This is a genomic window from Roseiarcus sp. (assembly GCF_049514155.1).
Taxonomy (GTDB): domain Bacteria; phylum Pseudomonadota; class Alphaproteobacteria; order Rhizobiales; family Beijerinckiaceae; genus Roseiarcus.
In genome coordinates this window covers 1-48,213 of the sequence record NZ_JBEKVH010000019.1, presented here as the reverse complement: position 1 = coordinate 48,213, position 48,213 = coordinate 1, and the positions used below count along the sequence as shown (strand labels likewise).

The 48,213-nt window shown below is 65.7% G+C and carries 55 protein-coding genes and 1 pseudogene; 45 read left to right on the top strand and 11 right to left on the bottom strand.

Features of this window, described 5'->3' with window-relative positions; translation table 11 throughout:
- Positions 1-551: 551 nt before the first annotated feature.
- The 3 genes from ABSF49_RS04690 to flgF form a co-directional block, all read right to left on the bottom strand.
- Positions 552-1,184 (bottom strand): hypothetical protein, encoded by a 633-nt coding sequence (locus ABSF49_RS04690; protein ID WP_424111472.1) that lies wholly within the window; start codon positions 1,182-1,184, stop codon positions 552-554.
- Positions 1,185-1,209: 25 nt separating this feature from the next.
- Complete coding sequence (gene fliI / locus ABSF49_RS04685) at positions 1,210-2,568, bottom strand: flagellar protein export ATPase FliI (RefSeq protein WP_424111473.1); 1,359 nt, start codon at positions 2,566-2,568, stop codon at positions 1,210-1,212.
- A gap of 78 nt (positions 2,569-2,646) precedes the next feature.
- The gene (gene flgF, locus ABSF49_RS04680) at positions 2,647-3,366 is read right to left on the bottom strand and encodes a flagellar basal-body rod protein FlgF (RefSeq protein ID WP_424111471.1); all 720 of its coding nucleotides are present in this window, start codon (positions 3,364-3,366) and stop codon (positions 2,647-2,649) included.
- 147 nt (positions 3,367-3,513) lie between these two features.
- Between flgF and motA the strand changes: the two genes are divergently transcribed.
- The 27 genes from motA to ABSF49_RS04545 all read left to right on the top strand — a co-directional run bounded on the left by motA (position 3,514) and on the right by ABSF49_RS04545 (position 24,428).
- The gene (gene motA, locus ABSF49_RS04675) at positions 3,514-4,404 is read left to right on the top strand and encodes a flagellar motor stator protein MotA (protein ID WP_424111470.1); all 891 of its coding nucleotides are present in this window, start codon (positions 3,514-3,516) and stop codon (positions 4,402-4,404) included.
- 3 nt (positions 4,405-4,407) lie between these two features.
- The gene (locus ABSF49_RS04670; protein ID WP_424111469.1) at positions 4,408-5,352 is read left to right on the top strand and encodes a FliM/FliN family flagellar motor switch protein; all 945 of its coding nucleotides are present in this window, start codon (positions 4,408-4,410) and stop codon (positions 5,350-5,352) included.
- 53 nt (positions 5,353-5,405) lie between these two features.
- Positions 5,406-5,777: a flagellar motor switch protein FliN gene (fliN, locus tag ABSF49_RS04665; RefSeq protein ID WP_424111468.1), complete on the top strand. Its 372-nt coding sequence runs from the start codon at positions 5,406-5,408 to the stop codon at positions 5,775-5,777.
- 13 nt (positions 5,778-5,790) lie between these two features.
- Positions 5,791-6,819, top strand: a complete 1,029-nt coding sequence (locus tag ABSF49_RS04660) for a FliG C-terminal domain-containing protein (protein WP_424111467.1) — start codon at positions 5,791-5,793, stop codon at positions 6,817-6,819.
- 15 nt (positions 6,820-6,834) lie between these two features.
- Positions 6,835-7,923, top strand: coding sequence for an EscU/YscU/HrcU family type III secretion system export apparatus switch protein (locus ABSF49_RS04655; RefSeq protein WP_424111466.1), 1,089 nt, complete (start codon positions 6,835-6,837; stop codon positions 7,921-7,923).
- A gap of 4 nt (positions 7,924-7,927) precedes the next feature.
- On the top strand, positions 7,928-8,380 hold the full coding sequence (locus ABSF49_RS04650) for a BspJ family T4SS effector nucleomodulin (RefSeq protein ID WP_424111465.1): 453 nt from the start codon (positions 7,928-7,930) through the stop codon (positions 8,378-8,380).
- A gap of 35 nt (positions 8,381-8,415) precedes the next feature.
- Positions 8,416-8,793, top strand: coding sequence for a flagellar basal body rod protein FlgB (gene flgB / locus ABSF49_RS04645; RefSeq protein WP_424111464.1), 378 nt, complete (start codon positions 8,416-8,418; stop codon positions 8,791-8,793).
- Between the two features lie 6 nt (positions 8,794-8,799).
- Entirely contained in the window at positions 8,800-9,219 is a 420-nt protein-coding gene (gene flgC / locus ABSF49_RS04640) for a flagellar basal body rod protein FlgC (protein WP_424111463.1), read from the top strand.
- 38 nt (positions 9,220-9,257) lie between these two features.
- The gene (locus tag ABSF49_RS04635) at positions 9,258-9,383 is read left to right on the top strand and encodes a hypothetical protein (RefSeq protein ID WP_424111462.1); all 126 of its coding nucleotides are present in this window, start codon (positions 9,258-9,260) and stop codon (positions 9,381-9,383) included.
- A complete protein-coding gene (fliE, locus tag ABSF49_RS04630) occupies positions 9,373-9,675 on the top strand; it encodes a flagellar hook-basal body complex protein FliE (RefSeq protein ID WP_424111461.1) in 303 nt (100 codons plus the stop codon). Before ABSF49_RS04635 ends, fliE begins: the two co-directional genes overlap by 11 nt.
- Before the next feature lie 31 nt (positions 9,676-9,706).
- Positions 9,707-10,495: a flagellar basal-body rod protein FlgG gene (gene flgG, locus ABSF49_RS04625; RefSeq protein WP_424111460.1), complete on the top strand. Its 789-nt coding sequence runs from the start codon at positions 9,707-9,709 to the stop codon at positions 10,493-10,495.
- A gap of 11 nt (positions 10,496-10,506) precedes the next feature.
- Positions 10,507-10,983 carry a flagellar basal body P-ring formation chaperone FlgA gene (flgA, locus tag ABSF49_RS04620; protein ID WP_424111459.1) on the top strand — a complete coding sequence of 159 codons (477 nt, stop codon included), beginning with the start codon at positions 10,507-10,509 and terminating at the stop codon, positions 10,981-10,983.
- A complete protein-coding gene (gene flgI, locus ABSF49_RS04615; protein ID WP_424111458.1) occupies positions 10,983-12,077 on the top strand; it encodes a flagellar basal body P-ring protein FlgI in 1,095 nt (364 codons plus the stop codon). Before flgA ends, flgI begins: the two co-directional genes overlap by 1 nt.
- A 71-nt stretch (positions 12,078-12,148) precedes the next feature.
- Positions 12,149-12,673, top strand: coding sequence for a MotE family protein (locus ABSF49_RS04610; protein ID WP_424111457.1), 525 nt, complete (start codon positions 12,149-12,151; stop codon positions 12,671-12,673).
- Positions 12,673-13,389, top strand: a complete 717-nt coding sequence (locus ABSF49_RS04605; protein ID WP_424111456.1) for a flagellar basal body L-ring protein FlgH — start codon at positions 12,673-12,675, stop codon at positions 13,387-13,389. Before ABSF49_RS04610 ends, ABSF49_RS04605 begins: the two co-directional genes overlap by 1 nt.
- A gap of 10 nt (positions 13,390-13,399) precedes the next feature.
- Complete coding sequence (locus ABSF49_RS04600) at positions 13,400-13,915, top strand: flagellar basal body-associated FliL family protein (protein WP_424111455.1); 516 nt, start codon at positions 13,400-13,402, stop codon at positions 13,913-13,915.
- Positions 13,912-14,646, top strand: coding sequence for a flagellar type III secretion system pore protein FliP (gene fliP, locus ABSF49_RS04595; RefSeq protein WP_424111454.1), 735 nt, complete (start codon positions 13,912-13,914; stop codon positions 14,644-14,646). Before ABSF49_RS04600 ends, fliP begins: the two co-directional genes overlap by 4 nt.
- 71 nt (positions 14,647-14,717) lie before the next feature.
- Positions 14,718-15,968, top strand: a complete 1,251-nt coding sequence (locus ABSF49_RS04590; protein ID WP_424111453.1) for a flagellar hook protein FlgE — start codon at positions 14,718-14,720, stop codon at positions 15,966-15,968.
- 27 nt (positions 15,969-15,995) lie between these two features.
- Positions 15,996-17,498 (top strand): flagellar hook-associated protein FlgK, encoded by a 1,503-nt coding sequence (flgK, locus tag ABSF49_RS04585; protein WP_424111452.1) that lies wholly within the window; start codon positions 15,996-15,998, stop codon positions 17,496-17,498.
- Between the two features lie 5 nt (positions 17,499-17,503).
- Positions 17,504-18,559 (top strand): flagellar hook-associated family protein, encoded by a 1,056-nt coding sequence (locus ABSF49_RS04580; RefSeq protein WP_424111451.1) that lies wholly within the window; start codon positions 17,504-17,506, stop codon positions 18,557-18,559.
- A 13-nt stretch (positions 18,560-18,572) separates the two neighbouring features.
- Positions 18,573-18,920: a flagellar biosynthesis regulator FlaF gene (flaF, locus tag ABSF49_RS04575; RefSeq protein ID WP_424111450.1), complete on the top strand. Its 348-nt coding sequence runs from the start codon at positions 18,573-18,575 to the stop codon at positions 18,918-18,920.
- A gap of 7 nt (positions 18,921-18,927) precedes the next feature.
- Positions 18,928-19,341, top strand: coding sequence for a flagellar biosynthesis repressor FlbT (flbT, locus tag ABSF49_RS04570; protein ID WP_424111449.1), 414 nt, complete (start codon positions 18,928-18,930; stop codon positions 19,339-19,341).
- An 11-nt stretch (positions 19,342-19,352) separates the two neighbouring features.
- Positions 19,353-19,787 carry a flagellar hook assembly protein FlgD gene (flgD, locus tag ABSF49_RS04565; protein ID WP_424111448.1) on the top strand — a complete coding sequence of 145 codons (435 nt, stop codon included), beginning with the start codon at positions 19,353-19,355 and terminating at the stop codon, positions 19,785-19,787.
- A complete protein-coding gene (gene fliQ / locus ABSF49_RS04560; protein ID WP_424111447.1) occupies positions 19,784-20,056 on the top strand; it encodes a flagellar biosynthesis protein FliQ in 273 nt (90 codons plus the stop codon). The genes flgD and fliQ overlap by 4 nt, the downstream gene beginning before the upstream one ends.
- A gap of 860 nt (positions 20,057-20,916) precedes the next feature.
- The gene (locus tag ABSF49_RS04555; RefSeq protein ID WP_424111446.1) at positions 20,917-22,305 is read left to right on the top strand and encodes a short-chain fatty acid transporter; all 1,389 of its coding nucleotides are present in this window, start codon (positions 20,917-20,919) and stop codon (positions 22,303-22,305) included.
- Between the two features lie 158 nt (positions 22,306-22,463).
- Positions 22,464-23,516 carry a ketopantoate reductase family protein gene (locus tag ABSF49_RS04550; RefSeq protein WP_424111445.1) on the top strand — a complete coding sequence of 351 codons (1,053 nt, stop codon included), beginning with the start codon at positions 22,464-22,466 and terminating at the stop codon, positions 23,514-23,516.
- A gap of 81 nt (positions 23,517-23,597) precedes the next feature.
- Positions 23,598-24,428 carry a beta-keto acid cleavage family enzyme gene (locus tag ABSF49_RS04545; protein WP_424111444.1) on the top strand — a complete coding sequence of 277 codons (831 nt, stop codon included), beginning with the start codon at positions 23,598-23,600 and terminating at the stop codon, positions 24,426-24,428.
- A 404-nt stretch (positions 24,429-24,832) separates the two neighbouring features.
- Here ABSF49_RS04545 and ABSF49_RS04540 read toward each other — a convergent pair whose 3' ends face one another.
- Positions 24,833-26,194, bottom strand: a complete 1,362-nt coding sequence (locus ABSF49_RS04540; protein WP_424111443.1) for a sigma-54 interaction domain-containing protein — start codon at positions 26,192-26,194, stop codon at positions 24,833-24,835.
- 345 nt (positions 26,195-26,539) lie between these two features.
- On the opposite strand from ABSF49_RS04540, the gene flhA reads away from it, so the two are divergent.
- Genes flhA through ABSF49_RS04510 form a run of 6 tightly spaced genes read left to right on the top strand, consistent with a single transcriptional unit; the run spans position 26,540 to position 31,279 of the window.
- On the top strand, positions 26,540-28,627 hold the full coding sequence (gene flhA, locus ABSF49_RS04535; protein ID WP_424111442.1) for a flagellar biosynthesis protein FlhA: 2,088 nt from the start codon (positions 26,540-26,542) through the stop codon (positions 28,625-28,627).
- Positions 28,627-29,403 (top strand): flagellar biosynthetic protein FliR, encoded by a 777-nt coding sequence (locus tag ABSF49_RS04530; RefSeq protein WP_424111441.1) that lies wholly within the window; start codon positions 28,627-28,629, stop codon positions 29,401-29,403. The genes flhA and ABSF49_RS04530 overlap by 1 nt, the downstream gene beginning before the upstream one ends.
- 6 nt (positions 29,404-29,409) lie before the next feature.
- Positions 29,410-29,808, top strand: a complete 399-nt coding sequence (locus ABSF49_RS04525; RefSeq protein WP_424111440.1) for a hypothetical protein — start codon at positions 29,410-29,412, stop codon at positions 29,806-29,808.
- 45 nt (positions 29,809-29,853) lie between these two features.
- Positions 29,854-30,441, top strand: a complete 588-nt coding sequence (locus tag ABSF49_RS04520; RefSeq protein WP_424111439.1) for a rod-binding protein — start codon at positions 29,854-29,856, stop codon at positions 30,439-30,441.
- Positions 30,438-30,827 (top strand): flagellar protein FlgN, encoded by a 390-nt coding sequence (locus tag ABSF49_RS04515; RefSeq protein WP_424111438.1) that lies wholly within the window; start codon positions 30,438-30,440, stop codon positions 30,825-30,827. The genes ABSF49_RS04520 and ABSF49_RS04515 overlap by 4 nt, the downstream gene beginning before the upstream one ends.
- A complete protein-coding gene (locus ABSF49_RS04510) occupies positions 30,824-31,279 on the top strand; it encodes a hypothetical protein (protein WP_424111437.1) in 456 nt (151 codons plus the stop codon). The genes ABSF49_RS04515 and ABSF49_RS04510 overlap by 4 nt, the downstream gene beginning before the upstream one ends.
- Positions 31,280-31,286: 7 nt before the next feature.
- Here the strand turns inward: ABSF49_RS04510 and ABSF49_RS04505 are convergent, their stop codons facing one another.
- Both ABSF49_RS04505 and ABSF49_RS04500 read right to left on the bottom strand, forming a co-directional pair.
- Entirely contained in the window at positions 31,287-32,138 is an 852-nt protein-coding gene (locus ABSF49_RS04505; RefSeq protein ID WP_424111436.1) for a class I SAM-dependent methyltransferase, read from the bottom strand.
- A 403-nt stretch (positions 32,139-32,541) separates the two neighbouring features.
- Complete coding sequence (locus ABSF49_RS04500) at positions 32,542-32,994, bottom strand: hypothetical protein (RefSeq protein WP_424111435.1); 453 nt, start codon at positions 32,992-32,994, stop codon at positions 32,542-32,544.
- Positions 32,995-33,106: 112 nt separating this feature from the next.
- On the opposite strand from ABSF49_RS04500, the gene ABSF49_RS04495 reads away from it, so the two are divergent.
- The 5 genes from ABSF49_RS04495 (at position 33,107) to ABSF49_RS04475 (ending at position 36,439) form a co-directional block, all read left to right on the top strand.
- Positions 33,107-33,625, top strand: a complete 519-nt coding sequence (locus tag ABSF49_RS04495) for a type II toxin-antitoxin system HicB family antitoxin (protein WP_424111434.1) — start codon at positions 33,107-33,109, stop codon at positions 33,623-33,625.
- 159 nt (positions 33,626-33,784) lie between these two features.
- Entirely contained in the window at positions 33,785-34,252 is a 468-nt protein-coding gene (locus ABSF49_RS04490; RefSeq protein WP_424111433.1) for a DUF1203 domain-containing protein, read from the top strand.
- Positions 34,253-34,391: 139 nt separating this feature from the next.
- Positions 34,392-35,489: a redox-regulated ATPase YchF gene (ychF, locus tag ABSF49_RS04485; protein ID WP_424111432.1), complete on the top strand. Its 1,098-nt coding sequence runs from the start codon at positions 34,392-34,394 to the stop codon at positions 35,487-35,489.
- A 9-nt stretch (positions 35,490-35,498) separates the two neighbouring features.
- Positions 35,499-35,963, top strand: a complete 465-nt coding sequence (locus ABSF49_RS04480; protein ID WP_424111431.1) for a MaoC family dehydratase — start codon at positions 35,499-35,501, stop codon at positions 35,961-35,963.
- The gene (locus tag ABSF49_RS04475; protein ID WP_424111430.1) at positions 35,960-36,439 is read left to right on the top strand and encodes a MaoC family dehydratase; all 480 of its coding nucleotides are present in this window, start codon (positions 35,960-35,962) and stop codon (positions 36,437-36,439) included. Before ABSF49_RS04480 ends, ABSF49_RS04475 begins: the two co-directional genes overlap by 4 nt.
- A gap of 24 nt (positions 36,440-36,463) precedes the next feature.
- On the opposite strand, the gene ABSF49_RS04470 is transcribed toward ABSF49_RS04475, so the two are convergent.
- The 4 genes and pseudogenes from ABSF49_RS04470 to ABSF49_RS04455 all read right to left on the bottom strand — a co-directional run bounded on the left by ABSF49_RS04470 (position 36,464) and on the right by ABSF49_RS04455 (position 40,314).
- Positions 36,464-36,742: a heavy metal-binding domain-containing protein gene (locus tag ABSF49_RS04470; RefSeq protein ID WP_424111429.1), complete on the bottom strand. Its 279-nt coding sequence runs from the start codon at positions 36,740-36,742 to the stop codon at positions 36,464-36,466.
- 221 nt (positions 36,743-36,963) lie between these two features.
- A pseudogene (pnp, locus tag ABSF49_RS04465) lies at positions 36,964-39,134 on the bottom strand (polyribonucleotide nucleotidyltransferase).
- A gap of 283 nt (positions 39,135-39,417) precedes the next feature.
- Complete coding sequence (gene rpsO / locus ABSF49_RS04460; RefSeq protein WP_424111428.1) at positions 39,418-39,687, bottom strand: 30S ribosomal protein S15; 270 nt, start codon at positions 39,685-39,687, stop codon at positions 39,418-39,420.
- Between the two features lie 231 nt (positions 39,688-39,918).
- Positions 39,919-40,314: a DUF3775 domain-containing protein gene (locus tag ABSF49_RS04455; RefSeq protein ID WP_424111427.1), complete on the bottom strand. Its 396-nt coding sequence runs from the start codon at positions 40,312-40,314 to the stop codon at positions 39,919-39,921.
- Between the two features lie 264 nt (positions 40,315-40,578).
- On the opposite strand from ABSF49_RS04455, the gene rph reads away from it, so the two are divergent.
- The 3 genes from rph (at position 40,579) to ABSF49_RS04440 (ending at position 42,236) form a co-directional block, all read left to right on the top strand.
- Positions 40,579-41,292 carry a ribonuclease PH gene (gene rph, locus ABSF49_RS04450; protein WP_424111426.1) on the top strand — a complete coding sequence of 238 codons (714 nt, stop codon included), beginning with the start codon at positions 40,579-40,581 and terminating at the stop codon, positions 41,290-41,292.
- A gap of 137 nt (positions 41,293-41,429) precedes the next feature.
- On the top strand, positions 41,430-41,660 hold the full coding sequence (locus ABSF49_RS04445) for a hypothetical protein (protein ID WP_424111425.1): 231 nt from the start codon (positions 41,430-41,432) through the stop codon (positions 41,658-41,660).
- Positions 41,661-42,236, top strand: coding sequence for a hypothetical protein (locus ABSF49_RS04440; RefSeq protein WP_424111424.1), 576 nt, complete (start codon positions 41,661-41,663; stop codon positions 42,234-42,236). It begins immediately after the preceding gene.
- Positions 42,237-42,330: 94 nt separating this feature from the next.
- Here ABSF49_RS04440 and nudC read toward each other — a convergent pair whose 3' ends face one another.
- Positions 42,331-43,326 carry an NAD(+) diphosphatase gene (nudC, locus tag ABSF49_RS04435; RefSeq protein ID WP_424111423.1) on the bottom strand — a complete coding sequence of 332 codons (996 nt, stop codon included), beginning with the start codon at positions 43,324-43,326 and terminating at the stop codon, positions 42,331-42,333.
- A gap of 99 nt (positions 43,327-43,425) precedes the next feature.
- On the opposite strand from nudC, the gene ABSF49_RS04430 reads away from it, so the two are divergent.
- The 4 genes from ABSF49_RS04430 to ABSF49_RS04415 form a co-directional block, all read left to right on the top strand.
- Positions 43,426-45,288, top strand: a complete 1,863-nt coding sequence (locus tag ABSF49_RS04430; RefSeq protein WP_424111422.1) for an extracellular solute-binding protein — start codon at positions 43,426-43,428, stop codon at positions 45,286-45,288.
- A gap of 91 nt (positions 45,289-45,379) precedes the next feature.
- On the top strand, positions 45,380-46,483 hold the full coding sequence (locus ABSF49_RS04425; protein WP_424111421.1) for a microcin C ABC transporter permease YejB: 1,104 nt from the start codon (positions 45,380-45,382) through the stop codon (positions 46,481-46,483).
- Positions 46,484-46,745: 262 nt separating this feature from the next.
- Positions 46,746-47,903, top strand: a complete 1,158-nt coding sequence (locus tag ABSF49_RS04420; protein WP_424111420.1) for an ABC transporter permease — start codon at positions 46,746-46,748, stop codon at positions 47,901-47,903.
- Positions 47,900-48,213: ATP-binding cassette domain-containing protein (locus ABSF49_RS04415; RefSeq protein ID WP_424111419.1), on the top strand; the 314-nt coding region annotated here is incomplete at its 3' end. The genes ABSF49_RS04420 and ABSF49_RS04415, both read left to right, overlap by 4 nt.

The following is a 48,213-nucleotide window of genomic DNA, read 5'->3' as shown; positions in this document are numbered from 1 at the left end:
AGAATTTGTCCGTGCGATCGTCGGAAACGCCTTGCGTGTCGTGCGTCACCCAGCTTGCGGGGATGACAATGGCGCAAAGCGCGTAGATTCGCGCATGCGGTCGCCGCGACAATTTCTTCCAGAAAATCGGAATGGTCGGTATCATAGTTTGTCGCGCCCAGAGCGGTCGCGCCGGCGGCGCGGGGGCGTTCTCACGGTGCGAAGCGGGTTCAACGCATTGAAAAGACGGGAGGCGGCGAAGCGGGCAGTTTCGCTTGCGTACACAGATCAATGACTTACGCGGGCCGAAACGAAGCCGGCCGTTTCGTTTAGGCTTCGCATCGTTTCGCCGCGGCTTCGTTTGGCTTCGCTTCGTTTCGCTTTCGCGGGCGCGGGTCGCGGTCGATCGTCGCCGCGGAGCGGTCGAGGAAGTCGGGCGGGCGCGCGGGCGGCCGTCGCGCCGGCGCCCGCGCTTTCGCGCGCAAAATGGCGCCCAAGCGCTTGAAATCGCCTGCCCGCGTAACGGACTTGTCGGCCGCGGCGGACGGCGTCGAACGGCGCGCGGCGCAGGCTCAGTCGCCGCCGAAGATCATCCGGCGCGAGAACGGGTTGACCGCAGCGCCGGCGGCGCCGGAGGGGTCGGCGACGAGCAGGACCGCGCCGGAATCGTCGAGCAGCGTCCAGCGTCCCTGGCGCTCGACGATCGCGGCGACGCGCCCGAGCCCCGGGGCGACGTCGCCGGTCTTGATCACCCGCGTCTCGACGCTGTTGCGCAGCCACGCCATGCCCGGTTCGACCGCGACGAGGCGGTAGGGGTCGAGGTCCGGGGTCGCGTCGTCGCCGCTGCGGACAATCGAGCCGGTCGGCGACATGTCGATCGATTGATGCGAATCGGCGCGCCCTTGCGTGGCGGTCCTCGAGTCGGCGACCTTGCTCGCGGCGGGGACCGGAGCGGCGGCGCGCGCGGGCGCGGGTCCGACCGTGGCGACAATGGCGACGTGGCCGTGCGGCTGGCCGAAGACCCCCAGATACTGCAAGCCGTTGACCATCGGCGCGTCGCCGGCGCGCGTGAACATCACGGTCGCGAAGACGACCGAGGCCGTGGCGGTCGTCACGCCGACGCCGAACAGCGCGATATCGACGGGCGAACGCGCCGCGAGGGCCTTGGCGGCGAAGCGGGGAACCAACAGTCCGCTGAGTTTCATGCGCACGCTTTCGTTTTTGCCGCGCTCAGCCGTCGAGCGGCTCGGCGCTTTCGTCCTTGGCTTCGCCGCGCAAGGCGGCGGCGAGTTCGATGAAGGGGTCCTCGCAGGGCGGCGAGGCGAGCGTCTGGCTCATCGCCTCGTAGATGCGCGGCACCGACTTGACCGCCTGGTCGAGCAGCGGGTCGGCGCCGGGAGTGAAGCCGCCCATCAGCCTGAGATCGCGGGTCTCCTCGTAGCGGGCGATGAGCGCGCGCAGCCGCGTCACCAGCTTGCGCTGCTCCGGCGACCAGGTGGGGTTGGGGATGCGCGAAACCGAAGCGAGGATGTCGACGGCGGGGAAGCGGCCCTGGTCGGCGATCGCCCGGTCGAGCACGATATGGCCGTCAAGCGTGCCGCGGATGCTGTCGGCGACGGGGTCGTTGTGGTCGTCGCCGTCGACCAGCACCGAAAAAATGCCGGTGATCGAACCCGAGTCCTCGAGACCGGGGCCGGCCCGCTCGAGCAGGCGCGGCAGGTCGGAAAACACGCTCGGGGCGTAGCCGCGGGCCACCGCCGGCTCGCCCGCCGCCAGCGCGACGTCGCGGGCGGCGTGGGCGAAGCGGGTGACCGAATCGACGATCAGCAGCACCTGTTCGCCGCGGTCGCGGAAATATTCGGCGACCGCCATCGCCGTGCGCGGCGCGAGGCGGCGCATCATCGGGCTCTCGTCGCCGGTCGAGACGACCGCGATCGCCGTCTGGCGATTGCCGGCGAGCGCGTCATCGAGGAATTCGCGCACCTCACGGCCGCGTTCGCCGACCAGCGCGATCACCACGGTGTCGAAATCCGGCGCCCGGGCGAGCATCGCCAACATCGTCGACTTGCCGACGCCCGACCCGGCGAAGACGCCGATGCGCTGTCCGGCGCACAGGGGCGTGAAGAAGTCGACAACGCGAATGCCCGACTTGATCGGCTTGCGCAGCCGCGTGCGCCTGAGCGCCGGCGGCGGTTCGCTGTCGAGCGGCATCACGCGGTCGCCGACCGGCAACGGGCCGGCGCCGTCGATCGGCTGGCCGAGCGCGTCGATCGCCCGGCCCTTCCACGCCGGGCAGGGCGCGAGCGACAGCGCCTCGGCGCGATAGGCGCGCGCGCCGATCGCCGCGTCGCAGCGCGCGTCGAACGGCTTGAGGGTCACGGTCTGATCGTCGATCCGCACCACCTCGCCAAGTTGGAAGCGATCGCCGACGTCGACCCGCACGCATTCGCCCAAGCGCAGGAAGCGCGACAGGCCCGCGACCCGGTAGTGAGACATGGCGATTTCGGTCACCGCGCCGCAGACGGAGGTCAGGGGCATGGTCTTGGCGGCGGCGGCGAGCCCGCGCTCCATCCGGTCGAGCGCCGTCAGCGGCGGCGCGGAGGCATCGCCGTCTCCGATCATTCGCCGCGTCCCTGGTCATCGCCGCTCGCGCGCATCGAGCAGGTCCTAGCTCGCAAGAGACTTGATGGCGTCTTCCATCGAGGTTTCGGTCTGCGCCACCTCCGAATTGACGCCGTCGAAATTGCGGGTCACGGAGATCAGCTTGGTCATTTCCTCGATCGGATTGACGTTCGCGCCCTCGACGTAGCCCTGCGCCACGCCGTTCTGGGTGAAATCGAGGACCGGCGTCGCCGGCTTGTCGGGGATGACGCCGGAGTTCTCGGCGCGGACGAGGTTGGCCTGGTCGTCGATCGAGAACAGACCGATCGCGCCGATCTGCTTGCCATCTTGCGAGATCATCCCGTCGCCGCCGATGGTCGGCGTCGAGCCGACGGGGTTGAGGACGATCGGCGCGCCGCCGGCGTCGAGCACCGGGTTGCCGATCAGGGTCTCGAGCGCCCCGCTCTCCGACATGCGCATCCGGCCGTCGCGCGTGTAAGCGATCCCGGATTGGGTTTTGATCGCCATCCAGCCGTCGCCCTGAATGGCGACGTCGAAGGGATTGTCGGTCTTCACCGCCGCGCCGGTCTGGCGCGAAATGAAGGAGGTTCCCGGCGAGACATAGGAAATCGAGCTGTCGCCGGCCTTGGCGAGCTCGGTGGAGAAACGGACGCCCTCGCCGCGAAAGCCGACCGTGTTCATGTTGGCGACGTTGTTGGCGATCGTCTCCAGGCGTCGTTCGAGCGACACCTGCGCCGACAGCGAAACGTAGAGACCGTTCTGCATGACCCAACCCGCCGCCGCCGCGCCGCTGGAGGGCCGGCCCTGGCGCGACAATCGGTCCGCCGGCTTGCATGGGGCTGACCTCGGCGAAACAGCCTGGCGTAAGTTTGGCGTCGCACGGTCGGCGCTTAAGGGCGGAAGGAGCGCGGCTTGAATTTCTTCATCGGCCTGATCGTCTGCATCGGCAGCGTTCTCGGCGGTTACGCCGCGCTCGGCGGTCACCTCGAAGTGCTGTTCCAGCCTTACGAGTTCGTGATCATCTGCGGCGCGGCGCTCGGCATCTTCATCGTCGCCAACCCGATGGCGACCATCAAGGACAGCGGCAAGGCGATCCTCGAGGCGATCCTCGACAAGGTGCCGAAGCCGCGCGACTTTCTCGACGTCCTGAGCGCGCTGCATGCGCTGATGCGCGAGCTGCGCGGCAAGTCGCGCGCCGAGGTCGAGCCGCATTTCGACAACCCCAGCCAGTCGCAGGTGTTCATGGGCTTCCCGCGCCTGCTCGCCAACAAGGACCTGCTGACCTTCATCTGCGACTACGGCCGGTTGATCATCATCGGCAACGCCAAGACCCACGAGATCGAGGCGCTGATGGACGAGGAGCTCGAAACCCTTGCTCACGACCGCTACAAGCCGGTCCACGCGCTGCAGAACATCGCCGACAGCCTGCCGGCGCTCGGCATCGTCGCCGCGGTGCTGGGCGTCGTCCACGCGATGGGTTCGCTCGATTCGTCGCCGGAAATCCTTGGCGGCCTGATCGGCGCGGCGCTGGTCGGCACTTTCTCGGGCATCCTGCTGTCCTACGGCGTCGTCCTGCCGATCGCGCTCAAGATCAAGGAGGTGCGGCAGAAGCAGCTTCGCCTGTTCAGCCTGGTCAAACAGAGCCTGCTCGCCTTCATGAACGGGGCGATGCCGCAGGTGGCGGTCGAGTTCGGCCGCAAGACGATTCCGTCCAAGGAGCGGCCGACCATCGACACGGTCGAGAACGAGACGATCGCCGGCCCGGCGCCGGCGCCGGAAGCCGTGATCAAGGAGGCGGCCTAGCCCATGCCCCGCGCGGAACGCGAAAGCTCGGCGGCGAGCGCGCCCTGGCTGCAGGGCGCGCAGCCCGATTCGGCCGGTCAGGCGATCGAGCGGCTGCCCGGCCTCGCCTTCGCCTTCGAACAGTTCGCGCTCAACATTCCCGCCGCGGCCGGCAGTCTTTTGAAGCTCGAGACGGCGCCGACGCTCGACGCCATCCGCCCTGAGACCGCGTTCACGGCGCTCGGCGAGTGCGAGGGCCAGCTTGCCGCGGTTCTGCACAGCGGCGCGCTCGACGCCAAGCTGATGCTGATCTTCGATCCCAAGATCGCCGAGTCGCTGATCGCGACCGTCTTCGGCGACGAGAGCGTGTCCGTTGGCGAACGGCCGCCGCGGTCGGCGACGACGATCGAGTTCCATCTCGTCGCCGAACTCGCCCGGCGCTTTGCAGGCGCGCTGGAGGCGGCGTTCGACGGCTTCGGCAGCCTCGAGCTGCGCCTCGATCGCCTGGAGAAGCTTGCCGACGTTTACGGGCTCGGCCGGCGCGACGGCCCGACGGTCGAAGCGCGGTTGACGCTGGCGACGCGGCTCGGCCCGCTCGCGCTCGCCGTCCTGGCGCAGCAGGCGGCGTTGGCGCCGCTGCGCAAGCAACTCGCCACGGAGCCCGGCGCGGAAGCGGGCGGCGGCGACCCCCGGTGGGCGCGGCAGCTCGAGCGCGGCGTCGTCCGCGCCCGCGTCGCCGTTTCCGCGGTGCTCGACGAATTGCCGATGTCGCTGGGCGACATCGCCGCCCTCTCGGTCGGCCAAGTGTTGACGCTGCACGGGTCCGGCATGGGGCGGGTCCGCTTGGAATGCGAGGGGCGCGAAATGTTCTGGTGCAAGCTCGGGCAGGGCGACGGCCGCTACTCGTTGGAGATCGAAGCGGCGGTCGAACTCGAGGACAATTCCATCGAATCCGCGCTCGCTAATTAACCCGCCGACGTCGGCTGCCGCCGTAAGACGACCGAAGAAAGAGTCATAGGGCCATGGACGACACGTTCGAACCTCTCAGCGACCTGCCCGAGCCCGGCGCCGAGTCCGAGGCCGCGCCCGCGCCCGTCGCCGCGCCTGCCGCTCCGGGGCCGGCGAGCCCGCCGCGCTACGACGCCATCCTGTCGATTCCCGTAACCGTGCAGGTCGTGCTCGGCGGCACGACGATGCCGGTCTCCAGCTTGATGAAGCTCGGCCGCGGCGCCGTCGTCTCGCTCGATCAGAAGGTCGGCGATCCCGTCAATATCGTCGTCAACGGCCGGACGATCGCGCGCGGCGAAGTGGTGGTGGTCGACGAGGAAACCGCCCGTTACGGAGTGTCTCTGACCGAAATCGTCGCGTCGTCGCGCGACGATCGCGCCACCTGAAGGCCGAGCCGAGATGGACGCGACGACCAATGGCGGACTGAGCCGCGATCCGCGCCAGCTCGCCGGGCCGCAAAGGGCCGCGGCGATCCTGCTGGCGATGGGCAAGCCGCCCGCCACGCGCTTGCTCAAGCATCTCGAGCCCAACGAGCTGCGCGAGGTGACGCGCGCAGCCGCGCGTCTCGGCGCGATTCCGCCTGGCGAACTGGAGACGCTGGTCGAGGAATTCACCGCCGCCTTCTCGGCCGGCGCCAGCCTGATGGGCGACGTCGGCAAGGCTCGCGACATGCTCGCCGACGTGGCGCCGCCGGAAGAGGTCGCCGATATCCTTTCCGACGTCTCGATGCCCGGAGATCTCGGCGTCTGGAACGCGCTCGGCGGCGTGCCGGAGGCGGTGCTGCAGGGCTATCTCGCCAACGAGCATCCGCTGGTCGCCACCTACATCCTGTCGAAACTCACCCCGCCGCTGGCGGCGCAGGTCGTCGCGCGCATGCCGCGCGAGGCGCGCAACGAGGTGCTGGTGGCGATGATCGTCAGGCCGGTCCTCTCCGAGGACATTCAGCTCATCGTCGAAGACGGGGTGCGCAAGGATCTCGCCAATCTAACCGCGCGCGGCGCCGGGCTCGACAACCACACCCGCATCGCCGACATCATCAACAACCTCGAACCGCTCGACGCGCGCGACGTCGTGCAGTCGCTGGTCGCCGCGCGCCCCAAGGAGGCGCGCATGGTGATGAAGATGCTGTTCTCCTTCGACGACCTGCCGCGCCTGTCGCAGCGGGCCCGCGCGGTGCTGTTCGACAAACTGCAGACCGAGACGGTGGTCATGGCGCTGCGCGGCGCCGATGCCGAGTTCCGCGATACGGTGCTGTCGGCGATGGCTTCGCGCTCGAAACGCCTGGTCGAGAGCGAGCTGGCGACGCCGATGCTCGCCTCGCCGCGCGACATCGCCAAGGCGCGCAAGCAGATCACCGACCTCGTGCTGAAGATGGCTCAGCGCAACGAAATCGAGATCCCTCCGCCCGACGGCGCCGAGGCGGCGTAGCCGGGAGGGGCGGCGATGGCCGAAGAACGCGACACCGACAGCAAAACCGAAGACGCGACCGAAAAGAAGATTCACGACGCGGTCGAGCGCGGCGACGTGCCGGTCTCGCGCGAAGTGCCGATTCTCGCCTCGCTGGCGGCGATTCTGATCGCTCTGGTCTTCATCGTGCCGCCGCGCACCGAGGCGTTCGTCGGCGCGCTGATGCGCTTCCTCGACGACGCCAGCGGCTGGCGGCTCGAACGGTCCAACGATGTCCTGGCGCTTGCCGGAATCGTCGGCGTCGCCGCGGTCGAGTTCGTCATTCCGGTGGTCACGGTGCTGATGATCGCCGGCTTGATCGCCTCGGCGGCGCAGAACCCGCCGCGCTTCGTGCCGGACCGGATCATGCCCGACTTGTCGCGCATCTCGCCGGCCGCCGGCTTCGTGCGCATCTTCGGGTTGCGCGGCTGGACCGAGTTCTTCAAGAGCCTGCTGAAGGTTTCCGCCGTCGGCGTCCTCGTCACGCTCATTCTCAGCGGCCAGCGCCTGTTGTTGACGACCTCGATGTTCGACGACATCGCCGATCTGCCGCAACGGGCGCTCAAGCTGTGTCTCGACGTGGTCGCCGCGGTGCTGGTGGCGACGCTGGTCGTCGCCTCGGCGGATCTTGCGTGGGCGCGCATCCATTGGCGGCGCGACCAGCGCATGAGCCGGCACGAGCTCAAGGAGGAGCTGAAACAGACCGAAGGCGATCGGCTGATGAAGGCGCGCCTGCGGTCGCTCAGGCTCGACCGCTCGCGCAAGCGCATGCTGGCCGCGGTGCCGCGCGCGACGATGGTGGTCGCGAATCCGACCCACTACGCAGTGGCGATGCGCTACGTGCGCGCCGAGGGCGGCGCGCCGATCGTGCTGGCCAAAGGCGTCGACCTGATCGCGCTGAAGATTCGCGAGATCGCCGAACAGCACGCGGTGCCGATCGTCGAGGACCGGCCGCTGGCGCGCGCGCTCTACGACGCGGTTTCGGTCGACCAGGCGATCCCGCCCGAGTTCTACCGCGCAGTGGCGGAAATCGTTCACCTGATCCAGGAAAAGAGAAGCTCGTGGCCGATCGTGAGAAACGGGTGAATCCATGCGCGAACTGACCGAAGCCGGCGGTCGGCGGCGCGACCAGATCATCGCCGCGGCGATGGTCGATGTCGCCACCGAATTGCGCCTGACCGACCCGTCGGAACTGATCGTGATGATCCGCGGCGAGCAAGCGGCGAACATCGCCGATCTCGTCAACTCGTCGGGCGAACTGTTCTTTCGCGGCGGCGCGCTGCGCTACGCCCTGTCGGCCGGGTGCGACGTGCAATGGGATACGACGCCGGTGGTGCGACTCGACATGGAGTTTCACTACGCGGCGGTCTCGGCGTTCTTCAAGCTGACGATCGGCCGCAAACGGGCGGGAGTCGAGGTGGTCGAAGTGCTGGTCGACGGCGAGGACGACCTCGACGACGCGATCAAGGACGAACGGTTGCGCGGCGCGGTGGCGGCGGCGCGGGCGCCGCCGCGCAAGCTTGGAGCAAGGCCGGCGGCGTAATCCTCGGACGTCTCTGACTGAACGGACGTCAACGCGTGTCCCAACCCTATGTGCTCCAGCTCGCCGCGCAGCGGACGCAGTGGCTGTCGGCGCGCGACGAGTTGATCGCCGCCAACATCGCCAACGCCAACACGCCCGGCTTCCAGGCGACGGACCTGCAGCCGTTCTCGGCGGTCCTCGACAGCGCCCAGGTGTCGATGGTCTCGACCAATCCGGCGCATCTGGCGCCGGGCGGCGACGGATTCGCCGAGGCCCGGGTGGTCGAGCCCGACGCGCCGGAGTCGACGCTCTCCGGCAATTCGGTCGACGTCGAAAATGAAATGATGAAGCTCGGCGAGGTCAACCGCGATTACACGATGGCGACCAATATCAAGCGCGTCATCCACCAAATGATCATGTCGGCTTTGAAGTGAGCGACGATGCCTGATCCACTGCAAGCGACCCTGCGCATCGCCGGCTCGGGCCTCGAGGCCCAGTCGATGCGGCTGCGCGTGATCTCCGAGAACATCGCCAACGCGCAGTCGACTGGCGATACGCCCGGCGCCGACCCCTACACCCGCCAGACGATCTCGTTCGACAGCGTCCTCGATCGCTCGCTCGGCGTGCCGCTGGTCAAGATCAAGACGATCGGTCAGGACGACACCCCCTTCAGGGTCGAGCACGATCCCGGCAATCCGGCCGCCGACGCGGGGGGCTTCGTCAAGATGCCCAATGTCGACGTGCTGACCGAACTCGCCGACATGCGCGAGGCGAACCGAACCTACGAGGCGAATCTTCAGGTCGCCAAACAATCGGCCGAGCTGCTCGGCCAGACCGTCAGCCTGCTCAAGGACGCCTGAGCGCGCCGATCGGCGCGCCGCAGGGAGGTCGAAGCGGAATGACGGAGAGCACCGGACCGGACGCGGCGTCTTTCGCCGTCGCCGCGGTCGTCGACGCGAACCAGGGAGGCGCCGCGGCCCCCGGCATGACCGGGATCGGCAGGCGCGAAGACGATGGCGATTGACGGAATTTCGGCGGTCGGCGCAGTTGGCAAGAGTCTCGACATCGGCGCCACCAGCGCGACATCGGCGACCGCGGGGACCAGTTTCGTCGACGCGATCGGCAAGGCTTTCACCGACTCGGTCGCGTCGGTGCAGGCCGGCGAAGCGGCGGCGATCCAAGGCCTTCAGGGCGGGATGGAGCCCTACAAGGTCGTCGATTCGATCATGGGCGCGCAGCGCACGCTCCAGTCGATGTTGGCGATCCGCGACAAGGCGGTCTCCGCCTATCAGGAAGTCTCGCGGATGGCGATCTGAGTCGGTTTAGGTCGAAGAGGGAAATCGAAGCATGAGAGCGCTTTCGATCGCAGCGACGGGCATGAACGCCCAGGAACAGAATCTCGAAGTCATCGCCAACAACGTCGCCAACATCAACACCACCGGTTTCAAGCGCTCGCGCGCCGAGTTCACCGACCTCATCTACCAGAACGAACGGATCGCCGGGGTGAGCAGCCGCGGCCGCGACGCCACCGTGCCGGAAGGCGCGCAGGTCGGCCTCGGCGTGCGCACCGCGGCGATCCGCTCGCTGCAGATCCAGGGCGCGCTGACCAACACCGGCAACACCCTCGACCTGGCGATCAACGGCCTCGGCTGGTTTCAGGTGACGGACCCGAACGGCGACACCGTCTACACCCGCGACGGCGCCTTCAACACCAACGCCCAGGGTCAGTTGGTCACGACCGACGGCTACCTGGTCACGCCGACGATCACCATTCCGCCGACCGCGACCAGCGTCTCCGTCAGCCAGAGCGGCATGGTCTCCGCGACGATCGCCGGCCAGACGAATCCGCAGCAGCTCGGCCAGCTCACCATCGCCAATTTCGTCAACGCGGCCGGACTGCAAGCGCTTGGCGGAAACTACTTCCAGCAGACCTTCGCCTCGGGCGCGCCGACCGTCGGCGTGCCCGGCGACACCGCCTACGGCGTCATCCAGCAGGGTTATCTCGAAGCTTCGAACGTCGACCCGGTGACGGAGATCACCAACCTGATCTCCGCCCAGCGCGCCTACGAGATGAATTCGAAGGTCATTCAGGCCGCCGACCAGATGTCGGGCACCATCTCTAACCTGCGGAGCTGAGGAGAAATCTGATGCGCGTCGAGGGCGCCGCCGTTGTGTTCGTCGCCGGGCTGTGGCTGACGGCGAGTCTCGCCGCAGCGGCGCAGGACCTCGGGACGCAGGATCTGGCGCCGCCGACGCCACGCATCGTCATTTATCCCGGCGACATCATTCAAAGCGACATGCTGTCCGATCTGCCGGCCGACACTGCGCGCGGAGTCGGGCCGTTCGCCGAGACGCGCGCGGCCGTGATCGGCAAGATGGCGCGCCGCACGCTGCTGCCGGGGACGGCGATTCCGCTCGCCGGGATCGACGTTCCGCGTCTGGTCGTCAACGGCGGCCAGGTCAATCTGGTCTATATCGACGGCGGCTTGTCGATCTCCGCCGACGGAATGGCGCTGCAGGACGGCGCGGCGGGCGATTCGGTCAAGGTGCGCAACGACGACAGCGGCGTCACGGTTACGGGCGTCGTCCAGCCGGACGGCGCGGTGCGGGTGAGCGGCGGGTGATGCGGCGTCTCCTCATCGCCCTCCTGGTCTGCGCGCTGGTCGGCCCGGCCGCGGCCGCCGTCCGCATCAAGGACATCACCGCCTTGCGCGGCGCGCGCGACAGCCAGCTGATCGGCTACGGTCTGGTGATCGGCCTGGCGGGAACCGGCGACTCGCTGCGCAGCGCGCCGTTCACCCAGCAGGCGCTCAGCGCGATGCTCGACCGCATGGGCATCAACGTTCGCGGCAGCCAGCTCGCCAACCGTAACGTCGCCGCGGTGATCGTCACCGCCGACCTGCCCGCCGGCATGGACGTCGGCTCGCGCCTCGACGTCACCGTCTCCGCGCTCGGCGACTCGAGCTCGCTGATGGGTGGCACGCTGCTGCTGACCCAGCTCTCGGCGAGCGACGGCTTCGTCTACGCCGACGCGCAGGGCGCCGTCTCCGTCACCGGCTTCGACGTCGCCGGTCAGGCGCAGACTCTGTCGCAGGGCGTTCCGACCGCCGGCCAGATTCCCAATGGTGCGATCATCCAGCGGGCCGTGCCGCCGCCGCCCGACGAACTGCGCATGACTCTCGAATTGAAGAACCCCGATTACACGACGGCGGTGCGCATCGTCGACGCCGTCAACGCCTATTCGCAGCGCCGCTTCCGCCGCCGTTCGGCGTTCGAGGCGACCAACCGGACCGTCGAATTGTTTCGGCCGCCGGAGATCAGCGTCACCCGCTACATGGCGGAGATCGGCGAACTGCCGGTCGAGCCGGACACCGTCGCGCGCGTGGTCATCGATTCGCGCACCGGCACCGTGGTCATCGGCCAGGACGTGCAGATTTCGACGGTGGCGGTCACGCACGGCACGCTGTCGGTCAGGATCAACGAGACCCCGACCACGTCGCAGCCGGCGCCGTTCTCGCAAGGCAAGACCGTCGAGCAACCGCGCACGGCGATCGACGTCGAACAGGAAGGCGGGCAGGTGGCGATCGTCGGCGGCTCCAGCCTCAGGACGCTGGTCAACGGCCTCAATCGAATCGGCGTCAAGCCGAGCGGCATCATCGCCATCCTGCAGGCGATCAAGACCGCCGGCGCGCTGCAGGCCGACCTCGTCGTGCAGTAGAGCGGGTCAGCCCGGCGCAAGGCGCGGCGGGCAGACTTTCGCCATTCTCGATCCGGTAGCGACTCCGCGCCATGGTCTTCGCCGTTTCCCGCCGCGCCGCCGTCGGCGCGATTGTTCTCGTCGGCCTGCTTGCAGGCTCCGCGGCGGCGCAGAACGACGGCAAACCGAAGCCGGCCGCGCCCCAGCCCGACAAGAGCGCCGAGGCCGGCGTTTCGCGCTATTGCGCCAATGTCGCGCCGATCGCCGCCGAAGCGCGCATCGCCTGGGAGACGCGCCGCCTCAACGAACTCGACGCGCAAATCAAGCAGCGCGTCGCCGAATTGGAGAAGGCGGAGGCGGAGACCCGCGACTGGGTGAGCAAGCGCGACGCGCTGCTGAATTCGGCGAGCGACGACGTCGTCGCGATCTACGGCAAGATGGATCCGGAGGCCGCCGCGGCGCAGCTGGCGACCATGGACGAGCCGATTGCGGTGTCGATCCTGCACAAGCTCAAAGTCAACGCGGCGAGTTCCATCCTCGACCAAATGGACGCGGCGCGAGCGGCCAGGCTGACCAGCCTGATCCTCGCCGTCGCGGCGCCCGAAAAGAAATCGTGATGGCGTTCATGGAGCGAAAAGCGTTGTTGGTCGTCGGGTTGGCGGCGACCCTGGCCGGCTGCGGCGCCATCAATCCGAGCGAGTTCATGCGCGAGCCGAGCATGTCGCCGATCGGCAGCGGCCTAGCCGCCGGCCGCATCGGCGATGGAATCGATCCGACGCCGACCGGCCAGATCGCGCGGCCGATCGCCAATCTCTATACCGACCAGACGGTGTCGCGGGTCGGCGACATCGTCACCGTGATCATCTCGATCAACGACAAGGCGCAGTTCGACAACGCGACCGACCGATCGTTGGCCTCTTCAGAAAACTTCACCAACACCTGGAGCTTCTCGCACGCCAGCAGCGGCTCCGGCGGCGGCAGTTCGCAGCCCGGGACTTCCTTGCTCGGCGGCACGTCGACCTCGTCGACCCAGGGCCAGGGCAACATCGATCGCCAGGAGCAGATCCAGGTCTCGGTGGCGGCGGTGGTCACCGAGGTGCTGCCCAACGGCAACCTGGTCATCAGCGGCTCGCAAGAGGTGCGGGTCAATTACGAACTGCGTCAGCTCGCGGTCGCCGGCATCGTGCGTCCGACCGACATTTCCCGCGCCAACACCGTCTCTTACGACCACATCGCGGAAGCGCGCATCTCTTACGGCGGCCGCGGCCGTCTGAACGACGTGCAGCAGCCGAACTGGGGTCAGCAGATTTGGGACTCCATCAAACCCTACTGAAGACAGCGCTATGGCCGTCGAACCCGAACTCCCCGACCTGACGCCCGGCGAAACGCCGCCGCCGCCGCCGCGCGTCGCATCCGGCGCGCCGTCGCTGCTGCAGACGGTCCTCGCCACGCTGGTGGTGACGGCGATGGCGGGCGCGATGGGGGCGCTGTTCGCCGTCCCGCCGCCGCCGGCGCCGGAACTCGCGCCCAAAACCGAGCCGACGCCCGGCGGCGTGGTCCCCGCCGCGTCGGGGCTGTTCGAAATGCCGCCGATCGTCACCAACCTCGGCTCGCCGAAGGACACCTGGATCCGCCTCGAAGCCTCGATCGTCTTCGACGCCAAGGCGGTCCAGCACCCCGAGACGCTGGCCGAAGACATCGCCGGCGACGAGCTCGCCTACCTGCACACCGTCGCGCTGTCGCAGGTCGAAGGGCCGATCGGGCTGGAGAACATCCGCCAGGATCTCAACGAGCGCGCGGCGATCCGCTCCGGCGGCAAGGTCAGCGAGCTCGTCATCCGAACGCTGGTGGTGCAATGAGGCGTTTCGCCCTAGCGGCGCTCGCGCTGACCCTGACCGCCGGCGCCGCCGCCGCCCAGACGGTCGATCTCGGGCAGCTGGTGCCCAATGGCGGCGCGACCGCGACCGCGCGCATCATCCAGATGGCCGCGGTGCTGACCGTGCTTTCGGTCGCGCCGGGGCTGCTGATCATGGTGACCAGCTTCACCCGCTTCACCGTGGCGCTGTCGTTCCTGCGCACCGGCCTCGGGCTGCAGAGCGCGCCGGCCAATCTGGTTCTGATCAGCCTGTCGCTGTTCATGACCTTCTTCGTCATGGCGCCGACCTTCGACAAGGCCTGGCGCGATGGGCTGCAGCCGCTGATGGACAACACCATCTCGCAGGAGCAGGCCTTCGGGGCGATCACCGAGCCGTTCCGCCAGTTCATGCTCTCCCAGGTGCGGGAGAAGGACATCGCGCTGTTCGAGGATCTCTCGCGCGGCAGTTTCGAGGTCACGGACCGGTCGAAGGTCGACCTGCGCATCCTGATCCCCGCCTTCATGATCTCCGAGCTCAGGCGCGGCTTTGAGATCGGCTTCCTGATCGTCCTGCCGTTCCTGGTCATCGACATGATCGTCGCGGCGCTGACCATGTCGATGGGCATGATGATGCTTCCGCCCTCGGTGATCTCGCTGCCGGTCAAGATTCTGTTCTTCGTGCTGGTCGACGGCTGGAATCTGCTGGTCGGCAGCTTGGTCCGTTCCGTGAGCTGAAAGGCGGCAATCAGCTTCGCGCAAGGGTCCAATCGTTTAGTGATGTTGTAGAGCCGCGAGGAGAGCGACCGATGAGTCTGATGGGCACCGCCGTGTCCGGCATGCTGGGCGATACGTCCTGGCTGTCGAACATTTCCCAGAACGTGGCCAACGCCAACACCACCGGCTACAAGAACGCCGAGACGGAATTCGCCACGGTCGTCGACCAGGTCGGCGCCGCGTCCTCCGCGGGCGGCGGCGTCACCGCGACGCTGCGGTCGCTCAATTCGCTGCAGGGCTCGGTGGTCGGCACCTCGACCACCACCGACCTCGCGATCAAGGGCGACGGGTATTTCGTCGTCTCCGACGCGAGCGGCGCCCTCTACTTGACCCGCAACGGCTCGTTCGTGCCCGACGCCGACGGCAACCTAGTCAATTCGGCCGGCTATTACCTGATGGGCTACAACGTCCAGAGCGGCGCGGCGTCCGGCACCACCAATTCCTTGGCCGGCATGGTCAAGGTCAACACCATCACCTCGGGCGAGGCGGCGACGCCGACCACAACCGGAACCTTGGCGGTCAACCTTCCCTCGACCGCCGCGGTCGACACCGGCACGTTGCCCGCGACGAACACGGCCGCTTCGACCTACACCGAGGAAACTTCGCTGGTCGTCTACGACAACCTTGGCGCCGCGCACACGCTTAACGTCTACTTCACCAAGACCGGCTCGAGTGCGGCTGGCTACACTTGGCAGGCCGACATCTTCGACGCCGCCGACGCGTCCGCCACGACAGGCGGCTTCCCCTACTCGGCGGAGCTCGCCACCCAGACGCTGAACTTCAATACCAGCGGCGTGTTGACCAGCGGTTCTCCGGTCACCTTCACGGTTCCCAACGGCCAGAGCATGAGCCTCAATCTCGGCCAGACGACGCAGTTGGCGTCGAGTTTCGCCGTCAACGCCTCCACCGCCAACGGCAATGCGCCGAGTTCGCTGACCGGCGTCACCATCAGCTCCGACGGCACGCTCGACTTCGAATACAGCAACGGCGTGTCGAGCCCTGGCTACGAGATTCCGTTGGCGACCGTCGCCAGCGAGGACAATCTGACCGCGGTCAACGGCAACGCCTACCAGGCCAACCAAAACTCCGGCACGGTCAGGGTCGGCGTCGCCGGCACCGGCGGGCTCGGTACGATCGCGTCCTCGTCGCTCGAGGACTCGACCGTCGACCTCGCCACCGAGCTTACCGACATGATCCAGGCCCAGAGCGCCTACCAGGCGAACTCCAAGGTCTTCCAGACGGGCGCCAACTTGCTCGACATCCTGAACAATCTGAAGGCGTAGCGGTTCGCCGGCCTTCGAGGTTTCGCCATGAGTTTGTCGGCCGCCCTCAACATCATCAACTCCGCCTTCGTGGCGAACGCGGGGCAATCGGCGGTCATCTCGAGCAACATCTCGAACGCCGGAACGAAGAACTATGCGCGCGAGATCGCCAACCTCATCACCACCTCCGGCGGCGGGGTTCAGGTCGCCTCGGTCGGCCGCGAGGCCAACGCCGCGCTGCTCGAGCAGGTGAATACGTCGACGTCGCAGGCCGCCTACCAACAGGCGTTGTCGGACGGTCTGTCGACGCTGGCGCAAACGGTGAGCGACAGTTCCTCGGTGACCTCGTCGTCCGGCGCCGCCGCCAACGGCAATTCGCCGTCGGCGATGCTCGCCAACCTGCAGAGCGCGCTCGAAACCTACGACGCCTCGCCCTCCAGCACGTCGGCGGCGCAGGGCGTGGTGACCGCCGCCAGCGATCTCACCCAATCGCTCAACTCCGGCGCTGCGGCGGTGCAGAGCGTGCGCGAGACGGCCGATTCCGGCATGACATCGGCGGTCAACACCGTCAATTCGCTGCTCACGCAATTTACCTCGGTCAACGCGACGATCGTTTCGGGAACGGCGACCGGCGCCGACATCTCCAGCGCCGAGGATACGCGCGACAGCATCCTCACCCAATTGTCGCAACAGGTCGGCATCTCGACCGTCGCCAATCCCGACGGTTCGACCTCGATCTACACCGACAGCGGCGTGACCCTGTTCCAGGGGGGAACTGCGCGCACCGTCAGCTTCACCCCGACAGCGACCTACACCGACGGCGCGACCGGCAATGCCGTGATGGTCGACGGCGTGCCGATCACCGGGTCATCGTCGCCGATGGCGATCCAGTCCGGCGCCCTTGCGGGGCTCGCCAATCTGCGCGACGTCGTCGCGCCGGAGTACGGCGCGCAACTCGACCAGATCGCCAATGGCCTCATCAGCGCCTTCGCCGAGAGCGATCAGACCGGCGGAACCGCGCCGACGCTGCCCGGTCTGTTCACCTTTTCCGGCGCGACCGGCGTGCCCTCGACTGCGGCGACGACGGGACTGGCGTCCGAGATCGAGGTCAACGCCAACGTCGATCCGTCGCAGGGCGGCAACGTCAATCTCTTGCGCGACGGCGGCATCGCCGATCCGACCAATTCAGCCTACACCTATAACACGACCGGCGCGGCGAGCTACACCGGCCGCATCGCGCAGTTGATCAGCGCCACGACCTCGACCCAGACTTTCAGCGCGGCGGCCGGGCTCGGAACGTCGTCGAGCCTCAGCGACTATGCCAATTCCTCGGTGAGCTGGCTGCAGGGCCAGAACCAGGCGGCCAGCAATCAGCTCGACTATCAGAATTCCCTGGTCAGCCAGGCGACGACGGCGTCGTCGAACGCGACCGGCGTCAATCTCGACACCGAAATGACCAACATGCTGACCATCGAGAACTCGTACACGACGACGGCCAAGCTGCTGACGACCGTCAGCGCGATGTTCACCTCGCTGCTCAACGCTGTGTAAAGCCAATGGCCTCGATCGTCTCCACCTACTCCCTCGGCACGGCGATGCTCTCGAGCATGGCGCAGGCGCAGAACCAGCTGACGCAACTCACAGCCGAGGCGAGCAGCGGCCAGTACGCCGACCTCGGCCTGCAGCTCGGCGACCAGTCGGGCTACGAGCTGTCGCTGCGCAACCAGACCAATCTGCTGCAATCGCTCACCACCGCCAACAGTCTCACCGTCACCAATCTCGAGACGGCGCAGGCGGCGATCGACTCGATGCGCACCGACGCTCAGAACGCTCTCACCTCGCTGACCTCGATCACCGCCGGTGCGACCGGCGCCGCCTCGTCTCTACAGAGCGCCGGGACCAACGCCCTTCAGTCGTTGATCGCCAGCGCCAACGTCACCTCCAACGGTCAGTACGTGTTCGGCGGCGACAACACCGGCGTCGCGCCGATGGCGGACTACTTCTCGGCGACGACGTCGGCCGCCAAGAGCGCAATCGACGCGGCGTTCCAGACCACGTTCGGCTTCGCGCCGACTTCGGCGAGCGCCGCGAATATCTCTTCCTCGCAGATGCAGAGTTTCATCAGCGGAACGTTCGCCAACCTGTTCAGCGGCGCCAGTTGGACGAGCAACTGGTCGTCGGCCTCGAGCACCGACGTGACGACGCAGATCGCGCCGGGCGAGTCGGCGACGACCTCGACCGACCTGAACCAGCCCGGCTTCCAGCAGCTCGCCGAAGGCTACGCGATGCTCGCCGAATTCGGCGGCTCATCGCTGAGCTCCACCACGCAGCAGGCGGTCATCACCGCGGCGAGCTCGCTGATCAATCAGGGAGTCTCCTCGCTGACGACGACGGAGGCGACGCTCGGCTCGGCTCAGACGCGCGTCACCGACGCCACGACCTCGATGTCGAATCAATTGACGATCCTGCAGACGCAGATCGGAAATCTGGACAACGTCAACGCCAGCGCGGTCGCCGTCCAGCTCAATTCACTGAGCACGCAGCTTGAAACCGCCTACCAGCTCACTGCGCAACTGCAGAAGATGAGCCTGGCCCAATATCTCCCCGTGTGACCCGGAAACGCCGATGTATGAATTCTCCTACAATGAAGTCGTCGACGACTCTCGCCAGGTTATGCGAGCGCGAGAGCGAACTGCGATGGATCGCGTCATCGCCATGCTGCGCGTCGCCCGCGACAAGGGCGAAAACTCGCGCGAGGCGATCGAAGCGATCTTCTATCTGCGTCGGCTGTGGGCGATCTTTCTCGACGACCTCAGGAATCCCGAAAACGAGCTGCCGGAGCAACTGCGCGCCGGCATTGTTTCGATCGGCATCTGGATGAACAAGGAAATCGATCGGTTTCGGGCGGGTCAGACCAAGGATCTGACGCCGATCATCGAGATCAACGAGATCATCCGCGACGGACTGAAGTGAGGAAGCGATGAATATCACGCTTCGCGCCGGCGAAAAACTCTACATCAACGGCGCTGTCATTCGCGTCGATCGCAAGGCGACGATCGAGCTGCTCAACGACGTTACGTTCCTGCTCGAGAACCACGTCATGCAGGCCGATCAGGCGACGACGCCGCTCAGGCAGATCTATTTCGCGGTCCAGGTGATGCTGATGGATCCAGGCGCGACGGCGGTGGCGACGACGCTATCGCGGCGGCTGATGGAATCGGCCCTGCAGGCGTTCGAGAACCCGCTGATCGTCGCCGGACTGAAAGTGATTGCCGGGCAAATCGACCGTGGGCGCAATTTCGAAGCGCTGAAGGCGCTAAGAGCGCTGTTTCCGCTCGAGGAAAAGGAAATGTACCCGAACGGCAAGCTGGCTGAAACGCCGGCAGCCGCCTGAAAGGAGCGACCATGAGCGTGCCAGCCACTTCACCCGTCACAACCGGCTCCACATCTTCGGCGAGTTCGTCATCCTCCTCGTCGGCCGCCGCGGCCACCAACTCTCTCAGCTACAATGACTTTCTCACCATGTTGCTGGCGGAGATGAAGAACCAGGATCCGACCCAGCCGATGGATCCGACCGCGATGGTGAGCCAGTTGGCGACGATCTCGCAGGTCGGTCAGGCGGTGCAAACCAACACCACGCTCGCTTCGCTGCTGACGAGCTCACAATTGACGCAGGCCGAGATCGGGGTCGGCGAAACGATCTCGGGCCCGGACGCGACCACGAGCACGCAGACGGATTCGGGCACAATCACCTCGGTCTCCGTCACCTCGTCGGGCTCGACGGCGACGCTGAGCAACGGCGATAGCGTGACGGTCGGCAATGGCGTGACCGTGCAATGAACGAGGCCGACGCGCTCGACATCATCCAGTCGGCGCTATGGATGGTGATCGTCGGCGCCGGTCCGGCGATCGGCGCCGCGATGGTGGTCGGGGTGGCGATCGCGCTGTTGCAGGCGCTGACCCAGGTCCAGGAAATGACGCTGACTTTCGTGCCGAAGATCGTCACGATCTTCCTCGTCGTCACCCTGACCGGATCGTTCATCGGCGGGCAATTCTACCTCTTCACCGAAAACGTCTACGGGCGAATCGAGCACGGCTTCGAACGGTGACGGGACGCCGTAGCGCCCGCGCGCGCGTAAGGATCTCGGCGAAGCGCAGCGCGGAAGGCGTTTCCATAGGCGGGACACGCGCAGCAGCGATGCACTCGCGCTCGATGGGTTCGCCCGTCGCGAGACAATAAAGACGCTCGCCGAACGGCGCCGGCGCGGCATTCCGACCAAATGCCAGCCGACCGCCCCGCCCTGCCGCGGCTGTGGCGGACTCTGTTCCATCGCCGCCGCGACCCGGCGTAAAAAATCCGCGGCTGCATAACCGCGCGCGCGGCTCCGACCGCCAAGGTCCGGAAACAGGTCGAATCGCGCTTTTGCGACGCCAGCGCGCCGCCAAATGACGGGCCACCAGCTCGGCGCCGTCATGCGGCGCATTGGAAATGTAGGGATTCCCTACGCCCGCCTCGTCAAATGTAGGAAGACCCGACATTCAGCGGACCAAATATTCGACTTAGTGTTAGCAATAACACGCAAATTCGCCTTGGCACGCCGCATGCGTAATCAGCGTCGTCGTGACTAAGGCAACCAACCGGAAACCGTGAAGAATCTCCGTACTGACGAGTCTGTCTCGTGCTTCTTCTATCCGTCGTCTCGCGCCGGCCAGCGGTCGGTCGCCGAGTTGGGCTGCTGGAGCGAAGCGGACCGCGTCGTATTCCGCGGAGGCGGGGCTCATTCGGGGCAGGGGAACACGGCCGCCGGCGGGAACGCTGAGCGGCCGCCGAGACAGCTCATCCCTCGACTCTCGTGGGAAGCCGCTGGCGAGCGGCGCGCAGCCGGAAGAGGGCGCCAAGCGCCATGTGCCGGTCCTCGCCAAGGATCGATCGCATAAGTGAATAGTTGAATACGTGGGGGGTGAAACAATGTCTGGCGCTAGTTTAGAAGTCGAGCCTGCACTAAAGCCAAAACTGGGAATAGTCGACCGTTTTACGAAATGGAGTCTGAATTGGGTCCCCGATTCCATGGTCTTCGTTTCGGCGCTGACCATCATTGTTTTTATCATGGGCATGGTGTTTACCGACCACAGCCCGCTTGGATTGCTTGACGATTACGCCAAGGGGTTTTGGCTGCTGCTGACGTTCGCCATGCAGCTCACCGTCATGATGATCACGGGATTTGTGGTTGCCGATTCGAAATTGGTGAAGAGCGGCCTTATCAAGCTGATCGACTTGCCGAAGTCGCCCAGGTCGACGTTGATCGTGTTCTGTCTGGTGGTTGGGTTCATCGCCTGGCTGCATTGGGCGGTGGGGTTGATGGTCGCCGTCGTCATGGGCAAGGAAGTCGCCATCCGCAAGCGCGGCGTGGGAATCCACTATCCTCTGCTGGCGGCCGCCGGTTACTGCATGTTCCTGATCATGGCCAACGGACCATCGCAGTCTGCGCCGCTGCTGGCGGCGACAGCCGGCAATTTTCTCGAAAAGACCATCGGCGGCTTGCTCCCTTTGACCCAGACCGCCCTGTCGCCATTCCTCCTTGTTCTTGTTTTCTTTGAGTTTCTTACAATTCCCGTTCTGCTTGCGCTCATGATGCCGAAAAAGGAGAAGGCCGTCGAGATCAGCGAGGCCGTCTATAACGAGTTCACTTACGTTCCGGTGGAGGAAGTGCGGAGCGACTTGCGACCGGCCGAGCGGTGGGAACGGTCCCGAATTGTGCTGACGGTGATTGGCGTTGGATTCTTGATTTGGGTTGTTCGCTTCGTGGCGCTCAACGGCGTGGCCAAGATCGACATCAACATCATCAATTTCACGTTCTTCGGTCTGGGCATGCTGCTGCACGGATCGCCTCGGAGCTTCACCGCGTCCGTGAAGCAGGGCGTCGGCACGACGTTCGGCGTGATTATTCAGTTTCCGCTCTATGCGGGCATCTTCGGCATCATCAGCAATTCCGGGCTGGCGAGCGTCATCACCCACTGGTTCCTCTCGATTTCGACCGCGGGAACCTACGCCTGGATCATCATGATCTATACGACGATCATGGATTTCTTCGTCCCGTCAGGCGGTTCGAAGTTCGTCATCGAAGCCCCTTACATCATCCCAGCCGGCCAACAACTGAGCATTCCGGTCGCCCACGTGGTCAACGCCTACAGCACCGGCGGCCAGTTGGCGAACCTGATCCAGCCGTTCTGGGCCTTGCCGTTCCTTGCGGCTTATAAAGTCAGGTTCCAGGACATTCTGCCGTATACGTTCGCCATGTTCCTGTACGCGCTGCTCATCGGCAGCGTCGCGTTCCTCGCCTTCCCGCAAGGGCTGTGAATCGAAGACGCATCAGACGCATTGAGGCGGCGGGCGGGCGATCCCCGTGCTCGGGCGAAGACGGCGCTTGTCATTCCGCGCGTTCGTATTTCGCCGCTGGCGAACCCGACGGCGCCGCAGCCGCAATCGTCGCGAATGAAATTGAAAGGAGAGAGATTATGAGGGCGGCTATTATCGGGATCGGTTCCCTCGGCACAATCATCGGCGCGCTGATCACCAAGGGCGGCAAGCCGATCGATTTGTTCGATTCCTACAAAGATAACGTCGACGCGCTGAATCGCTTCGGCGCGACCATAACCGGCGCCCTCGATCTGAATGTTCCGGTGACGGCGTACACTCCGGATCAAATGACCGGCGAGTACGATCTGGTGTTCCTGCTGACGAAACAGACGAACAACCATTCCGTCCTGCCGCAACTGCTGCCGCATCTGCGCTGCGACAGCGTCGTCTGCACGCTGCAGAACGGCGTCCCAGAAGACTCGGTCGCGTCGATCGTCGGCCGCGGCCGCACAGTCGGCGGCGCGGTCGGTTTCGGCGCCACATGGCTGAGGCCGGGCGTTTCCTCGCTCACCTCGAGTTACGCGACCGTCGAGAAGTTCGCCTTCGAAATCGGCGAGATCGACGGCGTCCTTCGCCCCCGCCTTAAAACGGTTCAAGAATATCTCGAATGCGTCGGCGCGACCGAGATCCGCGACAACCTCATGGGGATCAAGTTCACGAAGGTGCTGATGAACTCCACCTTCAGCGGCATGTCCGCGGCGCTGGGCTGCACCTTCGGCGACGTGCTCGCGAATCCCAAGGCCATGACGTGCTTGGCCTTTGTGGCCAATGAATGCATCGCCGTGGCGCACGCTCGCGGCGTTGGCTTGGTCGAGATGCAGGGCGAGGATCTGGAATTCTTCGAACTGAAAAGCGCCGCCGATATTCCGTCGAAAATGACTCTTTATCGCAAGATCTGGGGGCCGCATGCGAAGCTGAAAGCAAGCATGTTGCAGGATCTTGAAAAGGGTCGCGAATGCGAGATCAATTACATCAACGGCGTGATCTGCCAGCAGGGCCGAGCGTGCGGTATACCAACTCCGTTCAACGACAGAATTGTTGAGCTTGTCACTGAGGCGCAGACTCGACGTGGCGTTAACGACTTCAGTTACCTAAGTCGATTCGATGGTCTGTTGGAGAAATACGCCAAAGAACATACCTTGGCCTTCTAGGCTCCGACCTCAGGAATCCGTCGCAATAGATGACAAACCAAATTCTGCCCGCTCTGTAAGCAAGAAAAGCTGGAGATTTCGATGCCGAAGACCATCATTACGGTCGCCCCGACCGGGGCCTGGCCGACAAAGGAACACAACGCCAATATCCCGCTCAATCCGCGCGAAATCGCCGACGACGTTTATGCGTGTTGGCAGGCGGGCGCCGGCATCGCCCATCTGCATATGCGCGATGCGAACGGCAAGGGCACGATGGACAAGGAGCGGTTTCGCGAAACGGTGACGCTGATCCGCGAGAAGTGCGACATCGTCATCAATCTGACGACCTCGGGCGATCTCAACGCCACCGACGAAACCCGGATGGCGCACCTCATCGCGTTGCAGCCTGACATGGCCTCCTATGACGCAGGCACGATGAACTGGGCGCACAGCACAATATTCGTCAATCATCCGGCATTCCTCGAGAAGCTCGGCAAGGTGATGCTGGAGAATAGCGTCAAGCCGGAGATCGAGGTGTTCGATGCCGGCATGTTCTACAACGCCGTCTACTACGTGAAGCAAGGCGTCCTGAAAGCCCCCTGCCATTACCAGTTCGTTCTGGGGGCCCCCGGCGGCACCACCGCCACCGTGGAGAACCTCGTTTACCTGAAGAGTCTGTTGCCGGCGGACGCCACGTGGTCGGCGCTGGGCATCGGCGCCGGCCATCTGCCGATCATGTTTGCGGCGATCGCCATGGGCGGCCATGTTCGGGTCGGCATGGAAGACAATGTCTTGTATGCGAAGAAGCGTCCGGCGAAATCCAATGCCGAGTTCGTTGAGCGGGCGGCGCGCCTGGTCAGGGAAGCCAACAATGAGGTCGCCTCGCCCGACGACGCCCGCGCCATCCTTGGGTTGAAGCGACGCGCCGCATAATTTGGGCGACCCGCGGTCGCCGCCGTCGTGAGCGGCAGGGCGGCGGCTCCGTGGCGCGCTTTCGCCTTCGGTCGCGACCCGAATTGGTCAAGGTCTTCGTCCACGTCTTCGATCGAGGGGTCATGCCGTCGACCGGTCGTCGAAAGTCCAATGGAAGGACTTTTCGCCTCGCGAAACGAGTCGCTCGTCGATGCGCCTGACGCCTGACGCCGCCGATCATGCATGACCCTGGCGACGCCAATCGCGCGAGCCGCATCGGCCGCTGACTGTCTTGGCGAGACCAACCCACTCGCCGGGCGCAGCTTCGCGAAGGTCTGTTCCAAGCTACGGCGCTTTCGCGGCGTTGTCGTCCTTGTCCCTGGCCAAAGACAGGCTTCAAGGCCGAGCAATTCAACGCGGGCGAACTACTGCGCCTTTTGACTAAGACCGTATTTTCTCAATTTATCATAGAGAACGCTTCGATCCATCTTCAGGATCTTGGCGGCCCTGGCCTTGTTTCCATCGGCTGACGTCAATGCGGAGAGGATCCGGTCCCTCTCGACCCCCGCCAGCATCGTCGTCAACGACCCGTCGTCAGGGGCCTGCGACATCGCTTCGTTCTTGAGGCGGAGACGGATGTGCTCAAAACAGTCCAGGGACAAAGAGCCCGCTCCCTTCAGATTGGCCGCGCGCTCCAAGGCATGCGCCAGTTGTCGCACGTTGCCTGGCCAGTCGTAGCGCCGGAACAGGTCGAGGACGCCGTCGTCGACATCGTCAACATGCAGCCCCAATTCCGCGTTGATCCGACCAATAAAGTGACGCACGAGGAGGGGAATATCGTCGCGGCGCTCTCTCAAAGGCGGAACGAAGATCTCAAGAACGTTGATTCTGTAGTATAGATCTTCCCGGAATTCTCTCGCAGCGACCAGATCAGGCAACGACTTGTTGGCCGAACAGATCAAGCGAAAATCAACCGGAATGCTTTTCAATCCACCAAGTTTGTCGATTTCCCTCTCTTGTATCACCCGCAGTAATTTTGCTTGGAGCGCCAGGGGAAGTTCATTGATCTCGTCAAGCAGCAGCGTCCCCTTGTCGGCAGCCTGCACCTTGCCGAGCTTCCCGCCCTTTTTGGCCCCGGTAAAGGCGCCATCCTCATAGCCGAAGAGCTCAGATTCCAGAAGATCCTTCGGAATTGCGGCGCAATTCAACCGAATGAACGAGTTGCCGTAACGCGGCCCCTCCTGATGAAGGGCGTTGGCGACCAGTTCCTTGCCGGTGCCGGTTTCGCCAGAAATCAGCAGATTGGAGGGCGTCTTCGAGAATTTCTTGATCAGGTCCTTCATCAAGATTATGCTCGGCGTTTCACCGATGATCTGATCAATGGAGTAGCGCGCGCCGCGTAGCTGTCTAAGCTCGAGCTTAACGAGCTTCAATTCATTCTTGACTTGCTCATACATATTGACTACTGAATGCAACTGGTCCATTTCGGTAAAGGTCGCAAAAGACACGGCGCCGATGATCTTGTCGCCGTCGAGAATGGGCAGCCGACTGCAAACAATCGGCCGTCCATTCTTCAAGACGAAAACAGAGGCGATCTCCGTCTCGCCCGATCGAACGATCCAGGGCATCCGGGAGCCTGGAATAACGCTTTCCACAGGTTTCCCGACAGCGTCTTCTGACGACACGCCCAATATATCGGCATATTTCTTATTCAAGATAACGATTCGCGCGTTTTCATCGACAGCCACTAGAGTAACAAACGTTTCAAGCAGACGTTCGATCAGCAACTCATGTAGTTTGTTCATTTTATTGGACATTGCGCGGCCGTTATTGTAATGAAGGCGTTGGCTAAATTTCCCGGCAAAGCATGTCCACGCCGAACGACCGCTTCCGTCCCAGGCTGAGCGCGAACGTCATGCCATGCCAAGGCCGGATGTCAAGTTTCGGCGTCGGGTCCGTCTGAAATGTCGTTTGGCGGTTGGGTCGGCGTCGGCGGCCCGCCATGACGGGCGCAAAACGTCACTCGCGGCGACTTCGTCAGCCGCCGGCGGGCGGCCGCGGCGCCGCGGCGGCGAGACCCACGCAAGCTTCGCCGGGCATGGTCGCCGTCGAAGCGTTGTGGAGAACCCGGGATGTCGTTGACGGCGGCTGCGAGCGTGCCGGCTGTAGGCCGTGGGGGCAAGGACATCGCCTTCGCGGTCGGCATCGTGCTGATCCTGTGCCTGTTCTTCCTGCCCGTTCCCGCGACGCTGATCGACCTCGGCCTGGCGTTTTCGATCGCGTTGTCGGTGTTGATCCTGATGGTCGCCCTGTGGATCAACAAGCCGCTCGAGTTCTCCGCCTTTCCGACCGTGCTGCTGGTCGCCACGGTCCTCAGGCTCGCGCTCAACATCTCGACCACGCGTCTGATCCTCGCCCACGGCGCCCAGGGGATCACCGCCGCCGGCTACGTCATCGGCGGCTTCGCCAGTCTGGTCATGGGCGGCGACTTCGTCATCGGCATCATCGTCTTCCTCATCCTTGTGACCATCAATTTCCTGGTCATCACCAAGGGCGCGACCCGCATCGCCGAGGTCGGCGCGCGCTTCACCCTCGACGCCATCCCCGGCAAGCAGATGGCGATCGACGCCGACCTGTCGGCGGGGCTGATCGACGAGAAGGTCGCCCAGCAGCGCCGCCGCGAACTCGAGGAGGAGAGCTCCTTCTTCGGTTCGATGGACGGCGCGTCGAAGTTCGTCCGCGGCGACGCCATCGCCGGCCTGATCATCCTCGCGGTCAACATCTTCGGCGGCATCGTCATCGGCGTCACCCGGCACGGGCTCAGCCTCTCCGCCGCCTCCGACATCTTCACCAAGCTGTCGGTCGGCGACGGCCTGGTCTCGCAAATCCCGGCGCTGATCATCTCGCTCGCCGCCGGCATGCTGGTCGCCAAGGGCGGCACGCGCGGCTCGGCCGACAAGGCGGTGCTCGGTCAGCTCAGCGGCTATCCGATCGCGCTGTTCATGGCGGCGCTGATGATGTTCGTGCTCGGCGTCATTCCCGGCCTGCCGTTCATCCCGTTCGCGCTTCTCGGCGGGCTGATGGCCTTCGTCGGCGTCGCGATTCCCAACCGCCAGGCCAAGGATCGCGCCCTCGCCGCGGTCGCCGAAGCCGCGCGCGACGAGAAGGCGCGCGCCGAGCAGAAGAGCTCGATCAAGGAGCAACTGAAGTCGGCCGAGATCGAGCTGTGCCTGAGCAAGGAGCTGACCGCGACGCTATTGCCGCAATACGAGGAGATCGCCTCGCGCGTCGCCAAGATGCGGCGCAAGTTCGCGCGCCAGTACGGCTTCGTCGTGCCGGAGATCAAGCTCACCGACGACATCAGGGCGCCGGCCAAGACCTACCAGATCCGCATTCACGGCACCGTCGTCGCCACCCAGGAGCTCAAGACCCACGAGTTCCTGGTCATCATCGGCGACGGCCGCCGTCCCAACGTGCCGGGCGACGACATCCGCGAGCCGGCTTTCGGCATGAAGGCGATGTCGATTTCGCAGGCCTATCTCAAGGACGTCAAGCGCGAAGGCTTCAAGCCGATCGACGCCGTTTCGGTGCTGCTGACCCACTTGAGCGAAGTGATCCACAACAACCTCGCCCAACTGCTGTCCTACAAGGACATGCGCGCCCTGCTGGATCGGCTGGAGCCGGAGTACAAGCGGCTGGTCGACGAGCTGTGCCCGTCGCAGATCTCCTATTCCGGCATCCAGGCGGTGCTCAAGCTGCTGCTGGCCGAGCGGGTGTCGATCCGCAACCTCAGCCTCATCCTCGAGGCGATCGCCGAGGTCGCGCCGCACGTGCGTCGACCGGAGCAGATCGTCGAGCACGTGCGCGTCCGGCTGGCGCAGCAAATCTGCGGTGAGATCCAGGAACAGGGGGCGCTGCGCGTGCTGCGGCTCGGCAACCGCTGGGACATGGTCTTCCATCAGAGCCTGAAGCGCGACGCCAAGGGCGAAGTGGTCGAGTTCGACATCGACCCGCGGTTGATGGAGCAGTTCGCCGCCGAGGCGGCGACCGCCATCCGCAAGCGCATGGACGACAAGCACGTCTTCGCCCTGGTGACGACCGCCGAGACGCGCACCTATGTGCGGATGATCATCGAACGCATGTTCCCGACCTTGCCGGTGCTGTCGCAGCTCGAAATCGCGCGCGGGTTCGAGGTCAAGTCGTTGGGCGCGATCTCCTAGTGGATGCGAACGGCGACATCGCGCGGCTGTTCGATCCCAACCTCACGCTGGCGGTGTTCGTGCTGTTCTGCCGCATCGGCGGCTGCCTGATGCTGATGCCGGGATGGGCGAACGCGCAGATCCCGGTGCAGGTTCGGCTGTTCGTCGCCGTGGCGACGACGCTGTCGCTGACGCCGATTCTCATCGATCAGGCGCCGTTGCGCTCGCTCAGCGCCGAACCGTTGCCGGCGTTGCGCCTGATCGTGATCGAGAGCGCGGTCGGGGCGACCATCGGCATCCTCGGCCGCCTGCTGTTCCTCGCGCTGGAGGCGATGGCGGTTGGCGCGTCGGCCATGCTCGGTCTCGCCAATCCGTTCGGCGTCGAGGTCGAGCCCGATCAGATGCTGCCGCCGCTCGCCACCTTTGTCGTTCTTTCGGCGACGGCGCTGATCTTCATCACCGACGCGCATTGGGAGGCGTTGCGCGGGCTGGTCGCCTCCTACCGCGCCATTCCGATGGGGGTCGACTTCGATCCCGGCTATTCGCTGCGGCAGGTCGCCGGCATGCTCTCCGAGTCGTTCCGGGTCGCGCTGAGGATCACCTCGCCGTTCTTCCTCTATGCGATCACCGTCAACTTGGCGATGAGCCTCATCAACCGCCTGACGCCGCAGATCGCCATCTTTTACGTCGCGACGCCTTTCATCGTCGCTGGCGGGTTGCTGCTGCTCTACGTCACCGCCCAGCCGATGCTGAGCGAATTCATGACGGCCTTCGCCGCCTGGCTGAAGACGGGTTAGACCAAGATGAAGCGGCGGCTGGAAGCGTTGGCGCGAATCGGCAAACTGCGGAAGCAGCTGCACGAACTGGCGGGCTGGCGGCTGGCCCAGATCGGTCGCCGCCGCGACGGGCTCGTCGCGGACGAGCGCGCGATATGGCGGGCGATGGGCGAGGGCGTTTGCGCCTACGGTCCGCCGGCCGAAGTGGGCATGCGGCGCATCCGCCGGCTCGAAGCGGAGATCGCCGCCGCCGAGGCCGCCTACGCCGCCCAGTCGCGTCACGCTTTTCGCGAGGGCGCGCGCGCCAAGCTCGCCGAGCGCGCTCATGAAGGGCTTGAAGCGAAGTATCGCGACCAGCAGCAGCGCAAGGCGCTCGCCGAGCTGATTGAGCGCTCGCTCGGCAAGCCGCCGTCAAGCTCGGCGTAAGCCTGCGGGCGGATGTTCGTTTCGCAAAGAACCCACGGGGAATCCATGGCTATCGACGCTTCCTCGGACATCGTGCTGGAGGTCGCCAAGGCCGCCGACCCGACGCGCGCCGCCGCCGTCGCGCAGCGCCTCAACGCGCTCGGCGGCGCTGCCGGCGCCGACGCGGCCGACTTCGCCGACACGCTCGCCGCGACCGCGCCCGCCGCAACAAGCGGGCCGTCCGCGGCCGACGCGCGGGCGCGATTTTCCGCTGCGGCCGAAACGGCCGACGACAAGGCCGCCAAGGTGAAGACCGGATTCGAGGCCGTGATGCTCAACAGCTTCGTCAGCGAGATGCTGCCCAAGGACTCGAGCGCGTTTTTCGGCCAGGGGCTCGCCGGCGACATGTGGAAGTCGATGCTCGCCGACCAGGTTTCGCGGCAGATCGCCAAGACCGACGCGCTCGGCATCGCCAAGCGCCTGTTCGCCACCCATCCGCTCGGCGAGGCCAGCGCCGCGCTGGAGAAGGCGCAACGCGCCGACGCCGCGGCGAACGCCGCCACCGCCCAGATGAGCGCCAATTCGCTGGCGCTGCCGAGCGGCGCCGAGGTCGACGGCGGCGCTGTGCTGTTCGCCAGCGAGAAGCGCTCGTGAGCGCCGTCCTGCGCGTCGCCGCCAACGGCCGCCCGCAATCGCCGGCGGCGGCGATCCTGCCGGTCATCGAGCGGCTCGCTCAGACCCTCGACGAGGAGAACGAGGCGATCGCCCGGCGCGGGCCGGTCGACTACGACGCGTTCAATCACCGCAAGAGTCAGGGCCTGCTCGAGCTCAACCGGCACGCGCCGAATCTCGCCGGTCTGCAGCTCGGCCCGGCGCTCGCCGCCGCGCTCGGCCACCTGCAGACGCGGCTCGAGACCAACCGTCGCCTGCTGAGCACGCAATTGAAGGCCGCGCGCGCGGTTTCCGACATCATCACGCGGGCGATCCGCGACAGTCAGTCCGACGGCACGTATTCGGACCGCTACTGGATGGACGAATGATCCGCATCATCATGATCGGATTCTGGGCCTGCCTGACGACGCTGGCGGCGGGCTACGCGACGACGCATTTCCGCGCCATGGCCGCCCATCCGGCGGTCGTCGAGTCGACGGCGCCGAAAGAACTGAAGAAGACCAAGGAGTTCAATGTCCCGAAGATCCGCGACGGCGCGGTCAGGGGCTACATCGTCGCGCAGCTTTCCTACGTCGTCGACAATGCCGCCGCGGCCAAGGCGCCGTTGCCGCCCGACGCCTTCCTCGTCGACGAAGCATTTCGCTACGTCTACGACGATCCGTCGATTGACTTCGACCACCTCGAGACGTTCGACCTCACCAAGTTCACCAAGGCGCTGATCACGAAAGTCAATGTGCGGCTCGGCGCCGACGTGATCACCGACATCGGCATTCAGGAATTCACCTTCCTCACCGTCGCCCAGGCCAAGGCGCGGCTGTGACCGCGGCTCAGGCCGTCGGCGCGGTCGCCGCGCGCAGCATCCTCGCCCCGGCGCCGCGGCGCGTCGGCGCTCGTCCCGGCGCATAGCGCGCCGCGACCTCTTCAGCCCTGAGGTCTTCGATTTCGCTGAAACCGAGCGCCGTAAGCTGCGCGTGCAGCGCCGGCGGGTCGAAATAGGCGCGCAAAGGTTCGCCGGCGGCGGCGACTTTCCGCGCCAGGTCTTCGTGCGCCGTGCGGGCGGCTTGATCGTCGATCGTCTCGGGCGAGGCGGCGTAGTCGAAGACGATCTCCTCCCCGCCCGGCAGCGCCGCGACCGCCGCGAGGGCGGCGTAGACCGCCTCATGCGTCAGGTAGGCGGTCACGCCGAGCCAGAAGACGAACGACGGCTGGCGGCGATCAAACCCCGCTGCGGCCAGCGCATCGACGAAGATCTCGCGCTCGAAGTCGCAGCCGACATAGACGACATGCGCAGGCTCGGCGACGCGCGCCGCTTCGAGCCGCCGGCGCTTCTCGGCCTGGGTCGCGGGATGATCGACCTCGAACACCCGTAAGGCCGCCGGCGCTTCGAGCCGGTAGGCGAAGGTGTCGAAGCCGGCGCCGAGCACGACGACCTGCCGCACGCCGCGGGCGATCGCCGCGTGCGCCGAGTCCTCGGCGAAGCGGCTGCGCAGGGCGATGAACAGCCTGAGGCCGCGCCGCAGCGGCTGCGCCTTCGCCTTGTCGATCGCGGCTTGCGCGTCCGCCCCGAGGATCGGCAGCGCCAGCGGATCGGCGAAGAAGAAGCCGCCTTCGAGCGCCTGGTGCGCCGCCCGATGCCCGGCGGCGCCGAGCGCCGTGCGGCTGAATTGGCCTTCTTGCATGGAGGGAAACTAATCCGCTGGCGCGCCCCTGTCGAACAGGGCGCGGCCGGTCGGCTGTCGGCCAAACCTTTGCCCGGCAGCGGCCACGTCGCCGAGCCGCCGTCAAGCGGCTGCGCCGCTCCTGCGCTTCGCTTCGGCCCCTTCTGGGGTGACTGCGCCTCGGTGACGTGGCGAATTGTTTCCATGTCTCTTTGGTGGACGAAGCGGCCGACGGCCGCCTTCGCCCACCAAAGAGGCATGGCGGCCAGAAGCCAGCGACGCGCACAGCGGTCAAGGTTCGCGAAGCGACCGCGTAGCGGCCTGACCTTGACGGCGAGCACGGCGATGGCAGGCGACGGCGGGTGCCGGCCTTGTCGAATATCGGCGCGCGCGATTGGGTGTTGAGGAACCTACAAACTGGAGATTACAGGAGTTTCTCGCCCGTATTTGTGTCTGCGTCGAACTCCCAAATCTCTATGCCGTCGGGGACGAGGTGTCCGTGGGTTCGCAAGTAATAGGACGCCAAACTGATACCTGCCCTGCTGTGCTTCAGCACGAACATAATTTTACGATATTGTTTGGGAGCTATATGAAAGTAGTACATCGCCTCATTCCAAACCGTCATCTTGGCGCTCGGCATATTGCCTCCTTGAGTCCAAGTATGAGATTTGCATTCGACAAGGACTGGAGGAGTGGAACTGCCAAGATCAAACCTGTGCGGCTTCTTCCTATCCCCCACGCCGATAGGCACCGAGAAATTCCTTTCGAGGTTCAAGCCCTGCTTGGTGAAAAAGGCGCGCGCAATATTCTCAAATTTTTCGCCGACACCCGTATTGTGATCGGTGCCGATTCTCTGAAAATTGTTGACTTCGATCATCAACGTTTTCCCACGATTTGGCCTTGGAAATTATATATGCGCTTTGCACTGTCTTCGATAGCAGCGACTAAGCCCGTGAGCGGGCGGCGAGCATCGGGGTAGCATCTGGTGCGTGGCCACCGGCTCGCACAATCGCAGTAAGGGGCGCGCTCTTGGATGTGCCGAGAACTACCCACAAAAACAGGCAGATCGCCAAGGTTGCCGGTTGGAGATGAAGATGACGAGCTACATCGGTCTCATCGACGGAAAGGCCGGCGCGTACGGGGTCTATTTCCCCGACCTTCCAGGTTGCGTGGCGATGGGGGTGACGATCGACGCCGCCGTTGCGAACGCTGCGGAAGCGATGCGCGACTGGGTCGATGCGACGGAACAGAAGGGCGGCGCAATTCCGGCGCCACGGGCGCTGGAGAGCTTGTGCGAAGACCCCGACGCCTCCGAAATGCTCGGTGAAGGCGCACTTATCGTTCGCGTTCCGCTGGTGCGGGAAACAGGCCGTCCAGTGAAAGCCAATCTGTCGATCGACGCCGGCGTTCTCGCGGCGATCGACGCGGAGGCGAAGCGGCGCAAGCTCACGCGCTCGGCCTTCATCGAATTGATGGCGCGGCACGCTCTGCCGTCGATGGCGTCTTAGCCGCTGCGCGCCGCGCAAATCGCTCAACGCCGCGTGGGGATCGTTGCAGGCAAGCGTTCCGAAGACGAGCGCCGCGATCTCTGGTCACGACCGCAGGAACCGGGTGGCGGGCGCGCCGCGCGGCTGGTTGGGTGCGCTCCCGACATCGAGGAGTTCGCCATGGCCTTCCGCATCACCGGGCTGTCGCCCGAACCGTTCCGCCGCCTGTTCGGATTGCCCGACGACGAATTGGCCAGGCTCGGCGTCAAGCGTTATGTCGTCGATAAGCCGCAGGCCTTCCCGTGCCGGGTCGAGATGCGCGACGCCGCGCCGGGCGAGACGGCGCTGCTGCTCAACCACGTTTGCCAGCCGGCCGACACGCCCTATCGGGCGTCGCACGCGATCTTCGTGCGCGAAGGCGCCGCAGCCGCCTACGACCGGGTCGACGACGTGCCGGCGGTCATGCGCGCCCGCCTGCTGTCGCTGCGCGCCTTCGACGCCAGCGGCATGATGCTCGACGCCGACGTCGTCGAGGGCGCCGCCGTCGAGCCGCTCATCGCTCGCCTGCTGGCCAACGCCGACGTGAGCTACATCCACGCGCATTACGCAAAACGAGGCTGCTATTCCGGCCGCATCGACCGGGCCTGACGACCGTCGTTTTCGACCAAACCCGCCGGGACCGCTATCGTCGTGCGCCCCGGCGCCGGCCTTTCCGCCCCTTGCCTTTTTCCGCGCGTCCGCGCATAGGGCCGCTCCAACTCCCTTCACTTTGCGGGCGCGCGTCTCCATGGGCTTCAAATGCGGCATCGTCGGCCTGCCCAACGTCGGCAAGTCGACGCTCTTCAACGCGCTCACCCAGACCGCCGCCGCCCAGGCGGCGAATTATCCGTTCTGCACCATCGAGCCCAACGTCGGCGACGTCGCCGTGCCCGACCCGCGGCTGGAAACGCTCGCCGCGATCGCCAGCTCGAAGGAGATCGTCCCGACCCGCCTGACCTTCGTCGACATCGCCGGCCTGGTGCGCGGCGCATCGAAGGGCGAGGGCCTCGGCAACCAGTTCCTCGCCAACATCCGCGAATGCGACGCGATCGCCCATGTCGTGCGCTGCTTCGAGGACGGCGACGTCACCCATGTCGAGGGGCGCATCGATCCGCTGTCCGACATCGCCACGATCGAGACCGAACTGATGCTCGCCGACCTCGAAAGCCTCGAGCGGCGCGTCGTGGCGATGGAGAAGAAGGCCAAGGGCGGCGACAAGGAGACGAAAGAGCTGCTCGAGCTCGCCGAGCGCAGCCTCGCCGAATTGCGCGAGGGCCGGCCGGCGCGCGCGGCGGGCGTCAGCCGCGAGCAGCACAAGCAGTTCCAGTCGCTCGGCCTGCTTTCCTCCAAGCCGGTGCTCTACGTCTGCAACGTCGAAGAGGCGTCGGCGGACAAGGGCAACGCCTTCGCCGACACGGTGCGCGCGGTGGCGGCGAAAGAGGGCGCGGTCGCGGTGGTCGTTTCGGCCAAGATCGAGAGCGAGATCGCCGTCCTGCCGCTGGCCGATCAGAAGGACTATCTCGAGGCGGTCGGCCTCGTCGAGCCGGGCCTCAATCGCGTCATCCGCGCCGGCTACGCTTTGCTGCACCTCGTCACCTTCTTCACCGCCGGGCCGAAGGAGGCGAAGGCCTGGACGGTCGAGAAGGGCGCCAAGGCGCCGCAGGCGGCCGGCGTCATCCATACCGATTTCGAGAAGGGCTTCATCCGCGCCGAGACGATCGCCTATGACGACTATGTCGCCCACAAGGGCGAAGCGGGCGCGCGCGAAGCGGGCAAGTTCCGCCTCGAAGGCAAGGACTACGCCGTTCAGGACGGCGACGTGCTCCACTTTCGCTTCGCCACCTGAGAGGCCGACATGGACCGGCTCTATTTCGAGGATTTTCCGGTGGGCGAGGTCGTCGAATTCGGCGACCGCATCGTGACCGCGGAGGAGATTGTCGAATTCGCGCGCGAATTCGATCCGCAGCCGTTCCATCTCGACGAAGTGGCGGCGCGCGAATCGATGGCCGGCGGGCTGATCGCCTCGGGCTGGCACAGCGCGGCGCTGATGATGCGCATCAATTGCGACGAAGTTTTCCTGCGCTCGAGCGCGCAAGGGTCGCCCGGGATCGAGTCGATCGACTGGCTGAAGCCGGTCAGGCCGGGCGACCGGCTGAGCGTCCGCCGCATGACGCTCGCCGCGCGCCCGTCGCGTTCGCGCCCCGACATCGGCGTCGTCGAGATGCGGTTCGAGCTGATGAACCAGAACCACGAAGTGGTGATGCGGCAGCAGGGGTCGGTGTTCTTCGGCCGCCGCCCCAACGGCGAGGCGCGGAAATGATCGGCCTGTGGTATGAGGACCACGAGGTCGGCCAGACGGCTTCGCTCGGCGCGCATCGCTTCACCCGCGAGGCGATCCTCGATTTCGCCCGCAGGTTCGATCCGCAGCCCTTCCATCTCGACGAAGCGGCGGCGGCGAAGTCGATCTTCGGCGGTCTGTGCGCCTCGGGCTGGCACACCGTCAGCGTTTCGATGCGGCTCTTGGTCGACGGCCGCCGCGCGCAGCGCAAGGCCCTGGCGACGGACGGCGAGAAGCCGCCGCCGCTCGGCCTCGGCAGGGGCGTGCGCGATCTGCGCTGGCCGGCGCCGGTGCGGCCGGGCGACGTGATCGCCTTCTCGTTGCGGGTTGAATCGTTGCGCGAGACCCGGCGGCCGGACTGGGGCCTGATCGGCATGCGCATTGTCGGCGTCAATCAGGACGGGCGCGAAGTCTGCGCCTATACGCTGATGGGACTGGCGGCGCGGCGACCGGCTTGAAGCCGCGCCGCGCGCCCGCGTCGTTCACGCGGCGATCGTGATCTGCACCGCCGAACCGCTGGCGACGAGGCGACGGAGGCTGACGCCGTCGCACTCGGCGGTCTCTTCGGCTTCGAAACGAACGCCGATCAGCGCGTCGGCGCCGTAATCCTCGGCTTCGCGGGCAAGGTCGCGCAGCAGCGCGCGACGATCGGCTTCGCTCGCCGGCTCGTCGACGCCCCGCCACCGGCCGACGACCTTGATCCGGCCGATCGTCTTGGCGGCGCGTCCGGCTTGAAGCGAGCCGGTGAAACTGACTTGCATGGAGGACTCTTGCGGTTGGGGTCGTTGATCGGACAGTCTCTGCGACCGACGTTTCGCCTGCCTTAACGCCGGAGACGCGCCCGGCGAAGTTGACGAACGCGGTTGACGAACCGTGGTTACGGGACGACCGGCAGAAAAACGGCAAAGAGCGGCGCCGGTGGGGCGCCGCTCTGGCATTTTCGCGGGTTAACGGAAATTAACCCCGTAGGGTTAAGGCTGGATCAGCCCTGGGCGGGGGCGGCGGGCTCGGCCGCTTCCTTCTCTTTTTTCTCCAGGTCCTCGCCGGTCTGCTGGTCGACGACGCGCATCGACAGCTTGACCTTGCCGCGGTCGTCGAAGCCCATCAGCTTGACCTTGACCTTGTCGCCTTCCTTGACGACGTCGGTCGTCTTGGCGACCCGGCCCTTGCCGAGCTGCGAGATATGGACGAGGCCGTCCTTCGAGCCGAAGAAGTTGACGAAGGCGCCGAACTCCATCGTCTTGACCACGGTGCCGTCGTAGATCTGGCCGACCTCGGGCTCGGCGGCGATCGACTTGATCCAGTTGATCGCGGCTTTGATTTTGGCGCCGTCGGCGGAGGCGACCTTCACCGTGCCGTCGTCCTCGATGTTGATCTTGGCGCCGGTCTTCTCGACGATCTCGCGGATGACCTTGCCGCCGGTGCCGATCACTTCGCGGATCTTGTCGGTGGGAATCTTCATCGTCTCGATGCGGGGCGCGTATTCGCCGAGCTCGGCGCGGGCGCCGGTCAGCGCCTTGCCCATCTCGCCCAGGATGTGCATGCGGCCGTCCTTCGCCTGGGCGAGCGCGACCTTCATGATCTCCTCGGTGATGCCGGCGATCTTGATGTCCATCTGCAGCGAGGTGACGCCCTCGGTGGTGCCGGCGACCTTGAAGTCCATGTCGCCGAGGTGATCCTCGTCGCCGAGGATGTCGGACAGCACCGCGAAGCGGTCGCCCTCGAGGATCAGGCCCATGGCGATGCCGGCGGTCGGCCGCTTGAGCGGCACGCCCGCGTCCATCAGCGCCAGCGAGGAGCCGCACACCGTCGCCATCGACGACGAGCCGTTCGACTCGGTGATCTCCGACACGACGCGGATCGTGTAGGGGAACTCCGCAGCGGTCGGCAACATCGGACGGATTGCGCGCCAAGCGAGCTTGCCGTGGCCGATCTCGCGCCGGCCGGGCGCGCCCATGCGCCCGGTTTCGCCGACCGAATAGGGCGGGAAGTTGTAGTGGAGCAGAAACCGCTCCTTGTAGGTGCCCTCGAGCGAGTCGACGTATTGCTCGTCCTCGCCGGTGCCGAGCGTCGCCACCACCAGGGCTTGCGTCTCGCCGCGGGTGAACAGAGCCGAGCCGTGAACAGAGCCGAGCCGTGGGTGCGCGGCAGCACGCCGACCTGGGCGAGGATCGGCCTCACCGTCGTCAGGTCGCGGCCGTCGATGCGGCGCTTGTGGTCGAGGATGTTCCAGCGCACCACCTTGGCCTGGGCGTCGTGCAACGCTTCGGCGACCGCCTCGGGCGTGAACTCCGGCGTGCCGCCCTCAGGCAGCAGCGCCGCCTTGACCTTGGCCTTGACCGCGTCGACGGCGGCGTAGCGCCCCTGCTTCTGGGTGATCGAATAGGCCGCGCGCAGGTCGGCTTCCGCCACCGCCAGCACCGCCTTCTCGACCGCCGACTTATCGGCGATCTCGAGGTCGCGAGGCTCCTTGGCCGCCTTCTCGGCGAGGCGGATGATCGCCGCGATCACCGGCTGGAATGACGCATGGCCGGCCATCACCGCCTTCAGCATCGTCTCTTCGGAAAGTTCCTTGGCTTCCGACTCGACCATCAGCACCGCGTCGGCGGTGCCGGCGACGACGAGATCGAGCGTGGACTCCTTCATCTCTTCGATCGTCGGGTTGGCCTTGACCTCGCCGCCGAAAACGCCGACCCGCGCCGCGCCGACCGGGCCCATGAACGGCACGCCCGACAGCGTCAGCGCCGCCGAGGCGGCGATCAGCCCCAGCACGTCGGGATCAGTCTCCATGTCGTGGCTGAGAACGGTGACGATCACCTGCGTGTCGCAGCGGAAACCGTCCGGGAACAACGGCCGGATCGGCCGGTCGATCAGGCGCGAGGTCAGGGTCTCGCGGTCCGACATCCGGCCTTCGCGCTTGAGGTAGCCGCCGGGAATGCGGCCGGCGGCGAAGGTCTTCTCCTGGTAGTGGACGGTCAGCGGGAAGAAGTCCTGGCCGGGCTTGGGCGCCTTGGCGGCGACGACGGTGGCGAGCACGGTGGTGTCGCCCCAGCTCGCCCAAACCGCGCCGTCGGCCTGGCGGGCGACGCGCCCGGTCTCGAGAACGAGCCTGCGACCGCCGTGGGTCAGTTCCTCGCGATAGATTTCGAACATCGATTCATCCTTCTAAACAATGGAAAGGATGCGAGGCCGCTCACCCTCTCGCGGGCGGCTGCGAACGTGTCCGTCATCGGCAAGACGGCGAGAGGCTGGCGCACCGAGCGCCAGCCTTTGGCGATCCTGCCGCAGGGCGTTCAACCTGGAACGCCCAACGCTTGACGGGCTGTCGGACCTTCGTGAGGAAGGGCCGTCTCGCAGCCAACTGCGACGCGCGGCTTTCGCGATCCTACTCAGTCGGACGGCGGCCCTATGCCGCCGCCCGCTACGCCCGACGCCGTCAGCGACGAATGCCGAGGCGCTCGATCAGAGTCTTGTAGCGCGCCTCGTCGCTCTTCTTGACGTAGTCGAGCAGCGTACGGCGCTGCGACACCATCTTGAGAAGACCGCGGCGCGAATGGTTGTCCTTCACGTGGGTCTTGAAATGATTGGTCAGATTGGCGATGCGCTCGGTGAGGATCGCGACCTGCACTTCCGGCGAACCGGTATCTCCGGCCTTCAACGCGTAGTCTTTGATGAGCACAGCCTTGCGCTCGGCAGTGATCGACATCGATTTGTCCTTTTGGCTGGCGGCGGGAAAATCCCGTCGCAGGTTCGTTTCGGCCGAGCCGGGATGTCGTCCAGGTCGGTCGCTTGCACCCTGGGGCCTTGGCCCCAAGGTGCGCGGCTTATACAGGATTTTTGCCCAGGCGCCAGCGAAATCGGGCCCTCAGGGGCGGCAAACAAGACCGTGGCGCCTGGGCTTCGGCGCGGTCGTCAACATCCGCGGCGTTCCGGCGCCCTAGCGGCGGGCGAACTCGAAGCCGTCGCCGGTATGGTCGAGCTCGGCGAGGCCGGATTCGAGGTGGGGCGCGAGCTTCGGATTGCCGAGCAGATAAGCGGCGGTCGGCTGCTTGAGATGGTTGCGAGCCTCGACCAGGGCGCTCTTCCACTCCTCTCGCGTGAATTTTCCGCGCCCGACCCAGGCGAGCGCGATCAGTTCGCACTGCTCGTCCTCGTCCATCGCATCAATGAAACCGGCAAGTTCGGCCCGCGCCGCAGCGCAGCCTTCGCCGCCGGCCGCGCTCACCGCGACGCTCCGTTTCGATCCGTTGACCCCACGCCCTCCGTCCTCCCCCGCCATCTCGCGCGCTTTGGCGATGACGTAGGTGAGCTTTTCGGCGCTGATTTCCCTCATCGCGACCGTCCTCCCCGCAGGGACGCGAACACGACCCAGCATCGCGCCTCCCGCTGAACCTCCAGTTAACCGCGAAGCCTTACGCGCAAATTGCCCCAGCGCAATTGCCGAATGATTTTGCGTTGGCGCCGGTCTTTGAACAACATATCAATGTGTATAACATCGCCCGACCGAACGTTCGCTCGTCGGGCGCCGCCGCGCCGTCGATTGCCACGCCGCCGCCCCAGGGCTACAGCAGCCCGGTCATATTCAGGACCCTTGTCGATGCGACCTTCCCAGCGCGCCCCCGACGAATTGCGCAAAGTGACGTTCGAGCGCGGCGTCGCGCGCTATGCGGAAGGTTCGTGCCTGGTGCGTTTCGGCGACACCCACGTGCTGTGCGCCGCATCGCTCGAGGACAAGCCGCCGCCGTGGCTGCGCGGCCAGGGCCGCGGCTGGGTCACCGCCGAATATGCGATGCTGCCGCGCGCGACCTCGACCCGCACCAAGCGCGAATCTTCGATGGGCAAGGTCTCCGGCCGCACTCACGAAATCCAGCGCCTGATCGGACGCTCGCTGCGCGCGGTGGTCGACCTGCCGAAGCTCGGCGAACGGCAGATCACCATCGACTGCGACGTGCTGCAGGCCGACGGCGGCACCCGCACCGCGGCGATCACCGGCGCCTGGGTCGCGCTCGCCGATTGCCTGAAATGGATGACCCAGCGCTCGATCGTGCGCGACAATCCGATGAAGGACCACGTCGCCGCGGTCTCCTGCGGCGTGGTCAAGGGCGAAGCGGTGCTCGATCTCGATTACGCCGAGGATTCGACCGCCGAGACCGACGCCAATTTCGTCATGACCGGCTCGGGCGGCCTGGTCGAAGTGCAGGGCTCGGCCGAGGGCGCGCCGTTCAGCGAAGCGGAGTTGCTCAAGCTGCTGGCGCTGGCGCGCGGCGCCATCGTCCAGATCGTCGCGCTGCAGAAGGCGGCGATCGCATAAGGGATGGAGTAGGACGTTTGGCGCCGACTTACTCGGTTGCCTTGCGGCGGAGAAACTCGCCAACTCCGAAAAGCCGGGACATGCAACAAAAGGCGCAAATGACTTGCGTGGTTGAGATAACGGGGTAACATTCAGGGATGGCGAACAGTTCAAAGCTCACGACCAAACGCGAATGGCCGAAGCATAGCGACCTGAGCGGCCGACTTGATGTCAGCTCGTCGGCGACGGCGATCGCATTCCGCGCTGCTGCAAAAGCCTACACCAAGCGAGCCACTAAAACGAAAAAGTCGGCCGTGGAAACTCTCCAGCGCGAGCGCATCCTGACGAAGGATGGGGGATTCACAAAGGCCTACGCCGTAAAGGGCTAATTGCAACGCCTTTCCGCCAGCTTCATCCTTGGCTACCATGGCTGCGATCAGGCTGTGGCGGAGAGACTGTTAGCGGGCGAACCTTTCGAGACAAGTCAGAACGACTACGACTGGCTGGGTTGGGGAGTTTATTTTTGGGAAGCGAACCCGAGGCGTGGACTCGATTTTGCCTCAGAGGCTAAGAAGCGGCCCGGCTCCAAGATCAAAGCGCCGACAGTAGTTGGCGCGGTAATCGACCTCGGAAACTGCTTGGATCTCATGAGCACCGTCGGCATCGACATGGTGCGCGCGGCATACGAGTCTCTTTCCGAGACTCTCAGCGCCGCTGGTCAGCCTCTACCGGTGAATCGCGATCGTTTTCGCCGACAACTTGATTGCGCGGTTATCGAACATCTTCATGCGATCTACGAGGCTCACGGAGGTTCGATAGAAACTGTGCGCGCCGCGTTTCCCGAGGGGCGGGAAATCTATCCCGGCGCCGGCTTCGACGAGAAGACACACATCCAGATCGCCTTACGCAATCTCGATTGCATCAAGGGTGTCTTTAGAGTCCCGGAGACTCATCTTCATCCCTGAGGGTCGTATTGGGAAATCTCAGATTCTGTATTTTTCTGCCATCGGTCACGTCAGCTTATCGTTCGCGGGCGCTTCGAATGCCGAATACAGTCCGTCAGACGCTGCTCTCCGCCCACACCCGCAGAATGTGATGCGCGATCGCCATCGGCATCGGCGCGCTCAGGCCTTCGGGATGGCGCCTGTCGAACATCGCCATGACGTCGTTGCGCTGAAACCAGCGTGCGTCCTCGAGTTCGTCGCCGTCGACGACAATCTCGCGGGTCAGCGCGCGAACGAAGCAGCCGATCATCAGCGACGACGGGAAGGGCCACGGCTGCGAGGCGAGATAGGCGACCTCGCCGCAGGCGATTCCCGCCTCCTCGCGGATTTCGCGCCGGACCGCCTCCTCGATCGTCTCGCCCGGTTCGACGAAACCGGCCAGGCACGAGTACATGCCCTTGGGCCAGCGCGACTGGCGGCCGAGCAGGCAGCGCTCGCCGTCGAGCGCCAGCATGATGACGACCGGATCGGTGCGGGGAAAATGCTGCGCCTTGCAGACGTCGCACTCGCGCCGCCAGCCGGCGGCGGCGGTCCGGGTCGCGGCGCCGCAATTGGCGCAGAAACCGTGGCGGGCGTGCCAGGAGAGGATCGCCTTGGCCTGGCCGAGCACGGCGAGCGCGTCCGCGCCGACCAGCCCCTGCGTCGCGATCGAGCGCAGATCGGTCGGGACGAGGTCGTCGCGGCCGGGAACGACCAGCCGCCTGCGGTCGAGGAAGCCGTCGCTGTCGTCGGCGACCAGCTCGACCGCGCCGTCCGGCAGCAGCGCCGCGAATACCGGCGCGCCGGCGGCTTCGATCCCGAGCAGCGCCTCGAACCGCGCGCCGCCAAGGCGTTCGATTTCAGCGATCGGGAAGAACGGCGCCAGGGGCGGCGCGCCGCGCGGCAGAATCGGCATGTCGCGCGCGATCAGCACCGCCCTCGCATCCGGCCGGGCGCGCAGCGCGGCGATCGAGGCGGCGTCGTCGCGCCGCTCCGAGACGCGGTCGAGCGGCGCGCCGGCGAAGCCGAACGCCGGCGCGCGCGCCATTGTCTTGAAAAAGGCGCCATTCATGCTTCATCCCTCGTCAGGAGGGCGCTGGCCAAGCGCCGCAAAGCCGGTTTTAATCCGCGCGAATCGTCCAGGCGACAGTCTAACGGGAAAGCGGGCCGCATGGGTTCGACAATCACGAGGCGCGGCGCGCTGACAGGCTCGGCGGCGCTCGCCGCCCTGGCCGTCGTCGGCGGAGGGCGCGCGCGGGCCGACGATTGGGTCGAAACCCACGGCCTGTCCTCTTTCGGCGACTTGGCGCTGCCGCCCGACTTCAAGCGCCTCGCCTATGTCAATCCCGACGCGCCGAAGGGCGGCCTGCTGTCGTTGCAGATCACCGCGACCTCGGGCAACCAGAACTTCGACACCTTCGACACGCTCAACATCTTCTCGAAACGCGGCGACGGCGCGGCGGGCATGTCGGCTACGTTCGATACGCTGATGAGCGGCAACGGCGACGAGCCGGATTCCCTCTACGGCCTCATCGCGCGCGCGGTCAGCGTCAGCCCCGACAAGCTCGGCTACCGCTTCCTGCTGCGCCCCGAAGCGCGCTTCGCCGACGGCTCGAAGGTGACGGCGGCCGACGTCAAGTTCTCGCTCGATGTGCTCAAGGAGAAGGCGCACCCGACCTATTCGCAATTGCTGGTCGAGGTCGACGGCGTCGACGCCGAAGCCGACGACGTCGCGCTGGTGCGCTTCGTCAAGGAGCGCAGTCGCGACGCCCATCTCGTCGTCGCCGGCATGCCGATCTTCTCCGCCGCGTGGTGGAAGGGGCGCGACTTCGACGCTGCGACGCTCGAGGCGCCGCTCGGCTCCGGCGCCTATCGGGTCAAGACGTTCGAGCAGGGACGCTTCATCGAATACGAGCTCAGCGACGACTATTGGGCCAAGGACCTGCCGATCAACGTCGGCCAGAACAACTTCCGCCGGCTGCGGTTCGAATATTACCGCGAGCGGCAGGTCGCGTTCGAGGCGTTCAAGGCCGGCGCGATCAATTTCCATCAGGAGTACACCGCGCGCATCTGGGCGACCGGCTACGATTTCCCCGCCTTCAACGACGGCAGAGTGAAAAAGGAAACGCTGCACAACGGCGCCCCGACCGGTTCGCAGGGCTGGTACTTCAACACCAGGCGCGAACAGTTCAAGGATCCGCGCGTGCGCGAGGCGCTCGGCCTCGCCTTCGATTTCGAATGGACGAACAAGAACGTGATGTTCTCGTCCTACAAGCGCGTCATCTCCTATTTCCAGAATTCGGCGATGGAGGCGGTCGGCCCGCCCAGTCCGGATGAACTGAAGATCCTTGAGTCCTTGCGCGGCACGATCCCCGCTTCCGTGTTTGGCGACCCCTACGTTCCCCCGGTCAGCGACGGCTCGGGCAGCGACCGCGCGCTGCTGAAGCGCGCCAACGAGATGCTGCTTTCCGCCGGCTGCGCGCGCGAGGGCGGCGTGCTCAAACTGCCGGGCGGCAAGCCGTTCACGATCGAGTTCCTCGATTCGTCCGACGCGCTGCAGCCGCATACGCAATCGTTCCAGCAGAACCTGCGCAAGCTCGGCATCGACGCGCAGTCGCGCATCGTCGACGCGGCCCAGTACAAGAGCCGCACCGAGAACTTCGACTTCGACGTCGTCACCGCGGCTTTCGGCGGCAGCGTGACGCCGGGCTCGGAGCTGCAGGTTTTCCTCGGCTCGAAAGCAGCGACAATGGAGGGTTCGCGCAACCTGTCCGGCATCGCCGATCCGCTCGTCGACGCGCTGATCGAGTGGATCATCCGTGCGCCGACGCGCGACACGCTCAACGTGGCGTGCCGCGTCCTCGACCGCGTGCTGCGCGCCGCGCACTACTGGGTTCCGATGTGGTACAGCGACGCCGCCCGGGTCGCCTATTGGGACGCGTTCTCGCGCCCCGCGACCCAGCCCAAGCTGGGCGTCGGCGCGCCGGACACCTGGTGGTGGGACGAAGACAAGGCGAAGAAAATTGGGCTGTGAGAAAATGGCGAGTGGCGAGTGGCGAATGGCGAATGGCGAGCGGCCGCCCCGCCATTCGCCATTCGCTATTCGCTATTCGCGGGCCTAGCCCATGCTCGCCTATATCCTGCGCCGCCTGCTGCTGATGATCCCGACCGTCTTCGGCATCGTGCTGGTCTCGTTCGCGATCGTGCAATTCGTGCCGGGCGGGCCGGTCGAGCGCGTGATCGCGCAATTGCAGGGCGCCGACGAAGGCTCGACGGCGCGGATCGGCGGCGGCGGCGGCCAGATCGGCGCCGGCGCAATGGCGCGCGCCGGCGGCGACATTTCCTCGCGCTATCGCGGCGCGCAGGGACTCGATCCGAAGTTCATCAAGGAACTGGAGAAACAATACGGCTTCGACAAGCCGCCGCTGGAGCGGTTCTGGATGCTGGTGCGCGACTACGCGACCTTCAACCTCGGCAGGAGTTACTACCGCGACGCGCCGGTCGTCGAGCTGATCAAGGAGAAGCTGCCGGTCTCGATGTCGCTCGGCCTGTGGATGACGCTGATCTCCTACGCGATCTCGATCCCGCTCGGCGTGCGCAAGGCGGTCAAGGACGGTTCGCGCTTCGACACCTGGACCTCGGCGCTGGTGATCTTCGGCTACGCGATCCCGAGCTTCCTGTTCGCCATCCTGCTGGTTGTGCTGTTCTGCGGCGGCTCGTTCTGGCAGATTTTCCCGCTGCGCGGCCTGACTTCCGACAATTTCGCCGACTTTTCCTGGCCGCACAAAGTCTTGGACTATCTCTGGCACATCACGTTGCCGGTGGCCTCTCTCGTGCTCGGCTCGTTCGCCACTTCGACCCTCCTGACCAAGAATTCGTTTCTCGACGAGATCAAGAAGTCCTACGTGCAAACGGCGCGGATGAAGGGCCTCTCGGAGCGGCGGGTGCTCTACGGCCACGTTTTCCGCAATGCGATGCTGATCGTCATCGCCGGCTTCCCCGGCGCCTTCCTCAGCGCCTTCTTCACTGGCTCGCTGCTGATCGAGCAGGTGTTCTCGCTCGATGGGCTCGGCTACCTCTCCTACGATTCGCTGATCCAGCGCGATTATCCGGTGGTGCTCGGCAACCTTTACGTCTTCGCCCTGCTCGGCATGGTGACGAACCTCATCTCCGACCTCACCTACACCTGGGTCGATCCGCGCATCGACTTCGAGACGCGCGAGGTGTGATGCGCGCGCCCTCGCAAATTGACTCGATCCGTCGCGCAGCGCGCGCCCCTTCCCCCCTCGCGGGGGAAGGTGGCCGACGAAGTCGGCCGGATGAGGGGTCGCGCCGTCAGGCGCTCTCGTTCGAGAGAAGCTGGCTTCTCCGCGATCGCCCTTCTCAGCGGCTCAACGAGGAAGACGCGCCTTGCGGTGCGACCCCTCATCCGTCGCCCCTGCGGGGCGACACCTTCCCCCGCAAGGGGGGAAGGGAAGCGCGGGTCGCTGCATGACCCTCGCGCCTCCCCAGCATACGCACGGCTGGCTCAAGCTCAGCCCGATGAACCGCCGGCGGCTCGATAATTTCCGCCGCAACCGGCGTGGGCTTTGGTCGTTTTGGATCTTCATGGCGCTGTTCGCGGTTTCGCTCGCAGCCGAATTCGTCGCCAACGACCGGCCGCTGATCGCCTCCTACAAGGGCGAGCTCCTATTCCCCGTCTTGGTCGACTATCCGGAAGACAAGTTCGGCGGCTTCGAGGCCCACACCGATTATCGCGATCCGGACATCGCCGGCGAGATCGAAGCCCACGGCTGGATGGTCTGGCCGCCGATCCGCTTCGCCAACGCGACCACCAAGCTCGATCCGCCGACGCCGTTCCCCTCGCCGCCGACTTGGACGCTGAGCGAGGCGCAGTGCCGCGCGGCGATCGTCGCTCACGCGCGCGGCGACGCCAAGAAGATCCCGCCCGGCGGCGGCGCCTGCCGCGATCTCGAGCCGGAATGGCTCGGCACCGACGCCGACGGCCACGACGTCGTCGCGCGCCTCATCTACGGCTTCCGCATCTCGGTGCTGTTCGGCCTCATCCTCGCTGGCGTTTCCTCGGCGATCGGCATCGCCGCCGGCGCGGTGCAGGGCTATTTCGGCGGCTGGCTCGACCTGACGATGCAACGGCTGATCGAGGTCTGGTCGTCGCTGCCGCACCTCTACATCCTGATCATCCTGTCGGCGATCCTGACGCCGGGCTTCGTCGTGCTGCTGACGATCCTGTTGCTGTTCTCCTGGGTCAGCCTGGTGCATCTCGTGCGCGCCGAATTCCTGCGGGCGCGCAACTTCGAATACGTCAACGCGGCGCGCGCGCTCGGGCTCTCCAACGCCAAGATCATCGTCAAGCACGTGCTGCCCAACGCGATGGTCGCGACGCTGACCTTCCTGCCGTTCGTCGTCAATGCGTCGATCAGCACGCTGACCTCGCTCGATTTCCTCGGCCTCGGGCTGCCGCCGGGTTCGCCGTCGCTCGGCGAATTGCTGCTGCAGGGCAAGTCGAACCTGTCGGCGCCCTGGCTCGGCCTGTCCGCCTTTGCGATCGTCGCGCTGATGCTGTCGCTGCTGATCTTCATCGGCGAGGCGGTGCGCGACGCCTTCGATCCGCGAAAGACCTTCAGATGAGCGAGGCCCCCCTCCTCTCCGTCCGCGACCTGTCGGTGGCATTCAGTGCCGGCGGACATGAGACGCTGGCCGTCGATCGCGTCTCCTTTGATATCGGCAAGAGCGAGACTGTGGCGCTGGTTGGCGAATCCGGCTCCGGCAAGTCAGTGACGGCGCTGTCGATCCTCAAACTCCTGCCGTATCCGGCCGCCTCGCATCCGTCGGGCAGCATCGCTTTCAGAGGCCGCGATTTGCTTCCGCTCTCGGAGCGCAATATGCGCCGCGTGCGCGGCGATGACATCACCATTGTCTTCCAGGAGCCGATGACCTC

What these genes read in the sequence shown, in the direction of transcription:
- ABSF49_RS04690 (WP_424111472.1), bottom strand. Translation starts at nt 1,184, where the DNA reads ATGAAACTCAGCGGACTGTTGGTTCCCCGCTTCGCCGCCAAGGCCCTC.
- flgF (WP_424111471.1), bottom strand. Translation starts at nt 3,366, where the DNA reads ATGCAGAACGGTCTCTACGTTTCGCTGTCGGCGCAGGTGTCGCTCGAA.
- ABSF49_RS04670 (WP_424111469.1), top strand. Translation starts at nt 4,408, where the DNA reads ATGCCCCGCGCGGAACGCGAAAGCTCGGCGGCGAGCGCGCCCTGGCTG.
- fliN (WP_424111468.1), top strand. Translation starts at nt 5,406, where the DNA reads ATGGACGACACGTTCGAACCTCTCAGCGACCTGCCCGAGCCCGGCGCC.
- ABSF49_RS04660 (WP_424111467.1), top strand. Translation starts at nt 5,791, where the DNA reads ATGGACGCGACGACCAATGGCGGACTGAGCCGCGATCCGCGCCAGCTC.
- ABSF49_RS04655 (WP_424111466.1), top strand. Translation starts at nt 6,835, where the DNA reads ATGGCCGAAGAACGCGACACCGACAGCAAAACCGAAGACGCGACCGAA.
- ABSF49_RS04650 (WP_424111465.1), top strand. Translation starts at nt 7,928, where the DNA reads ATGCGCGAACTGACCGAAGCCGGCGGTCGGCGGCGCGACCAGATCATC.
- flgC (WP_424111463.1), top strand. Translation starts at nt 8,800, where the DNA reads ATGCCTGATCCACTGCAAGCGACCCTGCGCATCGCCGGCTCGGGCCTC.
- ABSF49_RS04635 (WP_424111462.1), top strand. Translation starts at nt 9,258, where the DNA reads ATGACGGAGAGCACCGGACCGGACGCGGCGTCTTTCGCCGTCGCCGCG.
- fliE (WP_424111461.1), top strand. Translation starts at nt 9,373, where the DNA reads ATGGCGATTGACGGAATTTCGGCGGTCGGCGCAGTTGGCAAGAGTCTC.
- flgG (WP_424111460.1), top strand. Translation starts at nt 9,707, where the DNA reads ATGAGAGCGCTTTCGATCGCAGCGACGGGCATGAACGCCCAGGAACAG.
- flgA (WP_424111459.1), top strand. Translation starts at nt 10,507, where the DNA reads ATGCGCGTCGAGGGCGCCGCCGTTGTGTTCGTCGCCGGGCTGTGGCTG.
- flgI (WP_424111458.1), top strand. Translation starts at nt 10,983, where the DNA reads ATGCGGCGTCTCCTCATCGCCCTCCTGGTCTGCGCGCTGGTCGGCCCG.
- ABSF49_RS04610 (WP_424111457.1), top strand. Translation starts at nt 12,149, where the DNA reads ATGGTCTTCGCCGTTTCCCGCCGCGCCGCCGTCGGCGCGATTGTTCTC.
- ABSF49_RS04605 (WP_424111456.1), top strand. Translation starts at nt 12,673, where the DNA reads ATGGCGTTCATGGAGCGAAAAGCGTTGTTGGTCGTCGGGTTGGCGGCG.
- ABSF49_RS04600 (WP_424111455.1), top strand. Translation starts at nt 13,400, where the DNA reads ATGGCCGTCGAACCCGAACTCCCCGACCTGACGCCCGGCGAAACGCCG.
- fliP (WP_424111454.1), top strand. Translation starts at nt 13,912, where the DNA reads ATGAGGCGTTTCGCCCTAGCGGCGCTCGCGCTGACCCTGACCGCCGGC.
- ABSF49_RS04590 (WP_424111453.1), top strand. Translation starts at nt 14,718, where the DNA reads ATGAGTCTGATGGGCACCGCCGTGTCCGGCATGCTGGGCGATACGTCC.
- flgK (WP_424111452.1), top strand. Translation starts at nt 15,996, where the DNA reads ATGAGTTTGTCGGCCGCCCTCAACATCATCAACTCCGCCTTCGTGGCG.
- ABSF49_RS04580 (WP_424111451.1), top strand. Translation starts at nt 17,504, where the DNA reads ATGGCCTCGATCGTCTCCACCTACTCCCTCGGCACGGCGATGCTCTCG.
- flaF (WP_424111450.1), top strand. Translation starts at nt 18,573, where the DNA reads ATGTATGAATTCTCCTACAATGAAGTCGTCGACGACTCTCGCCAGGTT.
- flbT (WP_424111449.1), top strand. Translation starts at nt 18,928, where the DNA reads ATGAATATCACGCTTCGCGCCGGCGAAAAACTCTACATCAACGGCGCT.
- flgD (WP_424111448.1), top strand. Translation starts at nt 19,353, where the DNA reads ATGAGCGTGCCAGCCACTTCACCCGTCACAACCGGCTCCACATCTTCG.
- fliQ (WP_424111447.1), top strand. Translation starts at nt 19,784, where the DNA reads ATGAACGAGGCCGACGCGCTCGACATCATCCAGTCGGCGCTATGGATG.
- ABSF49_RS04555 (WP_424111446.1), top strand. Translation starts at nt 20,917, where the DNA reads ATGTCTGGCGCTAGTTTAGAAGTCGAGCCTGCACTAAAGCCAAAACTG.
- ABSF49_RS04550 (WP_424111445.1), top strand. Translation starts at nt 22,464, where the DNA reads ATGAGGGCGGCTATTATCGGGATCGGTTCCCTCGGCACAATCATCGGC.
- ABSF49_RS04545 (WP_424111444.1), top strand. Translation starts at nt 23,598, where the DNA reads ATGCCGAAGACCATCATTACGGTCGCCCCGACCGGGGCCTGGCCGACA.
- flhA (WP_424111442.1), top strand. Translation starts at nt 26,540, where the DNA reads ATGTCGTTGACGGCGGCTGCGAGCGTGCCGGCTGTAGGCCGTGGGGGC.
- ABSF49_RS04525 (WP_424111440.1), top strand. Translation starts at nt 29,410, where the DNA reads ATGAAGCGGCGGCTGGAAGCGTTGGCGCGAATCGGCAAACTGCGGAAG.
- ABSF49_RS04520 (WP_424111439.1), top strand. Translation starts at nt 29,854, where the DNA reads ATGGCTATCGACGCTTCCTCGGACATCGTGCTGGAGGTCGCCAAGGCC.
- ABSF49_RS04510 (WP_424111437.1), top strand. Translation starts at nt 30,824, where the DNA reads ATGATCCGCATCATCATGATCGGATTCTGGGCCTGCCTGACGACGCTG.
- ABSF49_RS04505 (WP_424111436.1), bottom strand. Translation starts at nt 32,138, where the DNA reads ATGCAAGAAGGCCAATTCAGCCGCACGGCGCTCGGCGCCGCCGGGCAT.
- ABSF49_RS04500 (WP_424111435.1), bottom strand. Translation starts at nt 32,994, where the DNA reads ATGATCGAAGTCAACAATTTTCAGAGAATCGGCACCGATCACAATACG.
- ABSF49_RS04490 (WP_424111433.1), top strand. Translation starts at nt 33,785, where the DNA reads ATGGCCTTCCGCATCACCGGGCTGTCGCCCGAACCGTTCCGCCGCCTG.
- ychF (WP_424111432.1), top strand. Translation starts at nt 34,392, where the DNA reads ATGGGCTTCAAATGCGGCATCGTCGGCCTGCCCAACGTCGGCAAGTCG.
- ABSF49_RS04480 (WP_424111431.1), top strand. Translation starts at nt 35,499, where the DNA reads ATGGACCGGCTCTATTTCGAGGATTTTCCGGTGGGCGAGGTCGTCGAA.
- ABSF49_RS04475 (WP_424111430.1), top strand. Translation starts at nt 35,960, where the DNA reads ATGATCGGCCTGTGGTATGAGGACCACGAGGTCGGCCAGACGGCTTCG.
- ABSF49_RS04470 (WP_424111429.1), bottom strand. Translation starts at nt 36,742, where the DNA reads ATGCAAGTCAGTTTCACCGGCTCGCTTCAAGCCGGACGCGCCGCCAAG.
- rpsO (WP_424111428.1), bottom strand. Translation starts at nt 39,687, where the DNA reads ATGTCGATCACTGCCGAGCGCAAGGCTGTGCTCATCAAAGACTACGCG.
- ABSF49_RS04455 (WP_424111427.1), bottom strand. Translation starts at nt 40,314, where the DNA reads ATGAGGGAAATCAGCGCCGAAAAGCTCACCTACGTCATCGCCAAAGCG.
- rph (WP_424111426.1), top strand. Translation starts at nt 40,579, where the DNA reads ATGCGACCTTCCCAGCGCGCCCCCGACGAATTGCGCAAAGTGACGTTC.
- ABSF49_RS04445 (WP_424111425.1), top strand. Translation starts at nt 41,430, where the DNA reads ATGGCGAACAGTTCAAAGCTCACGACCAAACGCGAATGGCCGAAGCAT.
- nudC (WP_424111423.1), bottom strand. Translation starts at nt 43,326, where the DNA reads ATGAATGGCGCCTTTTTCAAGACAATGGCGCGCGCGCCGGCGTTCGGC.
- ABSF49_RS04430 (WP_424111422.1), top strand. Translation starts at nt 43,426, where the DNA reads ATGGGTTCGACAATCACGAGGCGCGGCGCGCTGACAGGCTCGGCGGCG.
- ABSF49_RS04425 (WP_424111421.1), top strand. Translation starts at nt 45,380, where the DNA reads ATGCTCGCCTATATCCTGCGCCGCCTGCTGCTGATGATCCCGACCGTC.
- ABSF49_RS04420 (WP_424111420.1), top strand. Translation starts at nt 46,746, where the DNA reads ATGACCCTCGCGCCTCCCCAGCATACGCACGGCTGGCTCAAGCTCAGC.